At 23.8% G+C, this 57,671-nt stretch carries 54 protein-coding genes, 1 tRNA gene and 1 other RNA gene (2 of these 56 cut by a window edge); 37 read left to right on the top strand and 19 right to left on the bottom strand.

All coding sequences use genetic code 11. The features are described 5' to 3' along the window. The 10 genes from fliF to AB4W50_RS00320 all read left to right on the top strand — a co-directional run. Window positions 1-1,166: the 3' portion of a flagellar basal-body MS-ring/collar protein FliF gene (gene fliF, locus AB4W50_RS00275; protein WP_367677174.1), read on the top strand. Its footprint begins 316 nt before the window's first position; only the last 1,166 of its 1,482 coding nucleotides appear in the window; its start codon lies off the left edge, out of view; its stop codon occupies window positions 1,164-1,166. Further along, complete coding sequence (locus AB4W50_RS00280) at window positions 1,163-2,140, top strand: FliG C-terminal domain-containing protein (protein ID WP_367677175.1); 978 nt, start codon at window positions 1,163-1,165, stop codon at window positions 2,138-2,140. Before fliF ends, AB4W50_RS00280 begins: the two co-directional genes overlap by 4 nt. A gap of 9 nt (window positions 2,141-2,149) precedes the next feature. After that, window positions 2,150-2,770 carry a FliH/SctL family protein gene (locus tag AB4W50_RS00285; protein ID WP_367677176.1) on the top strand — a complete coding sequence of 207 codons (621 nt, stop codon included), beginning with the start codon at window positions 2,150-2,152 and terminating at the stop codon, window positions 2,768-2,770. Next, window positions 2,767-4,116 (top strand): FliI/YscN family ATPase, encoded by a 1,350-nt coding sequence (locus tag AB4W50_RS00290; protein ID WP_367677177.1) that lies wholly within the window; start codon window positions 2,767-2,769, stop codon window positions 4,114-4,116. The genes AB4W50_RS00285 and AB4W50_RS00290 overlap by 4 nt, the downstream gene beginning before the upstream one ends. A 36-nt stretch (window positions 4,117-4,152) precedes the next feature. Then, window positions 4,153-4,608: a hypothetical protein gene (locus AB4W50_RS00295; protein WP_367677178.1), complete on the top strand. Its 456-nt coding sequence runs from the start codon at window positions 4,153-4,155 to the stop codon at window positions 4,606-4,608. Window positions 4,609-4,649: 41 nt separating this feature from the next. After that, window positions 4,650-5,567 (top strand): hypothetical protein, encoded by a 918-nt coding sequence (locus tag AB4W50_RS00300; protein ID WP_367677179.1) that lies wholly within the window; start codon window positions 4,650-4,652, stop codon window positions 5,565-5,567. Continuing rightward, on the top strand, window positions 5,564-5,932 hold the full coding sequence (locus AB4W50_RS00305; RefSeq protein WP_367677180.1) for a FliM/FliN family flagellar motor switch protein: 369 nt from the start codon (window positions 5,564-5,566) through the stop codon (window positions 5,930-5,932). Before AB4W50_RS00300 ends, AB4W50_RS00305 begins: the two co-directional genes overlap by 4 nt. A 101-nt stretch (window positions 5,933-6,033) precedes the next feature. After that, window positions 6,034-7,011 (top strand): flagellar type III secretion system pore protein FliP, encoded by a 978-nt coding sequence (gene fliP, locus AB4W50_RS00310; protein WP_367677181.1) that lies wholly within the window; start codon window positions 6,034-6,036, stop codon window positions 7,009-7,011. A 28-nt stretch (window positions 7,012-7,039) separates the two neighbouring features. Further along, on the top strand, window positions 7,040-7,318 hold the full coding sequence (locus tag AB4W50_RS00315; RefSeq protein WP_367677182.1) for a flagellar biosynthetic protein FliQ: 279 nt from the start codon (window positions 7,040-7,042) through the stop codon (window positions 7,316-7,318). 2 nt (window positions 7,319-7,320) lie between these two features. Further along, the gene (locus tag AB4W50_RS00320; RefSeq protein WP_367677183.1) at window positions 7,321-8,079 is read left to right on the top strand and encodes a flagellar biosynthetic protein FliR; all 759 of its coding nucleotides are present in this window, start codon (window positions 7,321-7,323) and stop codon (window positions 8,077-8,079) included. 82 nt (window positions 8,080-8,161) lie between these two features. On the opposite strand, the gene rpmG is transcribed toward AB4W50_RS00320, so the two are convergent. From rpmG to rsmI, 5 genes are all read right to left on the bottom strand, one after another. Beyond that, complete coding sequence (gene rpmG, locus AB4W50_RS00325) at window positions 8,162-8,329, bottom strand: 50S ribosomal protein L33 (RefSeq protein WP_367677184.1); 168 nt, start codon at window positions 8,327-8,329, stop codon at window positions 8,162-8,164. After that, on the bottom strand, window positions 8,301-8,561 hold the full coding sequence (gene rpmB, locus AB4W50_RS00330; protein WP_367677185.1) for a 50S ribosomal protein L28: 261 nt from the start codon (window positions 8,559-8,561) through the stop codon (window positions 8,301-8,303). Before rpmB ends, rpmG begins: the two co-directional genes overlap by 29 nt. A 29-nt stretch (window positions 8,562-8,590) precedes the next feature. Then, complete coding sequence (gene ppa, locus AB4W50_RS00335; protein WP_367677186.1) at window positions 8,591-9,142, bottom strand: inorganic diphosphatase; 552 nt, start codon at window positions 9,140-9,142, stop codon at window positions 8,591-8,593. 561 nt (window positions 9,143-9,703) lie between these two features. Continuing rightward, window positions 9,704-10,059: RNase P RNA component class A (gene rnpB, locus AB4W50_RS00340), an RNA gene on the bottom strand. 20 nt (window positions 10,060-10,079) lie between these two features. Continuing rightward, window positions 10,080-10,937 carry a 16S rRNA (cytidine(1402)-2'-O)-methyltransferase gene (gene rsmI / locus AB4W50_RS00345; RefSeq protein ID WP_367677187.1) on the bottom strand — a complete coding sequence of 286 codons (858 nt, stop codon included), beginning with the start codon at window positions 10,935-10,937 and terminating at the stop codon, window positions 10,080-10,082. Between the two features lie 141 nt (window positions 10,938-11,078). Between rsmI and AB4W50_RS00350 the strand changes: the two genes are divergently transcribed. From AB4W50_RS00350 to dapE, 4 genes are all read left to right on the top strand, one after another. Then, window positions 11,079-12,272, top strand: a complete 1,194-nt coding sequence (locus AB4W50_RS00350; protein ID WP_367677188.1) for a beta-ketoacyl synthase N-terminal-like domain-containing protein — start codon at window positions 11,079-11,081, stop codon at window positions 12,270-12,272. 116 nt (window positions 12,273-12,388) lie between these two features. Next, the gene (gene tal / locus AB4W50_RS00355; RefSeq protein WP_367677189.1) at window positions 12,389-13,339 is read left to right on the top strand and encodes a transaldolase; all 951 of its coding nucleotides are present in this window, start codon (window positions 12,389-12,391) and stop codon (window positions 13,337-13,339) included. A 38-nt stretch (window positions 13,340-13,377) separates the two neighbouring features. After that, the gene (gene tkt / locus AB4W50_RS00360; protein ID WP_367677190.1) at window positions 13,378-15,399 is read left to right on the top strand and encodes a transketolase; all 2,022 of its coding nucleotides are present in this window, start codon (window positions 13,378-13,380) and stop codon (window positions 15,397-15,399) included. A gap of 42 nt (window positions 15,400-15,441) precedes the next feature. Continuing rightward, window positions 15,442-16,569, top strand: coding sequence for a succinyl-diaminopimelate desuccinylase (gene dapE / locus AB4W50_RS00365; RefSeq protein WP_367677191.1), 1,128 nt, complete (start codon window positions 15,442-15,444; stop codon window positions 16,567-16,569). A gap of 96 nt (window positions 16,570-16,665) precedes the next feature. On the opposite strand, the gene dapA is transcribed toward dapE, so the two are convergent. Beyond that, window positions 16,666-17,547, bottom strand: coding sequence for a 4-hydroxy-tetrahydrodipicolinate synthase (gene dapA / locus AB4W50_RS00370; RefSeq protein WP_367677192.1), 882 nt, complete (start codon window positions 17,545-17,547; stop codon window positions 16,666-16,668). A gap of 432 nt (window positions 17,548-17,979) precedes the next feature. Next, window positions 17,980-19,056, bottom strand: a complete 1,077-nt coding sequence (gene aroC / locus AB4W50_RS00375; protein ID WP_367677193.1) for a chorismate synthase — start codon at window positions 19,054-19,056, stop codon at window positions 17,980-17,982. A 254-nt stretch (window positions 19,057-19,310) separates the two neighbouring features. Here aroC and smrB point away from each other — a divergent pair, with 254 nt between their 5' ends. From smrB to metG, 11 genes are all read left to right on the top strand, one after another. After that, window positions 19,311-19,841, top strand: coding sequence for an endonuclease SmrB (gene smrB, locus AB4W50_RS00380; RefSeq protein ID WP_367677194.1), 531 nt, complete (start codon window positions 19,311-19,313; stop codon window positions 19,839-19,841). 199 nt (window positions 19,842-20,040) lie between these two features. Continuing rightward, the gene (gene hisG / locus AB4W50_RS00385) at window positions 20,041-20,940 is read left to right on the top strand and encodes an ATP phosphoribosyltransferase (RefSeq protein WP_367677195.1); all 900 of its coding nucleotides are present in this window, start codon (window positions 20,041-20,043) and stop codon (window positions 20,938-20,940) included. 5 nt (window positions 20,941-20,945) lie between these two features. Next, a complete protein-coding gene (gene hisD, locus AB4W50_RS00390; protein ID WP_367677196.1) occupies window positions 20,946-22,259 on the top strand; it encodes a histidinol dehydrogenase in 1,314 nt (437 codons plus the stop codon). Then, on the top strand, window positions 22,249-23,319 hold the full coding sequence (gene hisC, locus AB4W50_RS00395) for a histidinol-phosphate transaminase (protein ID WP_367677197.1): 1,071 nt from the start codon (window positions 22,249-22,251) through the stop codon (window positions 23,317-23,319). The genes hisD and hisC overlap by 11 nt, the downstream gene beginning before the upstream one ends. A 26-nt stretch (window positions 23,320-23,345) precedes the next feature. Then, entirely contained in the window at window positions 23,346-24,413 is a 1,068-nt protein-coding gene (hisB, locus tag AB4W50_RS00400) for a bifunctional histidinol-phosphatase/imidazoleglycerol-phosphate dehydratase HisB (protein WP_367677198.1), read from the top strand. Between the two features lies 1 nt (window position 24,414). Beyond that, window positions 24,415-25,005, top strand: coding sequence for an imidazole glycerol phosphate synthase subunit HisH (hisH, locus tag AB4W50_RS00405; protein WP_367677199.1), 591 nt, complete (start codon window positions 24,415-24,417; stop codon window positions 25,003-25,005). A gap of 3 nt (window positions 25,006-25,008) precedes the next feature. Continuing rightward, window positions 25,009-25,761: a 1-(5-phosphoribosyl)-5-[(5-phosphoribosylamino)methylideneamino] imidazole-4-carboxamide isomerase gene (locus tag AB4W50_RS00410; protein WP_367677200.1), complete on the top strand. Its 753-nt coding sequence runs from the start codon at window positions 25,009-25,011 to the stop codon at window positions 25,759-25,761. Further along, window positions 25,725-26,501 (top strand): imidazole glycerol phosphate synthase subunit HisF, encoded by a 777-nt coding sequence (hisF, locus tag AB4W50_RS00415; RefSeq protein WP_367677201.1) that lies wholly within the window; start codon window positions 25,725-25,727, stop codon window positions 26,499-26,501. Before AB4W50_RS00410 ends, hisF begins: the two co-directional genes overlap by 37 nt. Beyond that, window positions 26,495-27,112, top strand: a complete 618-nt coding sequence (gene hisIE / locus AB4W50_RS00420; RefSeq protein WP_367677202.1) for a bifunctional phosphoribosyl-AMP cyclohydrolase/phosphoribosyl-ATP diphosphatase HisIE — start codon at window positions 26,495-26,497, stop codon at window positions 27,110-27,112. The genes hisF and hisIE overlap by 7 nt, the downstream gene beginning before the upstream one ends. A gap of 92 nt (window positions 27,113-27,204) precedes the next feature. Then, complete coding sequence (gene gndA, locus AB4W50_RS00425; RefSeq protein WP_367677203.1) at window positions 27,205-28,599, top strand: NADP-dependent phosphogluconate dehydrogenase; 1,395 nt, start codon at window positions 27,205-27,207, stop codon at window positions 28,597-28,599. 161 nt (window positions 28,600-28,760) lie between these two features. Next, window positions 28,761-30,371: a methionine--tRNA ligase gene (gene metG / locus AB4W50_RS00430; protein ID WP_367677304.1), complete on the top strand. Its 1,611-nt coding sequence runs from the start codon at window positions 28,761-28,763 to the stop codon at window positions 30,369-30,371. On the opposite strand, the gene tilS is transcribed toward metG, so the two are convergent. Both tilS and AB4W50_RS00440 read right to left on the bottom strand, forming a co-directional pair. After that, the gene (tilS, locus tag AB4W50_RS00435; RefSeq protein WP_367677204.1) at window positions 30,364-31,659 is read right to left on the bottom strand and encodes a tRNA lysidine(34) synthetase TilS; all 1,296 of its coding nucleotides are present in this window, start codon (window positions 31,657-31,659) and stop codon (window positions 30,364-30,366) included. The genes metG and tilS overlap by 8 nt on opposite strands. A gap of 48 nt (window positions 31,660-31,707) precedes the next feature. Continuing rightward, window positions 31,708-31,781, bottom strand: a tRNA-Val gene (locus AB4W50_RS00440). Window positions 31,782-31,911: 130 nt separating this feature from the next. On the opposite strand from AB4W50_RS00440, the gene AB4W50_RS00445 reads away from it, so the two are divergent. Further along, window positions 31,912-32,541: a riboflavin synthase subunit alpha gene (locus AB4W50_RS00445; protein WP_367677205.1), complete on the top strand. Its 630-nt coding sequence runs from the start codon at window positions 31,912-31,914 to the stop codon at window positions 32,539-32,541. A gap of 84 nt (window positions 32,542-32,625) precedes the next feature. Then, window positions 32,626-33,888 carry a tyrosine--tRNA ligase gene (tyrS, locus tag AB4W50_RS00450; RefSeq protein ID WP_367677206.1) on the top strand — a complete coding sequence of 421 codons (1,263 nt, stop codon included), beginning with the start codon at window positions 32,626-32,628 and terminating at the stop codon, window positions 33,886-33,888. A gap of 17 nt (window positions 33,889-33,905) precedes the next feature. Here tyrS and AB4W50_RS00455 read toward each other — a convergent pair whose 3' ends face one another. Next, the gene (locus AB4W50_RS00455) at window positions 33,906-34,274 is read right to left on the bottom strand and encodes an iron-sulfur cluster assembly accessory protein (RefSeq protein WP_367677207.1); all 369 of its coding nucleotides are present in this window, start codon (window positions 34,272-34,274) and stop codon (window positions 33,906-33,908) included. A gap of 257 nt (window positions 34,275-34,531) precedes the next feature. Between AB4W50_RS00455 and AB4W50_RS00460 the strand changes: the two genes are divergently transcribed. The 7 genes from AB4W50_RS00460 (at window position 34,532) to pheT (ending at window position 42,224) form a co-directional block, all read left to right on the top strand. Next, window positions 34,532-35,578 carry a 3-deoxy-7-phosphoheptulonate synthase gene (locus AB4W50_RS00460; RefSeq protein WP_367677208.1) on the top strand — a complete coding sequence of 349 codons (1,047 nt, stop codon included), beginning with the start codon at window positions 34,532-34,534 and terminating at the stop codon, window positions 35,576-35,578. Window positions 35,579-36,338: 760 nt separating this feature from the next. Continuing rightward, the gene (gene thrS / locus AB4W50_RS00465) at window positions 36,339-37,541 is read left to right on the top strand and encodes a threonine--tRNA ligase (protein ID WP_367677209.1); all 1,203 of its coding nucleotides are present in this window, start codon (window positions 36,339-36,341) and stop codon (window positions 37,539-37,541) included. Between the two features lie 17 nt (window positions 37,542-37,558). Then, window positions 37,559-38,098: a translation initiation factor IF-3 gene (gene infC / locus AB4W50_RS00470; RefSeq protein WP_367677305.1), complete on the top strand. Its 540-nt coding sequence runs from the start codon at window positions 37,559-37,561 to the stop codon at window positions 38,096-38,098. A 37-nt stretch (window positions 38,099-38,135) separates the two neighbouring features. Then, on the top strand, window positions 38,136-38,333 hold the full coding sequence (gene rpmI / locus AB4W50_RS00475; RefSeq protein WP_367677306.1) for a 50S ribosomal protein L35: 198 nt from the start codon (window positions 38,136-38,138) through the stop codon (window positions 38,331-38,333). A gap of 54 nt (window positions 38,334-38,387) precedes the next feature. Next, on the top strand, window positions 38,388-38,744 hold the full coding sequence (rplT, locus tag AB4W50_RS00480) for a 50S ribosomal protein L20 (protein WP_367677210.1): 357 nt from the start codon (window positions 38,388-38,390) through the stop codon (window positions 38,742-38,744). An 82-nt stretch (window positions 38,745-38,826) separates the two neighbouring features. Next, window positions 38,827-39,846 carry a phenylalanine--tRNA ligase subunit alpha gene (gene pheS, locus AB4W50_RS00485; protein WP_367677211.1) on the top strand — a complete coding sequence of 340 codons (1,020 nt, stop codon included), beginning with the start codon at window positions 38,827-38,829 and terminating at the stop codon, window positions 39,844-39,846. After that, window positions 39,846-42,224, top strand: a complete 2,379-nt coding sequence (gene pheT / locus AB4W50_RS00490; RefSeq protein ID WP_367677212.1) for a phenylalanine--tRNA ligase subunit beta — start codon at window positions 39,846-39,848, stop codon at window positions 42,222-42,224. The genes pheS and pheT overlap by 1 nt, the downstream gene beginning before the upstream one ends. Window positions 42,225-42,312: 88 nt before the next feature. On the opposite strand, the gene glyS is transcribed toward pheT, so the two are convergent. Further along, window positions 42,313-44,385 carry a glycine--tRNA ligase subunit beta gene (gene glyS / locus AB4W50_RS00495; RefSeq protein WP_367677213.1) on the bottom strand — a complete coding sequence of 691 codons (2,073 nt, stop codon included), beginning with the start codon at window positions 44,383-44,385 and terminating at the stop codon, window positions 42,313-42,315. Window positions 44,386-44,395: 10 nt separating this feature from the next. Then, a complete protein-coding gene (glyQ, locus tag AB4W50_RS00500; RefSeq protein WP_367677214.1) occupies window positions 44,396-45,304 on the bottom strand; it encodes a glycine--tRNA ligase subunit alpha in 909 nt (302 codons plus the stop codon). Between the two features lie 236 nt (window positions 45,305-45,540). Between glyQ and rplY the strand changes: the two genes are divergently transcribed. Continuing rightward, window positions 45,541-45,828 carry a 50S ribosomal protein L25 gene (gene rplY, locus AB4W50_RS00505; protein ID WP_367677215.1) on the top strand — a complete coding sequence of 96 codons (288 nt, stop codon included), beginning with the start codon at window positions 45,541-45,543 and terminating at the stop codon, window positions 45,826-45,828. Between the two features lie 172 nt (window positions 45,829-46,000). Here rplY and AB4W50_RS00510 read toward each other — a convergent pair whose 3' ends face one another. Beyond that, the gene (locus AB4W50_RS00510; protein WP_367677216.1) at window positions 46,001-46,663 is read right to left on the bottom strand and encodes a DedA family protein; all 663 of its coding nucleotides are present in this window, start codon (window positions 46,661-46,663) and stop codon (window positions 46,001-46,003) included. A gap of 161 nt (window positions 46,664-46,824) precedes the next feature. On the opposite strand from AB4W50_RS00510, the gene rsmA reads away from it, so the two are divergent. After that, on the top strand, window positions 46,825-47,640 hold the full coding sequence (gene rsmA / locus AB4W50_RS00515) for a 16S rRNA (adenine(1518)-N(6)/adenine(1519)-N(6))-dimethyltransferase RsmA (RefSeq protein ID WP_367677217.1): 816 nt from the start codon (window positions 46,825-46,827) through the stop codon (window positions 47,638-47,640). Window positions 47,641-48,157: 517 nt separating this feature from the next. Here the strand turns inward: rsmA and carB are convergent. From carB to ileS, 5 genes are all read right to left on the bottom strand, one after another. Further along, complete coding sequence (gene carB, locus AB4W50_RS00520; protein WP_367677218.1) at window positions 48,158-51,385, bottom strand: carbamoyl-phosphate synthase large subunit; 3,228 nt, start codon at window positions 51,383-51,385, stop codon at window positions 48,158-48,160. Between the two features lies 1 nt (window position 51,386). Further along, complete coding sequence (carA, locus tag AB4W50_RS00525; protein WP_367677219.1) at window positions 51,387-52,526, bottom strand: glutamine-hydrolyzing carbamoyl-phosphate synthase small subunit; 1,140 nt, start codon at window positions 52,524-52,526, stop codon at window positions 51,387-51,389. Between the two features lie 124 nt (window positions 52,527-52,650). Continuing rightward, window positions 52,651-53,442, bottom strand: a complete 792-nt coding sequence (gene dapB, locus AB4W50_RS00530; RefSeq protein ID WP_367677220.1) for a 4-hydroxy-tetrahydrodipicolinate reductase — start codon at window positions 53,440-53,442, stop codon at window positions 52,651-52,653. A gap of 122 nt (window positions 53,443-53,564) precedes the next feature. Then, window positions 53,565-54,098 (bottom strand): signal peptidase II, encoded by a 534-nt coding sequence (lspA, locus tag AB4W50_RS00535; protein WP_367677221.1) that lies wholly within the window; start codon window positions 54,096-54,098, stop codon window positions 53,565-53,567. Then, window positions 54,007-56,823, bottom strand: coding sequence for an isoleucine--tRNA ligase (gene ileS, locus AB4W50_RS00540; protein WP_367677222.1), 2,817 nt, complete (start codon window positions 56,821-56,823; stop codon window positions 54,007-54,009). Before ileS ends, lspA begins: the two co-directional genes overlap by 92 nt. Before the next feature lie 194 nt (window positions 56,824-57,017). Here ileS and rpsT point away from each other — a divergent pair, with 194 nt between their 5' ends. Continuing rightward, the gene (rpsT, locus tag AB4W50_RS00545) at window positions 57,018-57,281 is read left to right on the top strand and encodes a 30S ribosomal protein S20 (protein ID WP_367677223.1); all 264 of its coding nucleotides are present in this window, start codon (window positions 57,018-57,020) and stop codon (window positions 57,279-57,281) included. A gap of 93 nt (window positions 57,282-57,374) precedes the next feature. Here the strand turns inward: rpsT and dnaJ are convergent, their stop codons facing one another. Then, window positions 57,375-57,671 carry the 3' end of a molecular chaperone DnaJ gene (gene dnaJ, locus AB4W50_RS00550; RefSeq protein ID WP_367677224.1) on the bottom strand. The gene runs 846 nt beyond the window's last position, so only the last 297 of its 1,143 coding nucleotides appear in the window; its start codon lies off the right edge, out of view — the gene reads right to left on this strand; the stop codon is at window positions 57,375-57,377.

Raw genomic sequence — 57,671 nt, forward strand, 5'->3', positions numbered from 1 at the left:
AGGGTTTACCAAAGAAAAAAGGTGTTGGTTTTGAATTATTAGATCAAGAAAAATTTGGTATTAGTTCTTTCAATATACAATTAAATTATCAACGTGCTTTAGAAGGGGAGTTAGAACGATCTATCCAAAAAATTTATGCTATTAAAACAGCAACAGTACATCTTGCTTTTCCTAAGAAATCAACATTCTTAAGAAGTAATTTACTTCCATCTGCTTCTGTTATTATTAGTTTTAAGAAAGGAAAATATTTAAATTTTGAACAGTGTAAAGCAATTACTGATGTAATTTCCGCAAGTGTACCAGAATTATTACCTAATAATGTAGTTATAGTAGATGAATATGGTAATTATTTAAATAAAAATAATAAATTTATTTTTGATTCAGAATATTTTAAAAGAAATACAATAAAATATATAGAACAAGATTGTTACCAACGTATAATACATGTTTTACAACCGATACTTAAATTGAAAAATTTTAGTTTACAGGTGAAAATTACTAAACATTATAATATTAATAGTGATAAAAATAACTTTCATTTCGATCATTATAAAAAATTGATTTTTAAAAATTTGCATCATGTTTCATCATCTATCTTATTTAAAGAAAATACACATATTTCTTTAACAGGTGATAGTGTGCAATATAAAGCATCTATATTATTATTAATGCATTGTACCAAAAATACAAAAAATCAATTATTACCTTTAGATGTTTCGAGTATAGAATATATTAGAAATATTATTGTAAATGTATTACATTATTTAAATATTGAATGTACGTCTGTTAAAGTTGTGAATACACATTTTTTAAATAATGGAAATATTGTTACTCCTTATTATTATTTTTTTTATTACTTAACAAGTATCCCTCGCTATTTATTATCGATAATTATTATATTTTTAATTTTAGTAGTTTTTAGAGTTTTTTATGTATTTAGTTCAAAAAATGTTCATACTAGTCATAATAAAAGTTTAGATCACGCAGATATTAATTTGCCATTATTAAAAGATAAGCGTATTTTTAATAAAGTTGAAAATAGTACAAAAAAATTAAAAAATATTTTTCAAAATACTAAATTTATAAAAGATATTAAAAATATTGCAAAAAATAATCCTAAATTATTTGCAATAATTATTCAACATTGGATAAATAAAAAAAAATGATTTTAAATAGTTTAAATAAAAGTGCTATTTTATTAATGTTAATTGGTTCAGTAGAAACAATAAAAATATTTAAGTATTTAAAATTATATGAAATACAAAAAATTATTACTGCTGTTATAGATATTAATTTGGTATCTCAAGAAGAGATAAGTGATATTTTAAGTGAGTTTTTATTGAAATATAAAGATATGTCAAAATGTGTTTTTTTAGATCATACTTTATATATAAAAAATCTTAAAAATAAATTTTTGAATAAAAAAAAATCAGAAAATTTTTTAAAAACAATATTTGATAAAAAAAAATTTTTTCATAAAATACAAGAGTTACATAATATTCCTGAAAAAAAAATATTTAGTTTATTAAAAAATGAACATTCATATATCATAACATCAATATTATTTTTTTTGGATAAAAAATATTCGGCTAACGTGATTTCATATTTTAAACATGAGCAACAATCTAAACTGATACATTTAATTGCAAGTTTTACAGACTTAGATGAATCTAAAATGTCGGAGTTAAGTTGCGTAATTAGTATGATTTTATCTGAATATAAAAAAATCTCCTGTAGAAAAAAAAGTTTAGTTACAGCTGTTAATATTTTAAATTCTCTTAATTTTAAAAAAAGTCGTAAAATTATTTATGGGATTATGCAAGATAACCCAGATTTAGGTGATCAAATATTATGTTGCACTTTTTCTTTTGCAGACTTTGAATATTTTACTGATGATAGTATCATGCAATTAATTAAAGTTATTGATCAATATCAAATTACTATTGCATTATATCATGTTAAAAAAGAAATAAAATGTAAATTTTTTAAATATTGTAAAAATTTAGAAGAAAATTTGCTGATATTAGAATCAGATAATGAACGTTATATATCGCATGAAGTTGTTGAAAATGCGCAAAAATTAATTGTTTTGACTGCAAAACGGTTATTAAAAAACAGAAAGATTTCTATTTTATTGTGAGTAAATTTTATGAGCGATAAACAGATAATAAATAATTGGAAAAAATGGTGTCCAAAAAATATTCATAGAGATATTTCGATAGATCAAAACAAAGAAAATGAAAATAAAAACACTGTATTATATAAAATATATTATGATGAAGGATTTAAAGCAGGGATTAAAGAAGGTTATAAATTAAAATTAAAACGTACAGAGTTTGATATATATTGTGCTAAATTAAAAATTCAAAAAAAAATGAAAGATTGTTTAGAAATATTACATGAATCTTTTAAACATTTTGATGTTATCATAGTTGATTGCTTATTACAAATTGTATTAAAAATATCTTCTAAAATTATAAATAATTCTTTAAATATACAAAAATCAAAAATAATAAAAAAAATTCAATTAATGCTATCTACAACAATTTTATCAAAAAAAATTATATTTAAAATTAATATAAATGATAAATATATTTTTGAAGAATATTTTAAAAAAATATTATCTTCATATAACTATATAATACAATGTGATCCGCATATTAAGTCTGGTGAATGTATTATAGATTTAGAACGTGAGACATTAGATTCTACTTCATTTACAAAATGGAAAGAATTATGTCGTTTATTTTGTCATAGACAATCATTATGAATATTAGAGTAAGTAATTGGTGTAAACAACTTAATAAGTTTAGTAAACACATTGATTATATTCCAGATGTTATGAATTTTGGTCGTGTAGTGGGTTTGACTGGTGTTTTAATTGAGGTCATTGGATTGAAAGTACCTATTGATACTGTATGTATTATAGAATTTTTAAAAAATAATCAAATTATACATGTTGAAGGTATTGTTATTAATTTTTCTTTACAAAAAACATTTTTAACATTGTTTGAAAATATTTATACAATACCACCAGATGCTCGTGTTTTTCCAAAATTTAATCAACATTTTTATACTCAGAAATGGCCATTAGGGTTTCAATTATTGGGTCGAATTTTAGACGGTCAGGGTAAACCATTAGATAATCATTTTTTATCCAATATAAATATGATCAATACTTTACAATATGAAAGTATTAATCCGCTTGATCGAGAACCTATTAGCGAAATATTTGATGTCGGTGTTAGATCAATTAATGCTTTATTAACATTAGGAAAAGGACAAAAAATTGGATTATTATCACAATCTGGATATGGAAAGAGTTTGTTAATAGGCATGATGGCACGACACGCACAAGTTGATGTAATTATTATAGGGTTAATTGGAGAACGTAGTCGTGAAATACGATATTTTATCGAACATGTTTTAGGATTACAGGGATTATTACGTTCTGTAATAATAGCAGTACCAATAAATACATCCCCAATACTAAAAATACAAGGTGCTATGTATGCTATGCGAATTGCAGAATATTTTAGAGATCATAAACAAGATGTATTATTAATCATTGATTCTTTGACTCGATATGCTATGTCAGAACGAGAAATATCTGTTTCATTAGGTGAACTTCCGGTACATCAAGGTTATCCATCTTCTATTTTTACCAAATTATCACATTTTATTGAACGTGCTGGTAATTTTAAAAAAAATCATGGATCAATTACTGCATTTTATACAATTTTATTAGAACAAGAAGATAATGATTTAGTTGGTGAAATTGCAAAATCAGTTTTAGATGGTCATATTGTATTATCAAAATTATATGCAGATTTAGGGCATTATCCTGCTATTGATATCGAATTATCTATTAGTCGCCTTATGGTTAATCTTGTTAATCCATTGTATTATAAAAAAGCATGTTATCTTAAGCAATTAATGTCCACTTATCAACGAAGTCAAGATTTAATTAATGTTGGTGCTTATATCCATGGTAGTAATACCATTATCGATGAAGCAATTCAGAAATGGCCAAAAATACAATCATTTTTAAAACAAGATCTTACTGAATCAAGTTCATACATACAATCTATTTCTTTATTAAGTAATATTATTTAATTTTTTTATATTATATTTAATAAATATTATAAAATTATGCTAAAAAAACAAATTTTAATGTTAAAAAATATTTCACACACACGTTTAATGAAATCGCGTTTAGAATTAGATAAAATGCATGTACAATATAAAATTTGTATTTCTAAATTAAAAAAAATATTAGTTTCTTATAATATATATAAGAAAACAATGTATAACAATATGCGGTTAGGTATAGATATAATTCAATTAAGAATATATTATAAAAATTTATTATCATGTGAAAAGAAAATTTTATTTTTGAAATCAGAAATATTGAAGTATAAAAATAATATTGAAAATGCACAGATGTTTTTTCAAATAAATTATAAAAAATTAAAAATTTGGGATATATTATATAATCGGATATTATTTTTACAGCGGTATTATAAAAAAAAATTATCTCGTAAATATTATAATCAATATTATCAAATATTTTCTTTAAAAAAAATTATTAATCTTAGAATGTTATAATATTTATTATAATAATTTATTTTTAAAATGGTTTTTATAATATGATTAAAATTATTAAAAGATGTACATTATGTGATTCTATGGATCATAGCAATTATGTGGATTCGATTAATATATTGAAAATAATGCATCAAGAAGTTATTCAATTTATAGAAATTGGATTATTTAATATGACTAATCAAAGGTTTAAAATTAAAATTTTAAAACATGAAATAATATCAAGTATGTCTATTAAAAATCATTGTTTGTTTTTTTTAAATTCATTATCATTTTCTGATGTTAATTGTTTATTTTTTATATTACTATCTTTTCCATTTATTGATCAAGTAGTAGATTTATTATTTGGGATAACAGGAAATATATATAATAATTACAAAAACGATTTATTTACTGCATCAAAATTATATGTTATAGAAAAAATAATGTATATTTTTATTAATGCATATAATAGTTTGTATAAAGAATGGACAATATTATGTAAAAAATATTTTACGTATAGAACTACATTAGATTTTGAATTTTTAAAAACAGTAAAAATAACATCGTATTTACAAACTGTATTTTCTTGTGAATATAAAAATTTTACAAGTAGTTTTATTATTAATATTCCAGATTTAGCGTTTTTTACAATTCAAAAAAAATATCAACATTATTGTCATATAAAAGAAAAAAAAATTTTTTCTTTTAATACAAACATGGAGTTGTTAAAACATATATATCATTCAAAATTAAACTGCATAGTGCGGTTAGATAAATTTTTTGTTTCTTCAGATTATGTTTTAAATTTGAAATTGGGTAATATATTACATATTAATAAACCTAATTTTATTACAATATGTACGGAAAATAATATTCCTATTTTAAATGGAAAATGTTACTCTGATAATAAAAAATATATGATGTATGTAAAAACAAATTTTTTAAATACTAATTTAAATATTAAGAAGAATAAATTATGAATAAGGATATAAAAGATATAAAACATGATTTTAATCATGATATACATGAATTGGAAACGTCAAAAAATAAATTGTTAAATGTAGATAAAAAAAATAAAAAAATCAGTAATTTAAATATCTTAAATATTAAAAACAGTATATTATCCGAAGCTGTTTTAGATGTTATGATTCAATTAGGAGTAATGAAAATTAAAATACAAGATTTATTGCAGATTATTCCAGGTACAATATTATATTTGAATAAATTGAATTATGATATTTTGGATATTTTTATAAATGATGTTTTAATTGCGCAAGGTGAATTAGTGAAATTAAAAGATAGATATGGTATCCGTGTTATTAAAATTTTTAAATCACGTCATTAAATAATATGAAAGATATATTTAACCAATTTTATAAAAAAATTTTTTACAATAATAATACTTATTTTAAGGTGATAATCGTTGTATTGTTAATATTATGGATTATGAAAATTATTAGTGGAATACGATTTAATAATAATAATAATACTTGTATTAAAAGTATTAATCAAACAAAAATAGATGCAAAAAATAAAATTATTATTTTAGATATTCAGGATATAAGATTAATATTAGGATCAACACCGTATAATATTAGAACTTTACATACTATACCAATTGTTGATAATAAAACAATCCGTCCTGTTAAATATAATATTTCAAAACCGAAATCATTTTTATTTAAAAAAATAGCATATCGATTTTTATTATTTTTGATGTTGTCTTGTTATAGTCCTAATGTATATGCTACAGAATTTTCAGAATTAACTAAGCATATTTTTTCACATAATATATATCATTGGTCTTTTTCTACTCAAATTTTATTATTAACATTTATAGTAACATTAGTATCAGCAATGGTTTTAATGACAACTAGCTTTACTAGAATTATTATTGTTTTAAGTTTGTTACGTAATGCATTAGGTGTTCCTACATTACCTCCTAATCAATTACTTATGGTAATATCATTATTTTTAACATGTTTTGTTATGTATCCTACTTATCATAGGATATATAAAGAAGCATATCTACCGTTTTATACACATCATATTCAAATAGATGATGCATTTATAAAATTTTTTCAACCTATTTATGATTTTATGGTTCATCAGACGCGTCGTTCGGATTTAGTAGTATTTGCAAAGTTATCACATATTCCATTACTTAAACATGATTCTACAATACCAATACAAATATTGTTACCTGCATTTATAACTAGTGAATTAAAAACTGCATTTCAAATTGGATTTACTATTTTTTTACCATTTTTAATTATTGATTTATTTATTGCAACTATATTCATGTCATTAGGTATGACAATGATTTCTCCAAATACTATTTCATTGCCAATTAAATTAATATTATTTGTAATTGTAGATGGATGGCAATTAATTTTTTCTTCTTTAATAAATAGTTTTTATTAAACTATATTTTTTTAATTTTAGGAGATTTATGCAATCTGTATTTTTAGAAGCATTATTTTATGAATCATTTAAAGTATTATTTTTTATATCTTTGCCAGTACTTTCATCTGTTTTATTTATTGGTTTATTAATGAATATATTTCAAATTATTACATCTATTAATGAGCAAACATTATCTTTTATTCCAAAAATAATAACAGTATTTATAGTATTTACATTTTTTGGAACATGGATTTTAAATATAATTATACATTATATGGATTATGTATTTAGAAATATAACATCTTCTATATTTCATTCTTTATAAACATGGATACTCATAATATTATAGTATTAAATAATTTAATTTGTATTTTTATTAGAGTATTTTCAATAATATATATGGTTCCTGTAATTGATAATAGTGTTGTTAGTAATAAAGTAAAAGTTTTTTTGTCTTTCTTGTTAAGTATATTAGTTTGTTTAATAAGACCGTTTGTGAAAATTACATTATTTTCACCTCATGGTTTAATAATATTGATAGAACAAATTATCATTGGTGTATCCATTGGTCTTACTATTAAGTTAGTATTTTTATTTATTATTCTTTCTGGTGAAATTATTAGTTTACAAATAGGATTATACAATGTTATTCATGTTGATTATAATTTAAATTTCAAAAGTTCTGTTATTACAACAATATTTAATATTTTTTTATTATTATTATTTTTGTTTTATGATGGTCATTTATATGTAATAATTTTTATTTTTAAAAGTTTTGATTTATTTCCATTATATAATACAAACTTTGATATTAGTTTTATTTTAATATTTATAAAAATGTTATATGCGTCTTTTTTAAATGGTTTAATTTTTATATTACCAATAATTATTTTATTATTTTCAATCAAAATCATAATTAGTATGATGTTTCGTTTATCAACTCAAATTTTAACTGTTTTTATTGACGTATCATTATTATATTTTGTTACAATATGTTTTTTATTTTTTTCAAATTCAATATTTTTGTATGGTTTAAAATTTATGTTAAAAAAAATGATTAATTTATTATATATTTTAATTTATTAATAAATATACTATATATTTTATATTTTTTATGTAATACAAAAATTCATATAGTATATTTTGTAAGTATTTGTTAATAATAATTTTATTTTATTTTTGTTTCGTTATATATAACATGTTTTCTAAGGATTGGATCATATTTTTTTAATTGTATTTTTTTTTGATTAGATTTTTTATTTTTAGTAGTAGTATAAAAATGTTTTGTTCCCGAAGATGATAGTAACTTAATTTTTTCTCTTGCACTTTTGGCCATGGTGTTTCCTATTTTTAATACATGGATTTAAAATTTGTTCAATACCTTTTTTATCAATTATTCGTAGTCCTTTATTTGAAATACGAATTTTAATAAATTTTTTTTCTTTTGGTATCCATAATTTGTGATACTGTAAGTTAGGAAAAAATTTTTTCTTTGAGGCATTTAATGCATGCGATCGATTATTACCAAACATTGGTTTTTTTTTGGTAATAATACAAATTTTGGACATGATTAATCCTTATATGTAATATTTATATATTATGGTTGATAATTAATATTATTTTTTTTTAAATACTGTTTTATAGATTTGATAATTTCTTTTTTAGCAGAATTTACATTTTCGAAACCGATAATTTTGACCCATTTATTTTTCTCTAAATCTTTATAATGTTGAAAAAAGTGTATAATTTGTTGTTTTAAATTATCATGTAAATCTTTAATATCGTCAATATTTTGATATTCTAGAGAAATATTATTATGAGGTAAAGCAATAATTTTAGAATCTGATCCAGATTCATCAATCATTTTTAATACTCCAATTGGTTTACATTGAATAACACAGCTATATTGTAGTTTATATGGAATAGGAACTAATACGTCTAATGGATCTCCATCATCAGATAATGTTTTATTAATATAACCATAATTACATGGGTATAACATAGCAGTTGGTATAAAACGATCTACAAAAAGATTTTGTGTTTTTTTATCTATTTCGTATTTGATAGGATATGATTTATATGGTATTTCAATAATAACATATATGTCATGTGGAGTATTTACTCCTGAAAGTACATTTTTTAAATTCATATTTTTTATTTTTTATTGAATTAGATATGGTATTTTATAAAAATTTTTATAGAATATTTTTAGATTAATTATATTTTTAATATAAAGTATTATGCTATTTTTAATAAATATTTTTTATATTGATTAATATTTTGAATAGAATTTATTATGTTTATATGAAATATAAGTATTGATTTACATGATTTTATATTATTTATATTAATAAAAATATATTATAAAAGAATTATATTGGTAAATTCATATTCATTATTATATATAATAATAAAAAAAAGTACCTATTATAGATTGTTACTTATTTGATAATTTTAAAATGAAAAATGCATAACAATATTATTTTTTTTTAATAATATATGTATTGCATTTTTTATATTTTAGTTAAATATTTTGTGTATTTAAGACTTAAAATATTAAAAAATTGTTTATTTTATATATATTATAATAAAAATAATATAAATTTAGATAATTTGTATTTTTTTAAAAAATGTTATTTAAATGTAATGTATATTTTAGAATTAGTTTTTTTATAATTATAATTATATAAAAATATTATACATTTATATATTTTAAAGTTGATTAATAAGCCGGGTTCTGTACCAGACAGTCATTTATCTAGACTAATAATCACTTATTAGTTCAAGCGGTTTACCTGAATTGTAATACGAGCAGTATTTTAAAATTCTACTTAACCTTGCTCCGAGTGGAGTTTACATTGCCATATTTATTACTAAATATGCGGTGTGCTCTTAACACGCCTTTTCACCCTTACTATAAATATTATTTATAGCGGTATATTTTCTGTTGTACTATTCGTCAGAATAATTATTCTGCCCAGGTGTTATCTGGCACTCTTGCTCTTGGAGCCCGGACTTTCCTCTATCTAATATATATTATTAAACAGCGACTGTCTAATCAACTTATATATATTATAATTTATTGCTTATTTTTTGTCATGTATAAAATTTTGTATAGCATAGGTGTATATTTGATTTTTATTAGTTTTATGAATTAATGAAGTGAGTTGTATTGCTTGTTTTAATGTTAATTGTTTTATTAAAACAGATAATGTGTTGTGGACGTTTAAAGGTATAGTTTTTTTATGAAGTTTTATTCCGCTAATAACAATTACCATTTCTCCTTTTTTTCGTGTATGATCTTGTTGTAACCATAATAGTATATCTGAAGCTGGTCCATATTTGATAGTTTCCCATTTTTTTGTTATCTCTTTCACTAAAACAATTATTCTATTTCTCCCAAGATAATTTACAATATCTTTCATACTATGTAAAATTCGATGACATGATTCGTAAAATACAATTGTTTGTTGTATATTTTTTGTTTTTAGTAAAATTTTTTTTCTTAATAATGTTTTTCTTGGTAAAAATCCTTTGTAATAAAAATTATTACTTGGTAGACCTGAGGCGCTTAATGCTGCAATAAGGGCACATGGTCCTGGAATTGGTACGACTTGTATATTATTTTTATGACAGGATTGTACTAATATATATCCAGGGTCATGAATTGTTGGTGTTCCAGCATTAGAAACTAGAGCGATATTCATTGTTTTTAATAAAAAAATAATTTTATTTGTTTTATAAGATTCGTTATATTGATGTAAAGATGTCATTTTTGTTGTGATTTGAAATGTTTCTAATATGTATTTTGTATGTCTAGTGTCTTCTGCTGCTATTAATTGAACTTTTTGTAGTATATTTACTGCTCTATAAGTAATATCTTGAATATTTCCAATAGGGGTAGCAACAACATATAATATTCCAGTGTTTGTTTTTTTATTCATTTTTTACATTATTTATATAATAATATTAGTAATTTTTATTTATATTTTTATTAAAAATATTATATTACAATAAAAATTTTTTCTTTTACTTTATCTTTATATTTATATAAAATACAATATAAATTATTAGGAAATATCATAGTGAAAAGAGTGGTAATTACAGGTTTAGGTATTATATCCAGTATTGGGAATAGTAAAACACAAGTTTTATCTTCTTTAAAAAATAGTAAGTCAGGTATTATATTTTCCCCTAAAATGAAACAGTTTGGTATAAAAAGTCATGTTTGGGGAGCTATTAATGTAGATATTGCAAATATTGATCGTGTTATGTCAAAATTTATGAGTTGTGCAACAATTTATACATATTTTGCTATGGAGCAAGCCATACAAGATGCTTATTTAAACAATGATGTATATAAAAAAAATCATCGTGTTGGTATAATTGCAGGTACAGGATGTAGTTCTTTTGAAAATCCGGTGAATAATATATATAAAAATGATAAGCTTTATTTTCTTATTCAGAATATGCCATCAAATATTCCTGCATGCTTATCTACTTTTTATAATATTTATGGCATGAGCCATTCTATTAGTTCGGCTTGTGCAACATCTTCAAATTGTATTAATTATGCTGCTGAATTAATTCAATTTGGTAAACAAGATTTAGTTTTTGCTGGAGGGGCAGAAGGATTAAGTTGCAATTTAGCTTCAAAATTTGATATGATGAATGCATTATCTGTAAAATATAATTCTTATCCCGAACAAGCTTCACGTCCATATGATACAAATCGTGATGGTTTTGTAATTTCTGGTGGTGCTGGAATATTAGTTTTAGAAGAATTAGAACATGCACGATCTAGACGAGCACGTATTTATGCAGAAGTCATGGGCTTTGGTTCTGCATCAGATGGAGTTAGTATGATTCGGCCTTCTGGATTAGGTTTAGTACAAGCTATGAAAACAGCAATCCGTAATTCCGATAATATTATGATTAATTATATTAATACACATGGAACATCTACTCAAATTGGCGATTTAGTTGAGTTACGGGCAATTAAAAGAGTATTTAAAAATTTTATTCCATATATTTCTTCTACAAAATCTATTACCGGTCATGCTTTAGGCGCTTCTGGGGTACATGAAATTATTTATGTTATTTTAATGATGTATAATAATTTTATAGCACCTAGTGTTAATATTGATTTTTTGGTACCATATGCAAAAAATATGAATATTATTACTAAAATAAAAAAATCTAATATTATGGTGGCTATGTCAAATAGTTGTGGTTTTGGAGGTGTAAATACATCTATAATATTAAAAAAATATGATTAATGTTTTTTAAAATTTATATATTATAAAAATTATATCTTGAATTTTTTTTGTAAATGTATTATTTTAGAATATAGTACATTTAATTTTTAAAATTATTTTTATGATAGGGATGAAACATGAATCAATTACATGCATTACAAAAGTTTACTACGATTGTTGCAGATAGTGGAAATGTACATGAAATTATGCAATATAAACCAACTGATGCTACAACTAATCCATCATTAATTTTAAAAACTATTTTTATTCCTCAGTACAAACATTTAATATCAGATGCCATTAATTATGGAAAAAAAAATGGATCTTCCGAAAAAGATAAAATTTCACAAGCAAGTGATAAAATTTTAGTGAATATTGGTTCCGAAATTTTAAAGTATATACCAGGAAGAGTATCAAGCGAAATAGATGCTAGAATTTCTTTTAATACTAAGTTATGTATTTTTAAGGCTAAAAAAATTATAAATATGTATGAAGTTTTAGGTATACCTCGTTCGAAAATATTAATTAAATTAGCTGCAACTTGGGAGTGTATTCAAGCCGCAAAAGAATTGGAAAAAGATGATATTAAATGTAATTTAACATTACTTTTTTCATTTGCACAGGCTAAAGCATGTGCAGAAGCAGGTGTATTTTTAATTTCTCCTTTTGTAGGTAGGATTTATGATTGGTACTTTGATAATAATTTTATAAAAAAATATCATCCTAGTAATGATCCAGGTGTATTATCTGTAAAAAAAATATATCGATATTATAAAAAATATAATTATACTACTATTATTATGGGTGCAAGTTTTCGTAATGTTGATCAAATTTTAGAACTCGCTGGTTGTGATTATTTAACAATTTCACCTGTATTATTAGAAAAACTACAACGTAATTCCGATCCTGTAGTGAGAAAATTAGTTATTGGAGATACTGCTACACGATCTACATCTATTATAACTGAATCTAATTTTAGATGGGAACATAACCAAGATCAAATGGCTGTCGAAAAATTATCAGATGGAATACGTCAGTTTAGTTCTGATCAGGATAAATTAGAAAAAATATTACACTCAATGTTTTAAAACACTTTCATTTTTAATTTACTAAACAGGAATGAAACATGTGTTCTAGACAAGAATTAGCCAACGCAATTCGTGTTTTAAGTATTGATGCGATTCAAAAGGCGAATTCTGGACATCCCGGTGCGTCTATGGGTATGGCCGATATAGCAGAAGTATTATGGAGAAGTATTTTAAAATATAATCCAAATAATCCATATTGGGACAATCGTGATCGTGTTGTTTTGTCTAATGGTCATGCTTCCATGTTACTATATAGTGTTTTACATTTAACAGGATATGACATATCAATAGATGACTTGCAGGATTTTAGAAAATTACATTCTAAAACGCCGGGCCATCCAGAAGTTGGATGTACTCCAGGAGTTGAAGTTACTACTGGTCCTTTAGGGCAAGGATTAGGTGCTGGAGTAGGTATGGCTATTGCAGAAAAAATACTTGCATCATATTTTAATCGACCACAATACAATATTGTGGACCATAATACTTGGATATTTGCGGGTGATGGTTGTTTAATGGAAGGTGTTTCACATGAAGTATGTTCTTTAGCTGGAACTTGGAAATTAGGTAAATTAACTGTTTTATATGATAGTAATAAAATATCAATTGATGGAAATGTTCATAATTGGTTTACTGATGATACTGCTAAACGTTTTCAAGCATATAACTGGCATGTTATTAATAATGTGGATGGTCATAATGCTAATTCTATAATAAAAGCTATAAATACTGCTAAATCAGTGACAGATAAACCATCGATTATTATTTTTAATACTAAAATTGGTTTTGGTTCTCCTAATAAATCTGGTACAGCGGAAGTTCATGGTTCACCTTTAGGAATAAAAGAAGTCTTATTAACAAAAAAAAAATTAAATTGGAAACATCCTCCATTTTATATTCCAGATGAAATTTACGATCATTGGGATGTACGAAATATTGGAAATAAATTGGAAGAAGATTGGAATGATTTATTTGCAAAATATAAAATTGATTATCCAGATTTATCTAATGAATATACTCGTCGTATGTCTGGTTTATTGCCGTTAGATTGGCCGGATAAAATATTAAACATTATTAAAAATTTGAACAACCGTAATGCAATTGCTACACGTCAGTCTTCTCAAAATATTTTAGAATATATTGGTAAAATATTACCAGAGTTATTAGGTGGTTCTGCAGATTTAGCTCCTAGTAATTTGACTATGTGGTCTGGTTCAATTTCAATTAATCAAAAAAAGTCAGGCAATTATATTCACTACGGTGTACGTGAATTTGGTATGACTAGTATTGCTAATGGTATAGCACAACATGGTGGATTTATTCCTTATACAGCAACCTTTTTAGTATTTTTAGATTATGCTAAAAATGCAGTGCGTATGTCTGCATTAATGGGTGCAAGACATATTATGTTGTACACACATGATTCAATTGGTTTAGGAGAAGATGGACCTACACATCAACCAATAGAACAATTATCCAGTTTACGTTCTATACCGAACATGAGTGTTTGGCGACCTAGTGATACCGTAGAAACAATTTTTGCTTGGAAATATGCTATAGAACGTTATCATGGTCCTACTGCTCTGATATTGTCTCGTCAAAATTTAGATCAGTTATCACGTGATCAAATACAAGTAAATAATATTGCTCGTGGTGGATATATTTTAAGAGATTTTGGGGATATTATTGATGTTATTTTAATTGCAACTGGATCAGAAGTGCAATTAGCTGTTTTATCTGCAAATAAAATACATGATTTAGGATATGGTGTTCGAGTTGTTTCTATTCCATCTATTGATGTTTTTGATCACCAAGATGATGAATATAAGGAATTTGTATTACCACGATTAATAAAAAAACGTGTTGCAATTGAAGCTGGACAATCTAGTATTTGGTATAAATACGTTGGTTTGTATGGTATGATTGTAGGAATTGATAGGTTTGGTGAATCTGCTTCTGCAAATGATTTATTTGCAAAATTTGGTTTTACAGTCAATAATATAGTACACAACGTGAAGAAATTATTAGATAATAAATTTTTTTCATACAAGATATATAAATAATTTAATGTTTAATTTGATAAAGAGGTTATTCAGTGTAATCGTATGTATTGTCCAATTGTTTTTTTAGCAAAAGAATTAGTATCTATACCTTCAATTAGCCCATCAGATTTTGAGTGTCAGAATATTATTGCTATGAGGTTGTTAGCTTTAGGTTTTAATGTTATGTTGTTCAAAAATAAACATACAAGTAATTTATGGGCTTATCGGGGTATAGGATTAATTTTCTCTTTTGCTGGACATACAGATGTTGTTCCTGCAGGAACGTTAATGAATTGGAAAACTCCTCCATTTAGACCCGTGATAAAAGATGGGATATTATTTGGCAGGGGTACATCAGATATGAAAGGTGCATTAGCAGCTATGATTATAGCTGCTGAACGATTTATATTATCTAAAAATAATTACTTAGGTCAGTTATCTTTTTTAATTACTTCTGATGAAGAATCCTCTGCAAAAGATGGTACCATTCGTTTAGTAGAATATTTAAAATCTATTGGTAATTATATTAAATATTGTATTATTGGTGAACCTACAAGTAGCCATATTATTGGAGATACAATTAAAATAGGTCGTAGAGGATCTTTGCATGCTAATATATGTATTTATGGTATACAGGGTCATATAGCATATCCCAAATTTGCTGTTAATCCGATTCATAATGCTGCACCTTTTATCAATTCTTTCATTAATAAAAAATGGACTACTGGTAATAAATATTTTATACCGACAAGTATGCAAATTTCTGATGTATATTCTGGAAATAATAGTGAAAATATTATTCCTGGACAGTTTCATATCCGTTGTAATTTTAGATTTGGAACTGATATTTCCAATAAAAAAATTCAATTTGAATTAAATAATTTATTAAAACAGTTTAATTTTAAGTATACTGTAAAATGGAGATTGTCTGGTGTACCGTATTTAACTCATGCAAATACTTTAGTGGATATTGTTAAAAAATCAATTTACAATATTCATATTGTTTCCATTTCTTTATCAACAGATGGTGGTATTTCTGATGGCCGTTTTTTAAAGTTAATTAGTTCGCAATTAATTGAAATCGGTTTAAAAAATAATACTATACATCAAGTAAACGAACATGTTAAAATACAGGATTTGCAAATTTTAAGTTTAATATATTTAGATATTATAAAAAAAATACTTATTTAAAATAGTATATATTATTTATTCAGAGTATCATTATGATACTCTGTATTTTCACGATATTATTAATAATATTACTTTATATTGATTATTTTTTAAATATTACGGTATAATATCTGCTTGTTTTAGTGCTTTTTGTAATATTATTTGTGTATTTTTTGATAATGGTGTTAATGGTAATCTTAATGTGTTATGTTGAATCATTTTTAGTTTCCAAGCAGCCCATTTTATTGGTATTGGATTTGGATCTAAAAATAATGCTTGATGTATTGGCATTAATTTTTGATTAATTATTCTGGCACTAATAAAATCGTTTTTTAGTGCTAAGAAACACATTTTAGACATTTCTTGTGCTGCAATATTTGCAGTAACTGATATCACTCCATCACCTCCAAGTTGCATAAAGTCTAAAGCAGTAATATCATCACCACTAATAATTAAGAAATTTTTTTTAACGTGATTTTTAATTTTATGGATTCTTGTTAAATCTCCAGTAGCTTCTTTTATACCAATGATATTATTGAATTTCGATAATTTAACTACAGTATCAGGTAGCATATCACAACCAGTTCTACTGGGTACATTATATAAAATTTGAGGAATATCTGTATTTTCTGAAATTGCTTTAAAATGTTGATATAATCCATTTTGAGTTGGTTTATTATAGTATGGTACTACACTTAAGCAACCACAAATACCTGAATTTTCTAGTTTTTTTGTTAATGTAATAGCTTCATATGTTGAATTAGCTCCAGTACCAGCAATGATCGGTATTTTACCATCTGCAAATTCTACAGTTGATAATATAGTATAATGATGTTCTTTTTGATTTAATGTGGCAGATTCACCAGTTGTTCCAACTGAAACAATAGCTGTGGTATGGTTATGAATATGATATTGTACAAGTTTTTTAAGACTATTACAACAAATTTTTCCTTTTTCGGTCATGGGTGTAATTATTGCAACAATACTACCTTTAAACATATTTTTTTCTCCGATAAAATTGATTATATTTTTGTATCGTATTATATTAATCAATTTTTTTGGATGATATATTACTGAAAAATGAGAGATTTATGGATATGATTTTTAATAATGTACTAAATTTATATTTTGTAAATTTTTTTTATTTATTTAATTATATAATTGATAAAAATACTTAATTAAAATTGCGATAATATTCATATGTCTTTTTTTGAAAATATATTGTATAACGTATATACTTATTAATAATAAGTATTATTTTCATATGTTTTATTGATATTAGATAATATAAAATACTATACTTATTTTAATAATATGATCAATATAAATTATTAAATATTAAAATTACTGTTTTATTAATATGAATATATTTATACTACTAAAATATTAGTAGTATAATGGTGTAATTATTGACGATACAAATAAAGTATTTTAATATATATTTTCTATTTTTCCACATTGTGCTTGAAATCTTAATATATGATCCATAATAACGATAGCTGTCATTGCTTCTGCTATTGGTACTGCTCGAATACCTACACATGGATCGTGTCTACCTTTCACTTGAATATATGTATTTTTATTATCTTGTGTTATTGTTTGAATTGGAATATTAATACTTGACGTTGGTTTTAATGCAATTTTTGCAAGGATTGGTTGTCCATTACTTATACCACCTAATATACCTCCAGCATGATTACTTAAAAATCCTTTTTGTGTTATTGCATCACGATTTTCACTACCTAATTGACTTATTACGGAAAATCCATCACCTATTTCAATTCCTTTAACTGCATTAATACTCATTAATGCATGAGCTAAATCGGCATCTAATCGGTCAAATACTGGTTCGCCTAATCCTATTGGTACATTTTCAGATATTATTGTTATTTCTGCTCCTATAGAGTTTCCATTTTTTTTTAATTGCTTAATTTTTTTTTTTAATAAATTAATTTTATCAATATCACCACAAAAAAAAGGGTTGTTGTTAACTTCTTCCCAAGAATTTAATTGACACTTTATCTTTCCTAATTGCGATAAATATCCTCTAATATTGATATTATATATATTTTTTAAATATTGTTTAGCAAATGCTCCTGCTGCTACTCGCATTGCTGTTTCTCGAGCTGAAGATCGTCCACCTCCTCTATGATCACGTATTCCATATTTTTTATAGTATGTATAATCAGCATGTCCTGGCCTAAATATGTGTTGTATAGTATCATAATCTTGTGAACGTTGATCAAGATTATTAATTGTTAATCCAATGCTTGTTCCTGTTGTTATATCATTAAATATTCCAGATAGGATATTAACTTTATCGGTTTCACGGCGTTGTGTAGTATATTGTGAAGATCCTGGTTTTCTACGATTTAATTCATTTTGTATATATGTTTTTGATATTTTTATTCCTGGAGGCATTCCATCGATAATACATCCCAGAGCAACACCATGGGATTCACCAAAAGTATGTACTTTGAAGATTTTACCAATTGTATTACCTGGCATATTTTATCTCCGTTTGATTTTTTAAAAAAAATGATTTTTTATATTATATGTTTTAAATGTATATATTTTTAATTCGTTGTTTGATGTGATATAGAATATATTTAATTATTCTCATTATATGAATAAAATATTTTTTAAAATCATTTGTTATATAAAACGAATAAATATTTTATTTCGATAATTATAAAAAAATTTATCACTAATAATATTAATTAAAACATTTTTAAGATAGAAATATTTTTGGAAATCTGACAATGAAAAGAATTCAATTTTCGAATTTTAAAGATTCATCCTATTTTTTTGAAGAAATGAAAAATGTTAAAAAAATGAAACAAGATACTGTATTTCATAAAAAATTATATAAAACAAATAATCAATATTCTGAAAAACGTGATTTATGTAACCAAGATGCACATATTCAATTTTTTAATTCTTATGTTCCAAAAAAAATAATTTATAAAAATCCTGTTGCATATGTTCGTGAAAAAATTTTAATTACTGAGTTAAATAAATTAAAAAATAAAGTTTATATTCCGGAAATTTATATCGATTGCCATGGTTTAAATCAATATCAGGCAAAACAGGAATTAGGTAAGTTAATTTTTACATGTTTTAAAGAAAAAATATTTTGTTTTGCAGTAATACATGGTCATGGTAAAAATATTTTAAAAAATTATATTCCTATTTGGTTGTCAAAACATCCAGATGTACTTGCTTTTTATCAATTACCTAAAACATTTGGAAAAAATACTACATTATTTGTTTTAATGGATTATAAAAAATGATAATTATCGATAGTATCATTTTCATAATCAATATATACTAGTTTTTTTATAATAAACAACTACACTTATGATAATATTGTATACTGCATGTTATTAAATACAAACATTCAAGTATAAAAAATTATTTTTAATTTATTTCATATATTAAGAAAAAGTTAAAAATATTCAGTATTTTCGGTAATGTTAGCAAGGTAAATTCATGTTTAATAAAAATAGATTACGTATTGCTATACAAAAGTCTGGTCGTTTAAGTAAAGAGTCTATCAAATTATTAACACAATGTGGCATAAAAATTAATTTCAAACAACAGCAATTAATTTCTTTTGCTGAAAATATGCCTATTGATGTTGTTCGAGTACGAGATGATGATATTCCTGGTTTAGTTATGGATCAGGTCGTGGATTTAGGTATTATTGGTGAAAATGTTATAGAAGAAGAATCATTATGTCGAAATATTAAACCATATGAGTTATTATATAAGATTATACAACGTTTAGATTTTGGTTCTTGTCGATTATCTTTAGCAATACCAATTAATCAAGAATATGTAGATATTCAATCACTTAATAATGCTCGTATTGCCACTTCTTATCCCTGTTTACTAAAAAAGTATCTTGAAAATAAAGATGTAAATTTTAATTTTTTTATGTTAAATGGTTCTGTAGAAGTTGCTCCAAGTGCTGGTTTAGCTGATGCAATTTGTGATTTAGTATCAACCGGAGCAACATTAGAAGCAAATGGTTTAAAGGAAGTAGAGGTGATTTATTCTTCTACAGCATGTCTAGTGTCTCGTTTAGGACACATATCTGATTTGAAAAAAACATTGATTAATAAATTGATTACTCGTATTCAAGGTGTTATTAAAGCTAGAGAATCTAAATATATTATGTTACATGCTCCATATTCTAAACTACAATCTGTAATATCTTTATTACATGGTGCAGAGCATCCAACAGTATCTAAATTAGCAGGTGAGACAGATAAAGTAGCTATACATATGGTAAGTAGTGAAACGGTATTTTGGGAAACTATGGAGAAATTAAAAATTTTAGGTGCTAGTTCAATTTTAGTTTTACCAATTGAAAAAATGATGGAATAAAAAATATGCTTGTATTTAATGAAATATTTCATTGGAATAAACTAGATCAAAAAGAAAGAGACAGTATATTATTAAGGCCAAATATTATTGCATCTAGTGATTTAAAAAAAAAAATCAGATTGATTTTAAATGATATTAGAAATTTTGGAGATTTTGCGTTACGTAAATATACTAAAAAATTTGATAAAATAGATTTAAAAAAATTTTTTATAGAAAAAGAACGAATGAATAATTCAGAATATTTTATAGATAAAACTTTAAAAAATGCTATTTTAAATGCAAAGAAAAATATTGAATTATTTCATGATCAACAAAAAATGAAATGTATTGATTTATATACTCAAATTGGTGTTCGATGTCAGCAGATTTTTACTCCAATAGAATCAGTTGGATTATATGTCCCTGGAGGATCTGCTCCTTTATTATCTACTGCATTAATGTTATCAATACCTGCTTCTATCGCAGGATGTAAAAATATTATTTTATGTTCACCTCCTCCTATTACAAATGAAATTTTATATATCGCTAAGATTTGTAATGTTAATCATGTTTTTGAAGTAGGAGGAGCACAAGCTATTGCAGCTCTTGGATTTGGTACTGAGACTATTCCAAAAGTTAATAAAATATTTGGACCAGGTAATTTGTATGTGACTGAGGCGAAAATACAATTAAATCAATTATTGCCGGGTTTAGCAATTGATATGATTGCTGGTCCTTCAGAGTTATTAATTATTGCAGATGAAACTGCAGATCCTGCGTTTGTTGCATCGGATATATTATCTCAATCGGAGCATGGTATTGATTCACAAGTTATTGTTTTATCTGATAGTCTTGGTTTACTAAAAAATATTTTGTTACACATAGATAAGCAGTTACCGTATTTATCAAGAAAAGATATTATTTTTAAGTCATTGAAAAATAATAAATTTATTTTAACAAAAAATATATTAGAATGCATTCAGATATCGAATATATATGCTCCAGAGCACTTAATTATTCAAACAAAATCTGCTAAAAATTTAGTACATAATATTACGAATGCCGGTTCTATATTTTTAGGTAAATGGTCTCCTGAATCTATAGGGGATTATGCTTCAGGAACTAACCATGTTTTACCAACTAACGGTAATGCTATTTCTACATCAGGATTAGGTGTAATAGATTTTCAGAAGAAAATTACTGTTCAAGAATTAACACCATTTGGATTAAAAAATATTTCTAAGGTAGTTGAAATATTAGCACTTTCGGAAAAGATGGATGCTCACGCAAATGCTGTGATAATACGATGTAATGCTATTAAGGATAAATATGGAAAATAATATTCAGAAATTGTCTAGAAAAGATATTATTTTTTTGAAAGCATATCAATCAGCACGATCTATTGGAGGTATAGGACATACTTTATTAAATGCAAATGAACTACCAATGTCAAGCTTATATAACCTTACAAATATAACTTTAAATCGTTATCCGGAATGTCAGCCTAAAAAATTAATTTTTCATTATTCTGCTTATGTCAATCTTGCATTAGAAAATATTTTAGTTAGTCGTGGTTCTGATGAAGCAATTGAATTACTTATGCGTGTTTTTTGTTTGCCGAATAAAGATTCAATTATAACATTTTCACCGACTTATACAATGTATGCTAAAATTGCAGAAATATATGGTATTAAAAATATTATTATTCCAATGATTAATAATATGATTTTAGATATACCTAAAATAATAAAATTACTCCATGGAGTAAAATTAATATATATTTGTCGTCCAAATAATCCTACAGGACATATTTTTAATATTGATAGCATAATTCAAATATTAAAGATTACTATTGGTAAAGCAATAGTTATTATTGATGAAGCATATATTGAATTTTGTATGTCTGAAAATACTATTTTTTTATTAAAAAGTTTTTCACATTTAGTAATTTTAAGAACGTTATCTAAAGCTTTTGGTTTAGCTGGTCTTCGGTGTGGGTTTACTTTAGCTCATAAGGATATAATTAAATTATTAAGAAAAGTTATTACACCATATCCTCTTCCAATTCCATCAATTAATATTGCAATACAGGCATTATTACCTTCTGCAATTGTTAGTATGCAAAATAAAGTTTTAGAAATACAAAAAAATAAAAAATTTTTATTAAAAAATTTAAAAAAAAACGATTTAGTAAAATATATTTTCCATAGTGAGACTAATTATATTTTAGTAAAATTTTATAATGCTAAAAATATATTTGATATATTATGGAATCAGGGTATTATTTTAAGACAGCAAAATCACGAATCGAATTTAAGAGACTGTATTCGAATATCAGTTGGGACTAAAACAGAGTGTTTGTGTTTAATTAGTGCGTTGAAAAGTATATCATTAAATTAATATTATTGTTTTGAAGGAAGGTTATAGTGCAAGAAAAAATATTGTTTATTGATCGTGATGGAACGTTAATTCACGAACCTACTGATAATTTTCAAGTTGATCATATACATAAGCTAATATTTGAACCTTGTGTAATTATAGTGTTAAAGAAGTTAATTGCATTAAATTTTAAATTAGTTATGATTACTAATCAAGATGGATTATATACTACTAGTTTGCCATATGATGAATTTATTATACCTCATAAGTTTATGGTTGATATATTTGCATCACAAGGAATATCTTTTGATTATATATTAATATGTCCACATTTCGAACATGATGCATGTAATTGTCGGAAACCTAATCTTGAATTAGTTGAACCTTGGTTAATTAGAAAATCTTTGAATAAAAAAAATTGTTATGTTATTGGAGATAGAAAAACAGATGTTGAATTAGCAAATAAAATGGGTATTCAAGGTATTTTATATAATAAAAATAGTTTAGATTGGAATTGTATTTATAATATTATTACTAATAATAGTCGATATTATCATAGTATACGAAATACAACGGAGACTAAAATAAGAATTGAATTATGGTTAGATAAATCTGGTACTAGTAATATCCATACTGGTATTAATTTTTTTGATCATATGTTAGAACAAATTGCAATTCACAGTAATATTTTGATGAATATTGATGTTCAAGGCGATATTGAAGTTGATGATCATCATATTATAGAAGATACTGGTATTGTTTTAGGACAGACATTTTTAAAATGTTTAGGCGACAAAATAGGAATTAGTAGATTTGGTTTTTATGTACCTATGGATGAAAGTACAGGATATTGTTTATTAGATATTTCTGGACGTCCATATTTAAAATTTATAGGAACATTTAATCGTCAATTTGTCGGTGATTTTAGTACAGATATGGTTGAACATTTTTTTAGATCTTTATCTTATTCCATGAAAAGTACGATTCATTTAGTTAGTTCAGGTACAAATGATCATCATAAAATTGAAAGTTTGTTTAAAGCATTTGCTAGGTCTTTAAAACAAGCAGTAAGTATTTCAGGTACTACATTACCTACTTCAAAAGGAATCTTGTAAAATGAATATAGTAATTTTAGATACAAATTGTGCTAATTTGTTATCTTTGAAATTATCTATTAAAAAATTAGGTTATCAACCTATTATTACTACTAATAGTGATATTATTAAAAATGCTGATAAATTATTTATACCTGGAGTAGGTAGTGCATCAGAAATTATGAAGCAGTTATTTATGAGTAATTTAATTCAAGTAATCAAAAGTATTTCATGCCCAACATTAGGAATATGCTTAGGTATGCAAGTATTTTCATCTTTTAGTTCGGAATCTAATGGAGTTAAAATGCTTGATATTATTAATACACCTGTTACTTTATTAAATACGCAAACATTACCATTACCTCATACAGGATGGAATCAAATTTTTTTTAATCAACATCATCCATTATTACATAATATTAAAACAGGTTCATGGTTTTATTTTATTCATAGTTATGCTTTTCCTGTAAATAAGTATACTATTGCTTATACTGAGTATAATATGCAATTTAGTTCAGTTATTCAAAAAAATAATTTTTTTGGCGTGCAATTTCATCCGGAAAAATCTGGTTCATTAGGTTCGAAATTATTATTCAACTTTTTAGAGATGTAATATATGATTATTCCAGCAATAGATATCTTAAATGGTAAAATAGTGCGATTATATCAAGGAAATTATAATTTAGTACAATATTATGATCATAATATATATAATTTGATAGAACAATATTTGTTACATGGAGCTAGTATTATTCACATAGTTGATTTAGAATCTGCTCGTGCAGATAATCATGATAGAAATAAAATTTTTAATAAAATTGTTAATACGTTTGGTAATTACATACAATTTGCTGGGGGTATTCGTTCTGAAAAAGATATAGAATATTTACTATTACATGGAGTAAAGCGTATTGTATTGGGGACTGCAATAATTAATCAAGTTGATCAAGTTAAGAATTGGATTAAATATTATGGTAGTGAATATATCGTTGCTGCTTTAGATGTCAATATTAAAAATAATATTAATAGTATTTGTATTCATGGGTGGAAGAAAGATACTAAATTATGTTTAGAAGATGTTTTAGAGAATTTGTCTACTATGGGAATTAAGTATGTATTATGTACAGATATATCAAAAGATGGTACTTTATTAGGTCCAAATATTACATTGTATAATAGTCTTATACAACAATTTCCTAAAATTTTTTTTCAATCTTCTGGTGGTGTTTGTTCATTAAATGACATTATAAAATTAAAAGAAATAGGAGTAAATGACATAATTTTAGGAAAAAGTTTATTAGAAAATAAATTTACTCTTTTGGAGGCAATACAATGTTGGCAAAAAGGATTATCCCCTGCCTTGATGTAAAAGAAGGTTATGTTGTGAAAGGAATACAGTTTCGTGATCATATTATTATTGGTAATATTGTTGATCTTGCAAAAAAATATGCGCAAGATGGTGCGGATGAGTTAGTTTTTTATGATATTCAAGCATCAACAGATCGTGGTTTGGTGAATAAAAAGTGGATATCTGAAATTGCAGAAGTAATTGATATTCCATTTTGTGTTGCTGGAGGAATTCGGAATATTCAAGATGTAAAGGATATTTTATGTGCTGGAGCTGATAAAATTTCAATTAATACTCCTGCAATCAATGATCCTAGTTTAATTTCACGTATTGCCGATCAATTTGGATCACAATGTGTTGTAGTAGGTATAGATTCTTGGTTTGACCAAAGTACGAAAAGATATTTAGTATATCAATATACTGGTCGTTCAGAATATACTAAAAAAACGTGTTGGGATACTCTAACATGGGTTAAAGAAGTTCAAAAAAAAGGAGCTGGAGAAATTGTATTAAATATGATGAATCAAGATGGTATGTGTTATGGATATGATTTACATCAACTAAAAATTGTTAAAAAAGTATGTCATGTTCCATTAATTGCATCTGGTGGAGCTGGTATTATGGAGGATTTTTTACATGTATTTCAAGATACTAATGTTGATGGAGCATTAGCGGCATCTGTATTTCATAAAAATATTTTTAGTATTCAACAATTAAAAAATTTTTTAATACAACAAGGGATAAACATTCGATTATGTTAAATCATAAACAATTGTTTAGTATCAATTGGAAAAAAGTTAATGGATTAATTCCGTGTATCATACAAAATATTTTTTCTTCTGAAATATTAATGCATGGTTATATGAATCAAGATGCGTTAAATATTACACAAAGAAATAAAATAGTAACGTTTTATTCTAGAACTAAAAAAAGATTATGGACAAAAGGTGAAATATCTGGAAATTTTTTAAAAGTAATAGATATAACTCTTGATTGCGATCAAGATAGTATATTGATTTTAGTGAATCCAATAGGAAAAACATGTCATCTAAAAAATTCTAGTTGTTTTAATGGTAAAAATACAAGTTATACGGATTTTTTTTATTTAGAGAAAATTATTAAAAAAAAAAAGTTTTTTAATATAAGTGAATCATATACTACACAATTACATCATCAGGGTATTAATAGAATTGCTCAAAAGGTAGGAGAAGAAGCAGTTGAAACAGTTATTGCAGCTATTAATAACAATAGAGAAGATTTAATTAATGAATCTTCTGACTTAATATATCATTTATTGGTATTACTACATAATCGGAATTTACATTTTATCAATATTATACATAATTTAAATCTTCGTAAAAAAGCATCATGAAAATAAATATATTTTAATTAATATAATTTTTATTTTTGTATATTATATTTCATAAAATGGTTTAATTGTATGGTTATTTGGAGTTGTAAAATATGAATAAAAATGATGTTGGAGTAGTTGGAATGGCTGTTATGGGCCGTAATTTAGCCTTGAATATTGCAAGTCATGATTATAACGTTTCTATTTTTAATCGTACTGCAAAAAAAACAAAAGATGTCATATCTAATCATCCCAATAATGTCTTTCCTTATTTTTTTATTGCAGAATTTATAAATTCTTTAAAAAGACCAAGATGTATTATATTAATGGTGCAAGCAGGTAATTCTACAGATAGTGTGATTAATTCTCTTGTTCCTCATTTAGATTCTGGTGATGTTATTATTGATGGTGGAAATTCATTTTATAAAGATACAATTAAACGATATCATGAGTTATTAAAAAACAATATTCATTTTATTGGAGCAGGAATATCAGGTGGAGAATATGGTGCATTAACTGGTCCTGCAATTATGCCTGGTGGATCAATACAAGCATATAAAATTATTGAGCCTATTTTTCATTCTATAGCATCAAAATTTAAAGATGAATCGTGTGTTTCATATATTGGTCCTGATGGTTCTGGTCATTATGTAAAAATGGTACATAATGGTATTGAATATGCTGATATGCAGTTAATTTCAGAAACTTATTCTATATTAAAATATATTTTACATTTAAGTAATGCAGAAATTTCTGAAGTTTTCAATCACTGGAATCAAGGTGAATTAAGTAGTTATTTACTTGATATTACTAAAAATATTTTATTAAAAAAAGATGGTAATAACGATTTAATAGATTGTATTTTAGATGCTGCTGTTAGTAAAGGGACGGGAAAATGGACATGTCAAGATGCTTTGAATTTAGAAGAATCATTAACCGTTATTACTAACTCTGTTTTTGCAAGATATCTATCATCATTAAAATCACAGCGCGTGTTAGCTTCAAAAATATTACTAGGTCCAAAAGTTATGCCTATTGTCCATAATAAAAGTGATTTTATAGAAAAATTAAGACAATCTTTATATTTAGGAAAAATTATATCATATGCTCAAGGATTTTCACAATTAGGAAGTGCTTCTAAAAAGTATTACTGGAATTTAAAATGTGGTTCGATTGCAAAAATTTTTCGTTCAGGTTGCATTATTCAATCATCTTGTTTAAATAAAATTGTTGAAATATATCAATATGATGATATAATTATTAATTTATTATTATCACCTTATTTTCAGAATATTTCTAATCAATATCATAATTCGTTACGTGAAACTGTATCTTATGTAATTCAGCAAGGTATTTCGATTCCAGCTTTTTCTTCTGCAATTACTTATTATGATGGTTATCGATCAAAAAATTCTACGGCGAATTTAATACAAGCCCAAAGGGATTATTTTGGAGCGCATACTTATAAACGATGTGATAAGTCAGGTTTTTATCATACAAATTGGTAAGTTAATTTTTTAGAATACATTACGGTATATATATAATTCTTAAATAGATTAATAATTTTTTATCACATATATTAATCTATTTAAAAAAATATTTTTTTATATACTTTATGTAATAACAATTATTATAATGATTTTAATAAAATTATGATTTTAAAAAAAAAATTTTAGTTACTTGTGCATTACCGTATGCAAATGGTCCTATACATATTGGACATTTATTAGAACATATTCAAGCTGATATATTGGTTCGTTATCAACGTATGCTTGGTCATGAAGTTTGGTTTATTTGTGCAGATGATTCACATGGTACTCCAATTATACTAAAATCTCGTGAATTATATATTCATCCTAAGAAATTAATATCTAAAATGTTTCAAAATCATATATGTGATTTAAAATGTTTTAATATTTCTTATGATAATTATTCTTCTACACATCATAGTATAAATTTATATTTTTTAAAAAAATTATATTATACGTTAAAATTAAATAATTTAATTACATTAAAGAAAGTGATTCAATTGTATGATGTAAAAGAAAATATTTTTTTACCAGATCGTTTTGTTCAAGGTATTTGTCCAAATTGTTATGCTAAAGATCAATATGGTGATCATTGCGAATTATGTAATTCAGTATATAAAACTATTGAATTGATTAATCCAGTATCAAAGATTTCTAATACTGAACCAGTTTTACGTAATTCTATGCATATATTTTTTGATATAGCTGTTTTACAAAATACATTATATGAATGGATGCAAACTGGTGTATTACATAAGCATATTGTAAATAAAATGAAAGAATGGTTTTATAAAAGTTTAAAATCATGGAATATATCTAGAGATAAACCCTATTTCGGTTTTAGAATACCTGATTTTAAAAATAAATATTTTTATGTTTGGATGGATGCTCCTATTGCTTATATTAGTACATTTAAAAATTTATGTTATAATAATCCATTAATTAATTTTCATGAATTTTGGAATATTAATTCTAGTACAGAATTATATCACTTTATTGGGAAAGATATTGTATATTTTCATATCTTATTTTGGCCTGCAATGTTAGAAAGTATGAAATTTAGAAAACCAACGAAAATTTTTGTACATGGACATGTAAAAATTAAGGGTATGAAGATTTCTAAATCAAAAGGTTATGTAATTACTGTAAAAAAATGGTTAAAATATTTTGATTCTGATAGTTTAAGATATTATTATGCTTCAAAATTATCTTCTAAAATAGAAGATATTGATTTTAATGTACAGGATTTTATATATAAAATTAATAGTGATCTTGTAAATAAAATTGTTAATTTAGCATCTCGTAGTTCAAGTTTTTTAAATAAATACTTTGATAATATGTTATCAAAAAAATTAGATAATATAAAATTATATACACAATTTGTTTCTGTATCACATAAAATAAAATATTTTTTTCAAGATTTAGATTTTAATTTGGTTATTAAAGAAGTTATAAAATTATCTGAAATAGCAAATCAATATTTTAATCATAACAAACCATGGAAAATTTTAGATCCAAAAAATAGTATAAAATTACAAGAAATTTGTTCTACAGCAATTAATTTATTTCGTATTATAATGATTTATCTTAAACCAATTGTACCAAATTTAGTGAATAAATCTGAAAAATTTTTGCTAACTATTTTAGATTGGAATAATATACATATTCCATTATTAAATCATCGTATTTCTATTTTTAAAACTTTATATGCAAGAATTGATACAACTAATATAGATGATTTATTTAAATAATAAAATCTATCCAAGATAATCGCCATGTATTATTATATTTTTTTGGATGATCAGTTACTAAAAAACCCATAATAGAAATTAATGTTGTATTATAAAATATAATTGGTATACGATTTCGATTCCAAGGTATAATATTATTTTTTTGCCAGATATTTTTTGTTCTTGTTTTTCCTATATTCATATGAATATTTTTATATAATTGGAATCGTATATTAATTAAATCGTTTTTATTTGGTTTAGGTAATAATATTCCGTATGTATTTTTTACAATATATCCCATATTATTTGGTAGTTGTAATGGTTTAGTATAATCAAACCAAAATAGAATTGTATTCTTAATACTTTGATATTTAGGAATATAAAATATGGAATTACGATATTTTTTAATTACGATATTTTTTATTTCGATTTTTTGTATAATTTTTTTATTATTGTTTTTCATTACGGCATTGTAAATAATTTTTGTTGCTCTATATGAAATATTATTATTTTGATTAAAAAAAATCCATCTTCTGAGTATTAATATCTGTATTTCCTTAGGATAAATATGTAATGTAGTTATTTTTAGGGTATCTGTAAATAATGAAATATTATGAATAATTTGATCTAAAAAATAATTTATAGCTATATTGTTTTGATAACATAATTTCATACTACGAATACAATTATTTATGAAATACGGCCATCTTTTTTTAATTGGTACAATTACTTTATTTCTAATAAAATTTCGGTCATATTTGTTATTAGTATTACTATCGTCTTCAATCCAATTAATATTTTTTGCTATAGCCCATATTTTTAATTGTTTTTTTTGTATTTTTAATAAGGGTCGGATAATATTTTTATTTTTTTCAAAAATATTTTTTTTTAATATTCCAGATAGTCCAGAAATACCACTTCCTCTTTTTAATGATAAAAATAATGTTTCACATTGATCGTTACTATGATGTCCTGTTACTAATATTTCATCTGGAAACATATTTTTTGAAATAATTTTGTAACGTAATTTTCTTGCATGTTCTTGTATATTATTTTTACATTTAATATTTAAATTTTTAATTATTAATGGAATAGAATGTTCTTGACATATTTTTTTGCAATGTTTACTCCATAAAAATGATTTTGGATTTATTTGATGATTAATATGTATTGCACGTAACTTTAAAAATGGATTTTTTTTTGTAAATGGTAACAGTTGGTATAATAAAACTGTTGAATCTAATCCCCCACTGTAGGAAATTAAAATTTTTTGTTTTTCTGAAATATGTTTGATAAAATCTTTAATCAAATTTTATGACCTAAATATGTAGTACTTTTTAAAAATATTTTTTTATTTTGCGTTCGAGTGGATTCGAACCACTGACTTTCACCATGTCATGATGACACTCTAACCAACTGAGTTACGAACGCTAATTTTGTAAAAATATTATATTTCCATATATAAAAAAATATTAAAGAAAAGTTTTTTATTATTTTATAATTTATAATATATATATTATTATACTATAATTATTTTTTATTTTAATTGTATAAGGTTAATATGTTTACTGGTATAGTCCAAGGGGTTGCTACAGTATTATCTATAAAAAAAAAAACTGATTTTCAAACTTTAAAAATACAATTTCCATTACATTTAGTATCTTTTTTAAAGATTGGAGCATCAATTTCAAATAATGGTTGTTGTTTAACAATAGTAAAAATTCAAAATAATGATGTTTCTTTTAATGTGATTTATGAAACATTACGAATAACAAACATTGGATTATTACAAGTTGGATCTGTAGTAAATATTGAACGATCTTTAAAATTTGGTGATGAAGTTGGTGGACACTTGGTTTCAGGACATATTATAGGTACAGCAAAAATATTAAATATTATTAATAATAATAATAATAAAAAAATTTTTTTTCAGATAAAAAATCATCATATTATGAAATATATTTTTTTAAAAGGTTTTATTGGAATTGATGGTATTAGTTTAACTGTTAGTGATATATGTAAAAATGTATTTTGTGTATATTTTATTCCGGAAACTATTTATTCTACAAATATTAAAAATAAAAAAATTGGTGATATAGTGAACATTGAAGTAGATTATTATACACAAATTGTTGTAGATAAATTAGAATATTATATGTTTAATGTTTTTAAAAATACATTTAATAAATAATATTCTTGATTTATGTAGTAGATTTTATATATGTTTTTATTATTTATTCTGATCTTTGTATAGACATTAGGTTACTTAATATTTATGAGTAAAAAAAATTTGTTTTATGAATTACAATCTAGAGGATTTATTAATAATATTAGTAATACATCAGATTTAATATCAAGTCTTTCTAGTACTTATATTAATATTTATTGTGGATTTGATCCTACAGCTAATAGTTTACATGTTGGTCATTTATTACCGCTATTTTGTTTAAAATGGTTTCAAAAGTATGGACATAAAATAATTATTTTATTAGGGTATGCTACTAGTTTAATTGGTGATCCTAGTTTTAAAGAAAAAGAACGTATATTAGAAATACCAGATCAATTATTGCAGTGGACTCAAAGTATTATAAATCAAATAAAAAAATTTTTTAATGAACAAAATTTAAAAAAACCAATTATTTTAAATAATCATGATTGGTTTAAAAGTATTAATATCATTTCTTTTTTGAGAGATATTGGTAAACTATTTTCAGTAAATAATATGATTAACAAAAAATCAGTACAAAATCGTATTCATAGAGTTGATCAAGGGATATCATTTACAGAATTTTCTTATAGTTTACTTCAAGCTTATGATTTTTTACATTTATATAAAACACATAATGTGATTTTACAAGTTGGTGGTTCTGATCAGTGGGGTAATATTGTTTCTGGTATTGATATAATACGTAAAATGTATCATAAACAAGTTTTTGGATTAACTATTCCTTTATTAATTTCCGAAAGTGGTATAAAATTTGGTAAAACAGAGAATAATAAAATAATTTGGTTAAGTAGTAAACGTACTAGTCCATATACTTTTTATCAATTTTGGTTAAATATTGATGATAAACAAGTATATCCTTTTTTAAAGTTATTTACTTTTATACAATTACAAGAAATTGAGGAAATATATCATTCCAATTGTAAAATTCAAGATGTTAAATTAATGCTTGCAGATTTTGTAACGAAATTTGTACATGGTGCAAATAAATTATGTGCAGTAAAAAGGATTACTAACAATTTATTCAATGGAAATTTTTTGGATTTAAAAAAATCTGATTTTTATCAGTTACAGCAAGATGGTATGGATTCGATTAAATTATCTGGATCAGAAGATCTAAAACAAATTTTAGTAGATTCTAAATTTTCTGCATCACGTAGTGATGCATACCGTCTTATTATTGGAAATGCAATTAAAATTAATAATAGAAAAGAAAATAATCCAAATTATAAATTTGAAAATTCTGATAAATTATTTAATAAGTTTACAATATTAACAAAAGGTAAAAAAAAACATATTTTGTTATCATGGTAATTGACGGTTTTTTTGTATTAAGAAATAATATGAAAACTATCGCCACATCCACAGTATTCATTAATTTTTGGGTTAATAAATTTAATACACATATTAATTCCGTCTGCTGTTACATAATCTATTTTTGTTTTGTCTAACCAGAACATGTATTTAACTGGAATGTATATTTTAATATATTTATTTTGATAAATGTAAAAATTGTTTTCATTGTTTTTATTTTCATTATTTATAAATGAAAGATCATATCTAAATCCAGCACATCCAGATTTTTTGATTTCAATTTTTATACCGATAATATTCTTTTTATTTTTTATTAAACTATAAAAATATTGTTGTGCTGTTTGTGTGATTGTAATTCCTTTCCATGTATTTTTTGTAATATGCATATGTTTTTTGAAATATGTTTTTGAAATTATAATTGTTTATTTTAAATTGTATTTGATAATATTTTTAAATTTTATGTGTAATTTTTCATGGATATTTTTGTTTATTTAATTTGATATTTTATATACATTTAAATACAAAAACAAATGTTCATAGAAATATTATGACTATATAATATCCATTTTATTCAATTTCATTATATTTATTTAATTATATTATTATATTTGTAGTTTAAAAATCAATTATTATAGAGAATAATATGCGAAAAACAGATGAATTGCGTACGATACGAATTGATCCATTAATTACGCCTGTAGATTTAGCTAAGCGGTATTCATTGACGTCAGATATTGTTGATAATGTTATTTTAACAAGATCAAATATTGCAAATATTATTACAGGAAAGGATAAACGTTTATTAGTGATTATTGGTCCTTGTTCATTACATGATCCTATTGCTGCTGTAGAATATGCTAATAAATTATTTATATTACGTAAAAAATATTCTAATCAACTTGAAATTGTGATGCGTACATATTTTGAGAAACCTAGAACTGTAGTTGGTTGGAAAGGATTAATTTCAGATCCTGATCTTGATAACAGTTTTAAAGTTAATCATGGATTATCAGTGGCAAGAAAATTATTATTAGATATTAATGCAATAGGTATGCCAGCTGCAACAGAATTTTTAGATATGGTTATTGGGCAGTTTATTGCAGATTTAATTAGTTGGGGAGCAATTGGTGCTAGGACAACTGAAAGTCAAATTCATAGGGAAATGGCATCATCTTTATCTTGTCCGGTTGGTTTCAAAAATGGTACAGATGGTAACATTAATATTGCTATTGATGCAATTCGTGCAGCTCAAGTACGGCATGTATTTTTTGCACCAAATAAAAGTGGTCAAATGACCATTAACCATACTAGTGGTAATCCTTGTTCTCATATTATTATGCGGGGTGGGAAGCATCCAAATTATCACTCTGATGATATTAAATATGCAGTAAAAAAATTAAGAAAATTTCAGTTACCAGAATATGTTATGATTGACTGTAGTCATGGAAACTGTTTAAAACAACATCGTGTGCAATGTGATGTAGCAGATTCAATTTGTAAACAAATTTGTGACGGTACAACTAATATTGCTGGTGTAATGATTGAAAGTTTTTTACGAGAAGGTACTCAAAATGCTTTTCCTAAGCGGAATTTGATGTATGGAAAATCGATAACTGATCCGTGTTTGGGATGGGATGATAGTATTAAAATTATTTCTCAGTTAGCAAAAGCTATTGATTGTCGTCTGTAAATAATGGTGCCAGTCAAAAATGACTGGTGTCTTTTATTATATATGCATTTAATTATATTTATTGCATGAATCTGTTTTTACTATTATATTTAATTATAAAATAAATTATAATGTTATTGTATAATGGATTATGTAAATCAATATTTATTTTAAAAATTTTTTATTTTTTATTATGCAATGTATTTATAATAAAAATATTATTTTATTGGTGCATACGTAGTATTTAGATCTTAATATGTAATATTATTTTTAATATAAAAATAAATTCTAAATTACTAAGTAATAGATTTAATAATAGAGTTTTTATATTTTTGATTTTAATTTTGTTATAATATATATATCTTATATTGTATAGTATTTATATTATTAAACTATTTGATATATATGGTAAATAATGTAATATTCTTATCATGAAGTATAAATGATACTATGTAAGGTAAATTTTATTATGGTAATATTCTTAATACAATAATAATAATATTATTCTACAAAATGAAAATATATAAGTGTTATTTTAAATAGTACATTATTTTTACTACATAATTTTTAAAATTATAATCTATATTTTTAAAATTATTTTTAGAATAAACAATGTATATGTTTTATAAAAGTCATTTTCAATTTTTTTCTATGTTTTTTATTTAAATAATATAAACATTTTAATATTTTATTAATAAAAAATATTATATTAGGAACGTTAGCAGCTATAATAAATTTGTACAACATGTGTATAGGTATGATTTAGTTGGATAAATTAACAATGATAGATAAAAAAGATCATAGAAAAATTAATAAAATTATGCGTTTGTACCATAAACAAAAAGAAGCTCCAGGTATGATATTTTGGCATCATAACGGATGGGTTATTTTTAATCAACTTAAAACTTTTATTAGAGCGCAATTAAATAAATGGAAATATCAAGAAGTTAATACACCTATTATGTTAAGTGAATCTTTATGGAATGTTAGCGGTCATTTAGAAAATTTTTTTGATTCAATATTTTTTACAAATTCAGAAAATAAAAAATATTGTATTAAACCAATGAATTGTCCTGCACATATACAAATATTTAATAAGCATCTAAAATCATATCGTGATCTTCCAGTAAGAATGGCAGAATTTGGTATTTGCCATCGTAACGAATCATCCGGTTCATTATACGGTTTACTACGCTTAAAAAGCTTTACACAAGATGATGCTCATATCTTTTGTACTGAAAATCAAATACAACAAGAGATAAGTAACTGTATTACTATGATTATGGATGCTTATAAAATTTTCGGATTTAAAAAAATTCATATTAAGTTTTCTACTCGACCGGATCACAGAATTGGTACTGATCAAATTTGGGATGAAGCAGAATTAAGTTTAAAAAATGCATTATTTGATAGTAAGCTTGATTTTGAATATCAAAAAGGTGAAGGTGCATTTTATGGGCCTAAAATTGAGTTTATTTTAGAAGATTGTTTAAATAGATTATGGCAATGTGGTACAATACAACTTGATTTTTATTTACCAAGTCGTTTTGGATCATATTATATTGATGGTAATAATAATCATAAAATACCAATTATGATTCATCGTGCGATCTTGGGATCAATAGAAAGATTTATTGGTATTTTATTAGAACAGTATTCAGGATCATTACCAGTTTGGTTATCACCTATTCAAGTTATGATTATCAATATTAATGAGAATCATAGTCAATATGTTATTAATCTTGCTAAAAAATTATTAAAATTAAATATTAGAGTTCAATATAATATAAAAAATGAAAAAATTAATTTAAAAATACGAAATTATATTATTGAAAAAATTCCGTACATATTAATTTGTGGTGATAAAGAAATCAATAATAATAAGGTTAGTGTTCGTTATAGAAATAATAATGCAACTCATATTATGGATATAAATGATTTTATAAAAAAAATACAGTATGAAATTGAGTTTCGTGTTCTATGAACTTTGGAGGAATAAGTATTAAATCTAGTAAACGTATACAATTTATTAAAAATAATCGTATTAATGATGAAATTAAAGCAAATGAAATTAGATTAATTGGTGTAAATAATGAGTTACTTGGTATTGTAACTATTGAAGTAGGTTTACAATATGCTAAAAAACTAAAATTAGATTTGGTTGAAATTAGTGCTAATGCAAATCCAATTGTTTGTCGTATTATGGATTATGGTAAATTTTTGTATAAAAAAAGTAAAAATTTGAAAGAACAAAAAAAAAAACAAAAAACTGTACATATCAAAGAAGTCAAATTTCGGCCTAATACCGATATTGGTGATTATCAAGTTAAAGTAAATCATTTAATGAGATTTTTACAACAAGGACATAAAGTAAAAGTGACCTTACGATTTCGTGGTCGAGAAATGGCATATCAGTATATTGGAATTGCTATGTTGAATAGAATTAAAGATGATGTAAGTAAAATTGCAATTATAGAGTCATTTCCTAAAAAGATAGAAGGTCGTCAGATGTTAATGATTTTATCACCTAAGAAAAATTAATACTTTTTTTATTTTAACTTGAGTATAGGTCATGGTTATGCCTAAAATGAAAACACTTAAAAGTGCTGCAAAACGTTTTAAAAATATTAATGATGGAAAATTCAAAAGAAAGCAAGCAAATTTAAGACATATTTTAACAAAAAAAACATCTAATCGTAAAAGACACCTTCAATCGAAAATTTTAGTATCAAAAGCAGATAAGAATCATGTTCGATCATTTTTTCCATATATTTAATTTACTTTTTTATGATTTTAATATTTTTTTGATATTTTTTAGAAAGGGGTTTCAATGGCTCGTGTCAAACGGGGTGTAACTGCTCATGCAAAACATAAAAAACTTTTAAAACAAGCGAAAGGATATTATGGTGCTCGATCTCGTATTTATCGTGTTGCAAAACAAGCAGTAATTAAAGCTGGTCAATATGCATATCGTGATAGACGACAAAAAAAACGACAATTTCGAAAATTATGGATCATACGTATTAATGCAGCAGTACGTGTACATGATATTTCATACAGTAATTTTATTTATGGTTTAAAGAAAATGGATGTTCAAATTAATCGTAAAATATTATCACATCTTGCTATTTCTGATAATCATACTTTTGTTAATTTATTAGAAAATGTAAAAAATAATTTAAAATAATTACTATTTATTATTATACTAATCATTTTATATAAGCTTCCTATTTTGGAAGCTTTTATAAATAAAGACTGTAGGCAAAATTGTGAATAAAGAAAATATTATTTTTAATGATAAAAAATTTTTTAAAAATTTTACAATTGAATATAATAATATTACAACAAAAAAACAATTAGATAATTTACGAATTAAATATCTTGGAAAAAAAGGTTTAATTCCTTGTTATATTAAACAATTTCAGTTTTTAATATTAATAGAACGTAAATATTTTTGTAAAAAACTTAATGATATTAAAAAAAAAATTCAAAATCTTATAAAAAAAAAAGAAATATTTTTTAAAGACTTTGATATTAATCAAACATGTAATATCAAAAAAATAGATATCTCTTTACCTGGTAGAAAAAAATATATAGGTTGTATGCATCCAATTACTAGTATGATTTATTATATTGAATCTATTTTTTGTAAATTAGGTTTTCAAATTATCTATAATGGTTTAGAAATAGAAGATCAATATCATAATTTTGATGCTTTAAATATGCCAGTTACTCATCCTGCACGTAATACTCAAGATACATTTTGGTTTAATGCGAATTCTTTATTAAGAACTCAAACTTCAAATATGCAGATTCATGCCTTGGAGAAAAAAATATTACCAATTAAAATAATTGTTCCAGGTAAAGTTTATCGTAAAGATTACGATCAAACACATAGTCCAATGTTTCATCAGATTGAGGGTTTAATTATTGATAAAGGAATAAATTTTTCAAATTTAAAATGGATTATAAGTAATTTTTTAAGAATTTTTTTTGGGAAAGATATGAATGTTAGGTTTCGTGCTTCTTATTTTCCATTTACTGTATTATCTGCTGAAGTAGATATTATGAATTGTTGTAATACTTGGTTAGAAGTATTAGGATGTGGTATGGTACATCCAAATATTTTAAATCGGTTTAATATCAATCCTGATATATATTCAGGTCTTGCATTTGGTATGGGGATAGAACGGTTAATTATGTTATATTATGGAGTAAATGATTTACGTTTATTTTTAAAAAATGATTTAAAATTTTTACAACAATTTAAAATAGGTAGGTATTATTAATGAAATTAAGTGAGCAATCTTTACGAAATTGGATTGACACAAAATTAAATATTAAAGAAATTAGTGAACAATTAACGATGTCTGGATTGGAAGTTGAAGATATCCAATCTTATATGAAAAAATTTGAAAAAATTTTTGTTGGTGAAGTTATATCGGTAAAATCTCATTCTCATATTAATTCTTTTGTGATTACTCAGATTAATATTGGTAAAAAAATTGTTACTGTTATTTGTAACAGTCATACAATTAAAAAAAATATGAAAGTTTTTATTGCATGTATCGGTACAAAATTATTAAATAATCGTATTGTAGAAAATATAAATATTAATGGTATAATTTCTGAAGGTATAATTTGTACATTTTGTGATTTAGGTTTTATAAATAATGAAAATAAAATTATTATATTACCACCTTCTACTAAAATAGGGTTATGTATTGTAGATTATATTTTTTATAAAGATAAAATTATTAAAATTAATACTACCTTTAATAGGGTAGATGTATTAGGTTCTTTTGGTATTGCACGAGACCTTTCGATTTTAAATAATTTACCTAAACCGAAAATCATGCATATTAATACACCTATTACTCTTATGGAAGATTGTAAAATTTTTATTGAAAATGGTAATATGGTTTATAGTGTTTTTGGAAGGTTAATTAGAAATTTAAATTTAAAACGAAAAACACCAATTTGGATGCAGGAAAAATTACGCAAATATGAAATTAATTCTGTTAATGTTGTTGTAGATATCATAAATTATGTTTTTAAAGAATTAGGACAATCTTTATATGTTTTTGGTTTTTTAGGTAATAAATATGATATTACAATTAGTTGTAAAAATAATAATGCATGTTTTATAAATAATAAAAATATTATATTTAATAATAAAATTATAGTTATTAAACATAAAAATCAAGTTATATCATTTTTAGGAAATATTGATTTTAATTCATTTCCTATTGATTTAAATAATACAAATTTATTTATTGGATCATTTTTTATAGATCCTAGTTTTGTGAGTAATTCGATTTATTATACAAAATTGAAACATCATGTACCATTAAAAGAATATTGTGTTGATCCAATGTTACAACAACAGGTTATAGAATATACAACAAATTTACTTTTAAAAATTTGTGGAGGTAATGCTAGCAAAATTACACACATACAATCTGATAATTATTATGATTATTTATATAGAAAAATTAAATTATATTATAATCATGTAATTAAAATTGTTGGTTATAATATTACTTATAATATTATTGAAGAAATTTTAGTTCGATCAGGATACAAAATTATTTTAAGAGAAAATTTTTGGTATGTTATTCCTCCTTCTTGGCGTCCTGATATCTTAATTTCTGAAGACGTAGTATCAGATATAATCAGAATTTATCAGTATAATAAAATTTTATCTATTCCTTTAATTAGTAGTAACATATTTTTAAAACATAATAAATTAGAAAATCTTTTAAAAAGAGTAAAATATACATTAATAGATCGTGGTTATTATGAAGTTATTAATTATAGTTTTATTGACCCTAAAATACAAAGTTTTTTTGATATTAAAAAACAATGTTTATCTTTAATCAATCCTATATCAAAAGATATGTCATGTATGAGGCTTTCACTTTGGCCTGGTTTAATAAAAACGTTATTATATCATCAAAACCGTCAACATAATGAAGTACAATTTTTTGAAAGCGGGTTATGTTTTATACCGAATAAATCAAATAATTTAGGTGTTGATCAAAATTTATATTTTTCAGGGATTATTGGAAATATAAATTCTAATAAATATCATTGGGATATACCTGCTAAATGTTTTGATTTTTATGATTTAAAAGGTGATATTGAAGCTATTTTTGATTCTATAGGATATTCAGAGAATATTACATTTAAAAAAAAAACGATATCTGGTTTGAATGTTTTAAATAGTGTAGAAATTATTTTTGGAAATCAGACTATAGGTAGTATGGGTGAATTAGATCCGTTTTTAATGAAAGAATTCAATGTTAAATATTCCACTTTTTTATTTGAGTTATTTTGGTATAAATTAGATTTTAAAAATCGTTTTTTTATTCAAAAAATATCAGAATTTCCACATAGCGTTAGGGATATTTCTTTTGTTATTGATGAAGATCTGTTAGTAGGTGATATAGTTATATGTTGTCAAAAACAGATTGTAATTGATACCTGTAAAATATACATATCTGATATATACAACGGTAATACTATTATTTCTGGAAAAAAAAGTGTAACATTAACATTTGTATTTCAAAGTACACATATGACATTAACAGATAATTATATTAATTGTATTATGGATTGTTGTATACAATATTTACAAAATACGTTTAATGCAGTATTAAGGTAATATAGTGATATTATTAAAAATTATTAACAGTGATTTTTATATTAATGGTTTTTTATTACGATTACTAGGTTATTTTAATTAGAAATCTTTATAGTTTTGAAAAATCTGTAAATGTTAAAAATATTTTTTTTATTTTTATTAATAAAATTATACGATTTTTTTGAATACATTGTGTGGTATATTTAATAGAATTTGTATTCAAAAAATTATTTATTGGTTTATTTAAAGTAGTTAATAGATTGAATATTTGATAGTATTTTTTATTTTTAATTAAAATATATAACATACATTTGGTATTGTTGATTTTTAAAAACAATTGTTTTTCTTCTTCATTTTGAAATAATTGATAATTTATTATATCTTCTTTTTTATAATTAGTATATGTTGTTTTTAATAAATTTTTAATGCGCTTATATGTAATAATTAAATCTTTTAATAAAATATTATTTTTAAATTGTAATATTATATTTAATATCATATCAATTTTTAATAGATTTTTTCTATGACATGTAAGAACTGATTTAATAATATTGATATTATATTTTTTTTGATACCATGAGGATAGTCGATTTATTATAAATGACATGATAGTATCTTTTTTGTTACTTTGAATATTTAGATGAGAATAAGTTGAGATTGCGTATTTAATTATTTCATATAAATTAATATCAATTTTTTTTTCTATTATTATACGTATTATACCAATTGTTAATCTTCTTAAGAAGAATGGATCTTTATCTTGTGTCGGTATTTTATTAATTAAAAATAAACCCACTATAGTATCAATTTTTTCTGTTAAAGCTAAACTACAACTAAGCTTTGTAGAAGGTAATTGATCTTCAAAAAATTTTGGATAGTATTGTTCTTTTATAGATAAAGCAATTTCTTGAGATTCACCATTTTGTAAAGCATAATACATACCTATAATACCTTTTAATTCTGGAAATTCATATACCATATGGGTGTTTAAATCACATTTTGATAAATATGCTGCACGTATACTATTTTCAAGGTTTGATTTTGTATATTTTACAATGTATTGAATTAATTTTATTAGTCGTTTGGATTTATCTAGTATTGTTCCTAATGGTTCGTAAAAAATGATATTTTTTAATAATAAAAAATGTTTGTGTAGTTTTATTTCATTATCTTTTTTTAAAAAAAATTTAATATCAAATAGTCGCGCATGTAAAACACGTGTATTACCTAATATAATATTGTAATTTTTTTTACAATTACTATTCGAAACAATAATAAAATGGTTTGTTAATTTAGATTTATGCATGTGATATATAGGAATAAATTTATGTATTTTTTCCATAACATGTATTATAATTTCCCATGGTATTTCTAAAAAATTTTTTTCAAATTTACCTAATAAAATATTTGGCCATTCTACCAAACCAGTAATTTCATCTAATAGAGTTTCATGAATTTGAATTTTACCATATATTGTATTAGCTAATTTTTGACTTGTGTATTGAATTTTTTTTTTTCGAATATTAAATTTTGCAATTACTTGACCTTGTCGGTATAATAAATTTTCATATTCTTTTGCATGTTCAATTTTAATCTTATTAAATTTATTAAATATATTGCCGTATAAGTATTTTTTTGAATGTAAGTTATATAAATGAAATGGTATTAATGTTTCATTTAATAAAATAATAATTTTTCGGATTGGTCGAATAAATTTTATATTATAATTATTCCAGTACATGGTTTTTGGTATTTTTGTATTTTGTATCATACAATTGACCATGTTTATTAAAATCTTTTGTATAGATATTTTTTTTTTATTATATTGATAAAACAGCCATTCTCCTTTATCAGTTTTTATTTTTTTTGTTTGTTTTAATGTAATATTAAATTTATTTAACCATTTTAATCCTGACTCAGTTAGTGAACCTTGAGTGTCGAAAGCATTTTTTGTAGCTGGACCACGACATTTAATTTGAATTACTATTGGTGATGTATCTAATTTTTTAATTATTAGTGCAATTCTTCTTGGAGTTTCAAAAATATTGATTTTAGAAAAAATTATGTTATATTTTTTAAGTTCATTTTTACAAATTAAGTAGAATTGATTTGCAATTTTTCTGATTTGTTGTGATGGTATTTCTTCAACACTTAATTCAATTAAACATGTTTTATAGTTCATTTTATATCTATTATACCTTTTTCAATAATGGGAATCCCTGTTTTTTTCTATTATGATATTGTTCTTTAGCAATTTTTGTAGATATAGTACGGATATTTAAAATATATTTTTGTCGTTCTATGTTGGATATAATCTTTCTTGCATCAAGTAAATTGAAATTATGTGTTGCATATAATATATGTTCATAAGCAGGTATAATTAGTGGTGTTTGTAATGATATTAGTCTTTTTGCTTCTTTAAGATGTTGATTAAATAATTGTATTAAGAGATCTTCATTTGAAACTTCAAAATTATACTTTGATTGTTCATGTTCATTGTTTTGAAATAATTCACTATAAGATATTTTAAAATATTGATTTTTATCCCAAATAATATCGTATACATTATCTACATCTTGAATATGCATTGCTATTCTTTCTATACCATATGTAATTTCTGTAGTTATTGGTTGGCATATTAATGCGCCTATTTTTTGAAAGTATGTAAATTGAGTTACTTCCATACCGTTCAACCATACTTCCCATCCCATGCCCCAAGCGCCTAGTGTTGGATTTTCCCAATTATCTTCAATAAAACGTATATCATTTAATTTAATATCTATATTAATTTCTTCTAAGGATTCTAAATATAATTTTTGTATATTATTTGGTGCAGGTTTCATTACTACTTGAAATTGATAATATTGTTGCAGTCGATTTGGATTATTACCGTATCTTCCATCAGTTGGTCTACGTGAATGTTGTAAGTATGCCATTTTGTATGGTTCTGGGCCAATGGATTTTAAAAAGGTATTTTGATGAAATGTACCAGCGCCAACTGGAATATCTATTTGTTGTGCAATAATACAACCGTTTTTTGACCAAAATTTTTGTAATTTTGAAATTATTTCGTAACAACTGATATTATTTTTTTTTTTCATATAAATTGATTTTTATGATTAAATATTATAGTATTATGTTTTATACGTGTAATAAAAATTATATATTTTAGGTTATATAATATAATATATGTTTTTAAAAAAATGAATTTATTATTAATTTATATTCATTATTGATATTAATTATGTAAATGGTTTTTTAATATATTATATTAATTTTTTATAACAATTTTTTATTTATATTAATTTGTTTTTTCAATATATTATACAGGTAAAATATGATTATAATACATGGAGAGGAACGTGTTCATACAGGTAAAAGTGCTAGTAGAAGATTAAGAAAAGTTAATAATAAAATTCCAAGCATTATTTATGGACTTAATAAATCTACTTTACATATTTCATTAGATCATAATGTAATGTTTCAATTGCAACAAAATAATAATTTGAATAATTGTATTTTAACCATTAAAATTGCAAATCAGGAATATTTAGTCTCTGTACATGATGTACAAAGACATTGTTTTAAGAAAAAAATATTACATATTGATTTTTTATGTAAATAGATTTTTATTAAATCTATTCACTGTCGGTACGTAATTATTTATTTTTTGCAATTTAAATTCTTATATAATAATTTAAATGTTAATTTTCGTACCGATGTAGGTATTATATTGTATTACATTTTGTATAAGTTTTTTTATTCGTGTATTAACTATATATTTTTATTCATATTAATTATGTTATTTTTTTTATAATTTTTTGTTTTATTTTTTTTAATATGTTATATATTTTCTGATTTTTATATACTATCCATGTTATACATATTATAAATACAATAGTTAATATGATTGGAATTAATAACCATAATGATAAAAAATTTTTTGTATAATCTGGGTGTTGAATAATAATGCCTGTGAATATTCCTGGCATAAAATATAATATTGGCCATATTATACAACTTATTAAACTTGGTAACATAAATTTTTTAATTGGAATTTCTACCATACCTGACATCATCGGAATTAATGGTCGAGTTGGACCAATTAATTTTCCAAATAGTATAGTGGTCATGCTGTATTTGTTTAATACATTTTTAACTTTGTTGAATAAAACAATATTTTTTTTAAATATATGGATTGTATATATCCATTTTTTAAATTTCCACCCAATATAATAAGATAAATAATCACCAATAGAACATGTAATAATGCTAGCAATCCATGCTGTATAGAGTGATAATTTTCCGCTACCAATAAGTGTACCTATTGTTGACATTAGTACAATACCTGGTAATACTAATCCTAATAATGCTACAGATTCTAAAAATGTGACTATAATAACTAAAATTAACGGATGTGATGAAAACTGTGTCAACAAATATGATAACCAAGCTTTCATAATGTCTCATTTTTATGTTTGTGAATTAAATTGTATTTTATCGATTATATTATTACTTTTTTAAAAAAAGTATTTATTTAATGATATTTTTTTATTTTTAATATATATATTATATAATAACATATTATGTAATATTTTAAAATTGGTATTTAAATACATATATGTATAAAATTTTATCTAATCAATATTTCCCAAAAAAGCATTTAGGACAGCATTTTCTTAGGGATGAAAATATATCTAATCGAATTGTAAATTTTATTCATCCTAACAAAAAAGATATATTAGTTGAAATCGGTTCAGGGTTAGCGGCATTAACAAAACCTATTTGCAATTTGGTTGATTATTTAATTATTATTGAAATAGATAGAAATTTATTATCTTTTTTAAGAAGATATGATTTTTATAGTAAATTAAGTATTTTTAATCAAAATGTTATGCATTTTAATTTTAAAAATTTGTCTATTCAAAAAAAAAATGTTTTACGTATTTTTGGAAATATACCTTATAATATTTCAACACAATTAATTTTATATTTAATACAATTTAGAAAATATATCTTTGATATTAATTTTATGATACAAAAAGAAGTAGCAGATCGATTAATTGCTAATCCTGGTAATAAACAGTATGGTAGATTAAGTGTGATTGCTCAATCTTATTATAATATTGATATTGGTTTTGATATTTCTCCTGATGCATTTTATCCGAAACCGAAAGTAAATTCTAGTTTTATTAAAATGGTACCAAAATTTCCTACATTATATCCATGGAATAAGGTACATATTTTAGAAAAAATAACACGTTTAGCTTTTCAGAAAAGAAGAAAAATATTAAATAATAGTTTAAAATATCTTATTGATAAAACGAATCTTATAAAATTAAATATTAATCCTGAATTACGATCAGAGAATATATCAGTTAAGGAATATTGTAAAATTGCAAATTTTTTATCTGAATCAGGATATTATTTTGAGTAATTATTAAATATTGTATTAAATGTAATTAAATATAATAAATTGATATTTAATTAGTAGTATATATTAATATTTTTATATTAATAATGGTTTTATATGTTTTATATAAGTAGTATATATTTTTACGTGTCATTGATAATAAATAATATTATGTTATTAAAAACATATTTATATTGTATCATGATAATTATTTTAAAAAATTTGATATATAATCTATAAAATATTATTACAAGGAATAATATTTTAGATTTAGTAATTAAATTATAATATTCTATATTGGATTGTATGTATTAAAATATATTTTTTTATATCATTCAGGTATACTTTTTCATACATAAATATGAAGTGTTGCATTCATTATTTTATACATAGTATAATTTATATTTCAGATTTTTCTATTTAATTTATGAGCTATTTTAATAAATAGATTTATGTGTTAAATATTTTATTTTTTATAATTAAAAAATATAAATTGATATATTTAGTATTCTATTTTTAATTAATATATTATTTATTTTAATTATAACATAGTATTTTTGTTTATATCTTGTAGTTTAACAATTTCTTTATATGGATTGTATTTTAATGACATAACGGTAGCAAATGCAGCATTAATAGTAGTATCATAGTGAATTTGGTATGTTAAAGCTAATGATCGCATATGTGAACATTTTTCATTTTTGATATCTTCATTTGTTGTATCTATAATATAGGAATATTCGTTATTTTTTAGGTGATCTTGAATATTTGGACGACCTTCATGAATTTGATTCACGATTCTAGTTTGTATACCTGATTCTTTTAAAAAATAACTTATTTCTTCTGTTGTATCGATTTTAAATCCTATTTTTATTAACATGATAGCTAAATTAATAATATATTTTTTATCAGTATTTTTAATTGATAGTAAAACCCGATTTATTTTTTTTATATTTGTATTTGATCCTAATTTTGCTTTTGAAAAAGCGCCAATAAATGTTTTTCCAATACCCATTACTTCACCAGTAGAACGCATTTCTGGTCCTAAAATTGGGTCAACACCTGGAAATTTATTAAATGGTAAAACAGATTCTTTAACAGAAAAATGTGATAATTTAATTTGAGTATTGTGGTATTTTTGTTTTTTGAGTGTTTTTCCAATCATTACTTTAGCTGCAATTTTTGCTAATGGTATTCCTGTTGCTTTTGATATAAAAGGAATAGTACGGGATGCTCTCGGGTTAACTTCTAAGATATATATTGTATTATTTTGAATCGCCATTTGTACATTCATTAAACCTTTAACTGATAAAGCGAATGCAAGTTTTATAACTTGTTTTTTTATTTTATCAATAACTGATTTTTGTAATGTATATGGTGGTAGTGAGCATGATGAGTCTCCGGAATGAATTCCTGCTTGCTCAATATGTTCCATAATACCTCCAATAAGTACGTTTTTTGTATCACAAATAATATCGACATCGATTTCTGTTGCATTTTCTAAGTATTGATCTAATAATATTGGGTTTTGTGAAGATGGTTCTAAAATTGTATTGAAATATTTTTTCAAGTTTGTTTCATTATAAACAATTTTCATAAATCTACCACCTAAGACATATGATGGTCGTACCATAATTGGGTATTTAATAATATTTGCTGTTTCTATACCTTGTGGTATACTATAAACGGTAGCGTTTTTTGGTTGTTCTAATTTTAATAAAGATACAATCTTTTGAAATTGATTTCTATCTTCTGCTTTATCAATATTTTTTGGATGAGTTCCAATAATTGGAACATGAAATCTTTGTAGTTGTTTTGCTAGTTTTAATGGAGTTTGTCCGCCATATTGTATAATAACACCTAATGGATTTTCTATTCGTACAATTTCTAATATATTTTCTAACGTAATAGATTCAAAGTATAATCTATCTGATATGTCATAGTCTGTAGATACTGTTTCTGGATTACAATTTACCATAATTGTCTCATAACCTTCTTCTCTTAATGCTTGTGAAGCATGTACACAACAATAATCAAATTCAATACCTTGTCCAATTCGATTCGGTCCACCACCTAAAATAATGATTTTTTTAGTTGATGTACTTGGTTTTGATTCACATTCTTCTCCCCATGTTGAATACATATATGCTGTTTCTGTATGAAATTCTGCAGCACAAGTATCAATTCTTTTATATACAGGATGTAAATTTAAGTTATAACGTATAGCTCGAATATCTTCTTCTAATACATTCATAAGAACTGCAATTCTGGAATCTGAAAATCCTATTTTTTTTATTTTTTTTAAAAATTCATAGTTTATATCATAAATTTTTTTTGTTTGAATATTTTTTTCGGTTTCTATAATATTGTGTATGTGGGTTAAAAACCATGGATCAATTGATGTTAATTTATGGATATCATTTATAGACATACCTATTCTAAATCCATCGGCGATATACCATAATCGTTCTGCACCAGGATTTTTTAGTTCGTATTTAATTTTTTTTATATGCTTAGTATTTTTAGTATCAATTTTTGGATCAAATCCATTTGAATCAATTTCTAGGCCTTGCATAGCTTTTTGTATAGATTCTTGAAATGTCGTTCCTACAGCCATGATTTCCCCAATAGATTTCATTTGTGTAGTTAATCGGTCATTACAACCTGGAAATTTTTCAAAGTTAAATCGTGGTATTTTAGTAACTACATAGTCTATAGTTGGTTCAAAAGAAGCTGGAATATTTGAATCCATAATATCATTTTTTAATTCATCTAAAGTATAACCGACTGCAAGTTTTGCTGCAATTTTTGCAATTGGAAAACCAGTTGCTTTAGAAGCAAGTGCAGATGATCGAGATACTCTTGGATTCATTTCAATAATTAACATGCGTCCATTTTTTGGGTTAATAGCAAATTGTACGTTTGAACCTCCTGTTTCTACTCCAATTTCTTGTAGAATTTTAATTGATGCATTACGCATTTTTTGATATTCTTTATCGGTTAAAGTTTGAGCAGGAGCTACTGTAATTGAATCGCCCGTGTGTATTCCCATGGGATCGAGATTTTCAATACTACATACAATAATGCAATTATTATTACAGTCACGTACTACTTCCATTTCATATTCTTTCCAACCTAATAATGATTCATCAATTAATAGTTCTTTTGTTGGTGACAGTTGGAAACCATGCTCACACATATTTTGAAATTCTTCAGAATTATATGCAATTCCTCCTCCAGTTCCTCCCATGGTAAAAGAAGGACGAATAATACAAGGAAATCCAATTATTTTTGATATTTTTAATGCATCTTTAATATTATTCACAATTTCACATCTTGCTGTTTTTAAGCCGATTTTTTTCATTGCTTGTTTAAATAAATTTCTATCTTCTGATTTTTTAATAGATGCGATACTTGCTCCGATAATTTGGATATTATAATCGGATAAAATATTTTTTTCATATAATTGTAATGTGCAATTTAGTGCGACTTGTCCGCCCATGGTTGGTAATATTGCATCTGGTTTTTCTTTTTGGATAATTTTTTTAATAATCTTCCAGTGAATCGGTTCAATATATGTGGCATCAGCCATATTAGGATCAGTCATAATTGTTGCTGGATTTGAATTAATTAAAATAATTCTATATCCTTCTTCTTTTAATGCTTTACATGCTTGAGTACCTGAGTAATCAAATTCACAAGCTTGCCCAATGATAATTGGACCTGCTCCAATAATTAAAATCGATTTAATATCAGTACGTTTTGGCATTTTAGTTCCTATATTGTTTTTTTTTATAATGTTTTATGTATTTTATAAATGTATCAAATATTTGTTCTGCATCATTTGGACCTGGGCTTGCTTCTGGATGTCCTTGAAAACCGAATACATATTTATTAATAATTTTAATTCCTTGTATTGTTTTATCAAATAAGGATTGATGTGTAATTTTTATACTTTTTGGTAAATTATTTTTATTAATTGTAAAGTTATGGTTTTGTGTCGTAATCATTACTTTTTTTGTTTTTAAATTTTGTACTGGGTGGTTACTACCATGGTGTCCGAATTTCATTTTTATAATTTGTGCTTCGTTTGCTATTGCAAGTAACTGATGTCCTAAACAAATTCCAAATATTGGTATCATAGTTGATAATAATATTTTAATATTTTTAATTATATTAATGCATGATCTGGGATCCCCCGGACCATTAGATAAAAGAATACCATCAGGATTTAATGATATTACTTGTTCAGCAGGTGTTTCTGCTGGTATAACAGTAACATAGCATCCGTAGTCAACGAGTAATTTTAATATATTTTGTTTTAAACCAAAGTCATATACAATTATATGAAACAGTAGTTTTGTTTGTTTGGTAATATTTTTTTTTTTTGTTCCTTCTGTCCAAGTATAGATAATTTTTGTACTAATTTTTTCTACTATATTTTTTTCGGGATTATTGATAGCATCTTTAATATATTTACATGCGATATCAATATTAGTATATGAATCACTTAATATACAACCATACTGTGTACCTGTATTTCTTATAATTTTCGTTAGTTTTCTGGTATCAATATTCATAATTCCGATAATATTATTCTGTTTTAAATATTTAGATAAACTAATATTATTTTGATAATTACTATTAATTAAAGAAATATTATGTACAATAATTCCTTTGACTTGTATTTGATTTGATTCATTATCAACATTATTAATACCAGTATTACCAATATGCGGATATGTAAATGTAATAATTTGGTTTTTGTATGATGGGTCTGTTAATATTTCTTGATACCCTGTCATAGAAGTATTAAATACAATTTCGCCAACAGTAATACCTTTTACACCAATTGATGTCCCCCGAAATAATGTTCCATCTTCTAAAGCTAAAAATGCAGATTCTCTCAATTTTTTCTCCAAATATAATAAAATTTTATTTTTTATAATTTATGTTTTTTGATAATTAGTGGACTTAAGTTTTTACAAAAATGAATTATTATATTTGCATATTATATATAATAATATTTTTAGATCATATATTTAAAACATCCATCATATTAAATAATCCTGAAGTTTGTTGTGTTATCCAAATTGCTGCTTGTATTGCACCTTTTGAAAAGGTATTTCTATTACTTGCTTGATGGGATAGAGTAATTTTTTCGCCTGATGTTAAAAACATTACTTGATGTTCTCCAATAATATCCCCTCCTCTAATAATTGAAAAACCAATCTTGTTCTTTTCTCGGATATCAGTGATTTGTTTTTTTCGGTATACACCGTATGTATTTAAGTTCCATTTTTTACTTTTAGCAATAATTTCTCCCATACTCAGTGCAGTTCCTGAAGGAGAATCTATTTTATTTCTATGATGTGATTCAATAATTTCAATATCATAAGAATCATCAAGGGTATTTGATATTTGTTTTAATAGTCTAAAAATTAAATTGATTCCAATACTAAAATTTGATGAAATAACAATTCCTATTTTTTTTGAAATATTTTTAATAATATCATGTTCGTGTGTATTAAATCCTGTAGTTCCAATAATAATATTTTTATTATATTTTTCACAAAAATATAAATTTTTTAATGTATTTTTTGGTGTACTAAAATCTATTAAAACATCAAAATTTTCTATTGCTTGTTCTATTTTTGTATAAATCAGTATTTTTTCTTGCTTTTTTGTTAATATATTTATTGTTTTTTTTTTTACAATAGCGCATGCTAAATTAATATTTTTGTATTCTTGTATTGTTTGAATTAAATTGGACCCCATGCGTCCATATGCTCCGGTAATAGCAATGCGAAGATTTTTTTTTTTCATATTCATATATATACTGTTTTAATGAATGAAATATTATTACATAATGAAAATACTTTTTTTAAAACATGTTTCGCAATTTTATGATACTAATATTTTAATATATCAAATTTATATTGTGATAATTATTTTTTAGTTTGATTTTGTGTATACAAATTACATATTATCAGTACTATACCAATTAAAATCATAATATCTGCGAAATTAAAGATAATAATACTATAATTTTTAAATCTAATATCTATAAAGTCAACTATAAAACCATGATATAATCGATCAATTATATTGCTTATACTTCCACCTAATATAAATTTGTACGAATAATGATTTTTATTCAGGAAGGTTATGATATAAAAATACGTTAATGTATAATATAATATTATAAATACATATTTATGTTTTATATAATATAAATCAAATACATTAAATGCTATTCCATAATTTTTAATGTATATTAAGTGTATGATATAAAAAAATTTTTTATTTTCGTATAGTGTGATATTATTTTCAATCAAATATTTACTATAAATATCTATTATTAATATCATGTATATAATATAATATTTATTATAAAAATTTACGATTTTCTCCTTTTTGATGAACATTTTTATTACATCGATTACAAATATTTTTATCTTGGTTATGGATATTAATTTCATTAAAAAAATTCCAACAACGTGGACATTTTATTCCTAAGTATTTTTTAACTGATATCTTAAGTTTTGGTATTTCAATACTTGTATAAGAATCTTGAGGAGCATATTTATATCTAAAAATTTTTATTTTTGATACTAGAAACATAAATTTTAGTTCTTTTTTTAATATTTTAAGTATATTATATATATTTTTATTTGCATAGATTATCATAATTGTTTCTAATGATGTATTTATTTTTTTTATTTTTTTTTGTCGTTCTAATATTTTGTTTATTTCAATTTTTATATTAAATAATATATTCCAATCTTCATGAGTGATTAATGCATTTTCTTGATTTTGATTCTTGTATTCGAACCAATTTTGAATAAAAATAGTCTCTTTAGTATTATTATATGGTATATATTGCCAAATTTCATGTGCTGTAAATGGTACAATAGGAGTAATCCATCTTACTAAAGATTGTATAATATAGTACATTGCTGTTTGACAGCTTCTTCTTGCAATACTATTTTTTTGTGTTGTATATTGCCTATCTTTAATAATATCGAGGTAAAATGAACCTAACGTTATTGAACAAAATTTGATAATCTTTTTTATTATCTTGTGGAATTTATAATTCTGATATAATGCAATAATTTTATTTTGTAAAATTTGTGTTTTTTTTACTATCCATTGGTCTAATAGAATCATATGGTTAAATTTGATTTTATCTAATTCATAGTTAAAATCGTATAAATTACCTAATAAAAATCTACTAGTATTTCTAATTCTTCGATAGTGTTCTGATATTTGTATTAATACAGCTTTTGAGATTGCAATATCATGAGAATAATTAGTTGATGCGACCCATAATCTTAATACATCAGCACCAAATAGTTTAATAATTTCATTTGGAGTAATTATATTACCAATAGATTTAGACATTTTTTGTCCTGATTGATCTATTGCGAATCCGTGTGTTAGTACGTTTTGATAAGGTGGGGATTCATTTACAATCATTGAAATAATTAAAGATGACATAAACCATCCACGATATTGATCTACTCCTTCTAAATACATATTAATATGTGTATTTTTGACGGGTAAATTATAAATGTTTAGGTTATGTATACAACCAGATTCAAACCAAACATCTAATACATCTGTAGATTTTTTATATTTTTTGTAGTTTTTACCTAAAATACTTTTTTTATCTAATTTCCACCATATTTCTGATCCTTTTAATTGTATTATTGATTGTATTTTTTTAATAATTGGTATAGTTTCAGGATGTAATTCTCCTGTTTCTTTATGAGTAAATAGTGGTATTGGAACGCCCCACATTCTTTGTCTGGATATACACCAATCTGGTCGTTTTTGTAACAAATTATACATTTTTTTATAGCCCCATTTTGGTATCCATTGTACATTTTGAATAATTTCCATTGCTTTTTTTTGTAGTTTTGTATCTTGAATTTTAATAAACCATTGTTTTGTAACGCGATATAAAATAGGTTTTTTGTGCCTCCAACAGTGTGGGTATGCATGTTCGATAAAATGGCTATGTAATAATTTATGATTATTTTTAATCATATCTATGATAATATCATTACTTTGAAAAATATTTTTTTTATTTAAGTAAGGATGTATTTTATCTACATATTTTCCTTGTGCATTGATTATATTCGTTAATTTAATATTGTATTTTTGACTTAAAAAATAATCATCTTCTCCATGATCTGGCGCAATGTGTACTGCTCCTGTTCCTGTGTCTACCGTAACATGTTTAGATAAAATAATAGGAATTGTAAAATTTAAAAATGGATGTTTAAAATATATATTTTCTAATTCTTTTCCAAAGATTGTTTGGATAACATTCCATTTTTTTATATGTATGGTATTCATAACATTTGGAACTAATTTTTTTGCAATGATAATATACTGTTCTTCACAATAAATTAATTGGTATTTGTATTCTGGATGCACTGCAATTGCACGATTTGCTGGTAAACTCCATGGTGTAGTTGTCCATATTATTATATTGATTTTAGAAATTTGATTGCATAATGTAAATATTTTTATTAAGTTATTGTTATATAATATCTGAAATTTTACAATTATTGCTGTTGTTTTTTTTGTGTAATATTCTACTTCTGCTTCTGCTAAGGCTGATTGGCATTCTATACACCAATGTACGGGTTTTGATCCGCGATATAGATATTTTTTTTCAATAATTTTACTTAATATATTAATTACATTTGATTCTAGTTTTTTATCTGTTGTTAATTTAGATTGGTTCCAATTTCCAAAAATTCCTAATCTAATAAAATCTAATTTTTGTTTTTTAACTTGTTGAGCTGCATATTTATGACATAGATTTCGAAATTCTTGTTTTTCGATGGTATTTTTTAACATACCTATTTTTTGTTCAATTTTATGTTCAATAGGTAAACCATGGCAGTCCCAAAACGGTGTATATGGTGTATCAAATCCTGATAATGTTTTTGATTTAATAATGATATCTTTTAAAATTTTATTAATAGCATGTCCGATATGAATGTTACCATTTGCATAAGGCGGTCCATCATGTAATAAAAATATGTCTTTTCCTTTATTATTATGTCGAATAATTTGATATATATTTTCTTTTTGCCATTTTTGTAATATTTCAGGTTCTTTTTGAGTTAAATTACCTTTCATAGGAAATTTTGTTTTTGGTAAATTTAAGGTATTTTTATATAATTTCATTTAATTCTCATATTTCATTTAAAGATATTTTTTAATTTTTTTTATTTCATTATTTTTAATAAATTATATAATAATATTTTTTTTATATTGATTAATATATTTTTTTGTTATTATCTAAAATTGATTATGTTTATTGTATTAATCACAATATTATAATATAATTAAACTTATTATATCAAAATTAGGAGTATCCATTGTCTAATATTAAATCTTCTCAAAAGTATGCAATTCAAGCGAAAAAATTTAATAAAATTAACTCTATACGAAAAACAATATTACGTAGATTAATGAAGAAATTTTCAGAGGCTATTATACAAAAAAATAAACCTGTTGCACATGAAGTATGGTTAAAGTTGCAGTCTAATTTAGATAAATTTGCTCAAAAAGGTTTAATTCATAAAAATAAAGCAGCTAGATATAAGTCTAGATGTTATTTAAAAATTAAAATTTTAACTTAAATATTTTAGTTAAGTGATATTATATATGTTTAAGTAGTAGTACTGCTTCATAAATTATGATTTTGTTAAACATGAAGCAATACTATCAATAATTCATTTTGTTAAGTCATCAAAAAATTTTTTTACTCCTTCAAAGAATTTTTTTGATTTTGGATTATTTTTTTCTATATTATCTTCATTGAGACTATTTTGTAGTTCTTTTAATAATTGTTTTTGATTTTGATTGAGATTAACAGGTGTTTCTATCATAACACGACATAATAAATCTCCCGTTTGATACGTTCGAAGTGAATTGACACCTTTATTACGAATTCGAAACAATTTTCCTGATTGTGTTTCCTGCGGTATTTTAATTTTTATTGTTCCATCTAACGTTGGTACTTCTATATT

Origin of the sequence: Buchnera aphidicola (Takecallis arundicolens), assembly GCF_964058945.1 — a bacterium.
GTDB lineage: Bacteria > Pseudomonadota > Gammaproteobacteria > Enterobacterales > Enterobacteriaceae > Buchnera_L > Buchnera_L aphidicola_AH.

Bases quoted from the DNA above. Each gene is read 5' to 3' on its own strand.
- AB4W50_RS00320 (WP_367677183.1), top strand. From the start codon at position 7,321: ATGGATACTCATAATATTATAGTATTAAATAATTTAATTTGTATTTTT.
- rsmI (WP_367677187.1), bottom strand. From the start codon at position 10,937: ATGAATAAAAAAACAAACACTGGAATATTATATGTTGTTGCTACCCCT.
- tal (WP_367677189.1), top strand. From the start codon at position 12,389: ATGAATCAATTACATGCATTACAAAAGTTTACTACGATTGTTGCAGAT.
- AB4W50_RS00290 (WP_367677177.1), top strand. From the start codon at position 2,767: ATGAATATTAGAGTAAGTAATTGGTGTAAACAACTTAATAAGTTTAGT.
- pheT (WP_367677212.1), top strand. From the start codon at position 39,846: ATGAAATTAAGTGAGCAATCTTTACGAAATTGGATTGACACAAAATTA.
- AB4W50_RS00510 (WP_367677216.1), bottom strand. From the start codon at position 46,663: ATGAAAGCTTGGTTATCATATTTGTTGACACAGTTTTCATCACATCCG.
- lspA (WP_367677221.1), bottom strand. From the start codon at position 54,098: ATGAAATTAATATCCATAACCAAGATAAAAATATTTGTAATCGATGTA.
- AB4W50_RS00285 (WP_367677176.1), top strand. From the start codon at position 2,150: ATGAGCGATAAACAGATAATAAATAATTGGAAAAAATGGTGTCCAAAA.
- AB4W50_RS00300 (WP_367677179.1), top strand. From the start codon at position 4,650: ATGATTAAAATTATTAAAAGATGTACATTATGTGATTCTATGGATCAT.
- dapE (WP_367677191.1), top strand. From the start codon at position 15,442: ATGTATTGTCCAATTGTTTTTTTAGCAAAAGAATTAGTATCTATACCT.
- rplY (WP_367677215.1), top strand. From the start codon at position 45,541: ATGATTATAATACATGGAGAGGAACGTGTTCATACAGGTAAAAGTGCT.
- carB (WP_367677218.1), bottom strand. From the start codon at position 51,385: ATGCCAAAACGTACTGATATTAAATCGATTTTAATTATTGGAGCAGGT.
- AB4W50_RS00315 (WP_367677182.1), top strand. From the start codon at position 7,040: ATGCAATCTGTATTTTTAGAAGCATTATTTTATGAATCATTTAAAGTA.
- hisH (WP_367677199.1), top strand. From the start codon at position 24,415: ATGAATATAGTAATTTTAGATACAAATTGTGCTAATTTGTTATCTTTG.
- aroC (WP_367677193.1), bottom strand. From the start codon at position 19,056: ATGCCAGGTAATACAATTGGTAAAATCTTCAAAGTACATACTTTTGGT.
- hisG (WP_367677195.1), top strand. From the start codon at position 20,041: ATGTTTAATAAAAATAGATTACGTATTGCTATACAAAAGTCTGGTCGT.
- hisIE (WP_367677202.1), top strand. From the start codon at position 26,495: ATGTTAAATCATAAACAATTGTTTAGTATCAATTGGAAAAAAGTTAAT.
- ileS (WP_367677222.1), bottom strand. From the start codon at position 56,823: ATGAAATTATATAAAAATACCTTAAATTTACCAAAAACAAAATTTCCT.
- dapA (WP_367677192.1), bottom strand. From the start codon at position 17,547: ATGTTTAAAGGTAGTATTGTTGCAATAATTACACCCATGACCGAAAAA.
- gndA (WP_367677203.1), top strand. From the start codon at position 27,205: ATGAATAAAAATGATGTTGGAGTAGTTGGAATGGCTGTTATGGGCCGT.
- smrB (WP_367677194.1), top strand. From the start codon at position 19,311: ATGAAAAGAATTCAATTTTCGAATTTTAAAGATTCATCCTATTTTTTT.
- dapB (WP_367677220.1), bottom strand. From the start codon at position 53,442: ATGAAAAAAAAAAATCTTCGCATTGCTATTACCGGAGCATATGGACGC.
- hisD (WP_367677196.1), top strand. From the start codon at position 20,946: ATGCTTGTATTTAATGAAATATTTCATTGGAATAAACTAGATCAAAAA.
- AB4W50_RS00460 (WP_367677208.1), top strand. From the start codon at position 34,532: ATGCGAAAAACAGATGAATTGCGTACGATACGAATTGATCCATTAATT.
- rsmA (WP_367677217.1), top strand. From the start codon at position 46,825: ATGTATAAAATTTTATCTAATCAATATTTCCCAAAAAAGCATTTAGGA.
- thrS (WP_367677209.1), top strand. From the start codon at position 36,339: ATGATAGATAAAAAAGATCATAGAAAAATTAATAAAATTATGCGTTTG.
- fliP (WP_367677181.1), top strand. From the start codon at position 6,034: ATGAAAATTATTAGTGGAATACGATTTAATAATAATAATAATACTTGT.
- tyrS (WP_367677206.1), top strand. From the start codon at position 32,626: ATGAGTAAAAAAAATTTGTTTTATGAATTACAATCTAGAGGATTTATT.
- AB4W50_RS00305 (WP_367677180.1), top strand. From the start codon at position 5,564: ATGAATAAGGATATAAAAGATATAAAACATGATTTTAATCATGATATA.
- rpmI (WP_367677306.1), top strand. From the start codon at position 38,136: ATGCCTAAAATGAAAACACTTAAAAGTGCTGCAAAACGTTTTAAAAAT.
- hisF (WP_367677201.1), top strand. From the start codon at position 25,725: ATGTTGGCAAAAAGGATTATCCCCTGCCTTGATGTAAAAGAAGGTTAT.
- rpmB (WP_367677185.1), bottom strand. From the start codon at position 8,561: ATGTCCAAAATTTGTATTATTACCAAAAAAAAACCAATGTTTGGTAAT.
- AB4W50_RS00410 (WP_367677200.1), top strand. From the start codon at position 25,009: ATGATTATTCCAGCAATAGATATCTTAAATGGTAAAATAGTGCGATTA.
- rpmG (WP_367677184.1), bottom strand. From the start codon at position 8,329: ATGGCCAAAAGTGCAAGAGAAAAAATTAAGTTACTATCATCTTCGGGA.
- glyQ (WP_367677214.1), bottom strand. From the start codon at position 45,304: ATGAAAAAAAAAAATAATATCAGTTGTTACGAAATAATTTCAAAATTA.
- AB4W50_RS00280 (WP_367677175.1), top strand. From the start codon at position 1,163: ATGATTTTAAATAGTTTAAATAAAAGTGCTATTTTATTAATGTTAATT.
- ppa (WP_367677186.1), bottom strand. From the start codon at position 9,142: ATGAATTTAAAAAATGTACTTTCAGGAGTAAATACTCCACATGACATA.
- glyS (WP_367677213.1), bottom strand. From the start codon at position 44,385: ATGAACTATAAAACATGTTTAATTGAATTAAGTGTTGAAGAAATACCA.
- hisC (WP_367677197.1), top strand. From the start codon at position 22,249: ATGGAAAATAATATTCAGAAATTGTCTAGAAAAGATATTATTTTTTTG.
- AB4W50_RS00445 (WP_367677205.1), top strand. From the start codon at position 31,912: ATGTTTACTGGTATAGTCCAAGGGGTTGCTACAGTATTATCTATAAAA.
- AB4W50_RS00455 (WP_367677207.1), bottom strand. From the start codon at position 34,274: ATGCATATTACAAAAAATACATGGAAAGGAATTACAATCACACAAACA.
- tkt (WP_367677190.1), top strand. From the start codon at position 13,378: ATGTGTTCTAGACAAGAATTAGCCAACGCAATTCGTGTTTTAAGTATT.
- AB4W50_RS00295 (WP_367677178.1), top strand. From the start codon at position 4,153: ATGCTAAAAAAACAAATTTTAATGTTAAAAAATATTTCACACACACGT.
- rplT (WP_367677210.1), top strand. From the start codon at position 38,388: ATGGCTCGTGTCAAACGGGGTGTAACTGCTCATGCAAAACATAAAAAA.